This window comes from Lysinibacillus sp. S1, from assembly GCF_044986265.1.
GTDB lineage: Bacteria > Bacillota > Bacilli > Bacillales_A > Planococcaceae > Lysinibacillus > Lysinibacillus capsici.
Genome location: NZ_CP173154.1, coordinates 1628677 through 1686347, shown reverse-complemented (window position 1 = coordinate 1686347; position 57671 = coordinate 1628677). Strand labels below are relative to the sequence as shown.

Here is a 57671-nt window from a genome sequence, read left to right as displayed (position 1 = left end):
GGAGATATTGTTTGGCTAGATGATCGAACGCTCGTTGTGGGTAGAGGTTATCGAACAAACGATGAAGCCATTCGTCAGTTAAAGGAAATGACAGCCGATATGGTAGATGAATTTATAGTTGTACAACTACCACATGATCTTGGTGAAGCTGAATGTTTACATTTAATGTCTTTCATAAGTATGGTAGACCGAGATTTAGCTGTTGTGCATTCGCGTTTAATGCCAGTATTTTTCAGACAACTGHTAATTGAGCGTGGCATCCAGCTAGTAGAAGTACCTAMAGATGAATAHGATTCGTTAGGCTGTAATGTTTTAGCGCTTGCACCAAGGGTATGTGTGATTCCTCAAGGCAACAAAGAAACAAAGCAACAGCTACTTGATGCTGGAGCAACTGTGTACGAATATAAAGGCGATGAAATTACTGTTAAAGGAACAGGTGGGCCGACTTGCCTAACTTGCCCAGTAGTAAGAGGATAAAGGAGAARATGAATATGTTTAAAAATGTTATTGTTAAAAATCCAGGAAATAGTTTTGTAAACGGTTTAACAACTAGTGATTTAGGAAAGCCGATTTTAGAAAAATTATTTGAACAACATGAACATTATGTAKAGGCTTTADAAAAATGMGGWGDAGAAGTWACACAATTACCAGCAAATGAAGCATTTCCAGATTCAACATTTGTAGAGGATACAGCTGTWTTMWYGCMTGAATWTGTTATTATATCGAATCCTGGAGCAGCAGCTCGTAACCGCGAAATTGAAGAAATCGAACCAGCTGTAAAGCAATTCTATGAAAAAATTTACTATATTAAAGGTTCTGGAACACTTGATGGTGGAGATGTACTACAAGCAGAGAAAAAGTTTTACGTAGGGATCTCAGAGCGCACAAATGAAGAAGGCGCTCAGCAATTTAAAGAGATTGTTGAACTAGAAGGTTATGAAGCAACTATTATTCCATTAAAAGAATTCTTCCACTTAAAAACTGGAATTGCCTATGTTGGGGAGAATCGTATGGTGCTAGCTGGTGAATTTGTCGATCATCCTGCATTTGAATCTTACGAAAAAATCGTGATTCCTAAAGAGGATGAATATTCAGCTAACTGTATTCAAGTAAATGATTATATTATTATTCCAGCTGGCTATCCAGAAACAAATCGTAAATTACTGGACCTTGGCTATCAAACAATTGAACTTGATATGTCTGAATTTAGAAAACACGATGGTGGTTTAAGCTGTTTATCATTACGTTTTTAAGTAAATCTAACAATACCCAATCAATTTAAAAGAGAAAATTGATTGGGTACTTTCATTCTTAAAATATCTGAATATTTAATATTTTTACATTATATGGGAAGTATCTCTGTATACASWWYWRASGSSRYCRRCKWYMCWAYMWTCAATKAAAGCGTTCGATGAAAAGTCGTCACTTGTTAATGCTTTCACTTGGGGGTGTTATTGGAACAGGCTTATTTTTAAATGTAGGCTATACCATTAACCAGGCAGGACCCGGCGGTGCACTGATTGGTTACTTATTTGGTGGCTTAATTTTGTTTATGGTCATGAATTGTCTTGGGGAATTGGCTGTTTACATGCCTGTTACAGGTTCTTTCCAAACATATGCAACACGTTTCATTAGTCCTTCAGCCGGTTTTTCATTAGGTTGGATGTATTTTGTCGGATCTGCTGCCACAGCAGGCGTTGAATTTACGGCTGCAGGTATTTTAATGCAGCATTGGTTTCCAAGTGTACCAATTTGGATATGGTGTGCTGTGTTTATGGTTCTTTTATTTGTCTTAAATGCTTTAACAACGAAGGGCTTTGCTGAAGCAGAGTTCTGGTTTGCTAGTATAAAAGTTGTTGCAGTGATTGCATTTATCATTATTGGTGGAGCAGCAATCTTTGGTTTAATTCCATTAGCAGATCGTCCTACTCCACATCTCACAAATTTAGCACCTTCTGGTTTATTCCCAGCAGGTATTACGATTATTTTTGTCACAATGATGAATGTAATTTTTTCTTATCAGGGATCAGWGCTGGTGGGTATTGCAGYAGKGGAGACCGAGAACCCTGAAAAAAATATTCCTAGAGCGATTCGTACAATTCTATTTAGAATCATCGTTTTCTATATTGCTTCCRTTATTGTATKATVGGCAATATTCCCAGCATCAGAGCTTGGGCTTATGGAAAGTCCATTTGTCACGTTAATGAATTTAGCTGGTGTACCATATGCAGCTGGTATCATGAACTTTGTTATTTTGACAGCTATTTTATCAGTCGGTAATTCATGTTTATATGCATCAACACGTTTATTATTTTCCATGTCACAAGAGGGGATGGCGCCCAAGTTATTTGGTCGATTAACGAAAAATAAAGTACCTTTAAATGCGCTTGTTTTTACGATGGTATTCTCACTCTTATCTTTATTAACTAGTGTAATGGAAGCTGATGCTGTATTTGTATTACTAATGTCGGTAGCAGGTATATCTGTCACAATTTCATGGATGGGGATATGTGCTTCTCAGTTAATGTTCCGTTATCGCTATGTGAAGTCGGGAGGAAATGTGGCTGATCTAAAATTTAAAACACCACTATTCCCGTTGATTCCAGTATTTTGTATAATCTTTTGTGTTTTAATTTTAGTATTTTTAGCGTTTGATCCAACGCAAAGGATTGGTTTACTATACGGGATTGGCTTCTTTATTGCCTGTATGATTTTTTATCAATTGAAMTTAAAGAAAGCGGCGACTGCTGCTACAGATAGCAAAAGTGAAGAAACACTAGAAGTTCGTTAATCGTACCTCTAACGAATGGGAGTAAAAGGAGAAAAAATCATGAATACTTTTATGTGGGATACACCCGAAAAACTACGTGCCCTATTATGTGAACTTGTGAGCTGGGAAAGCCGAACATTAACGGAGGGTGAAAATAAATTTGCCTTTCGACGAANAGAAAAANWRNTNMMGCWYCCATATTTTGAAAAGCACCCAGACTTGATTGAATTACATGATGCAGGACTTGGCAGAAATGCAGTGACAGCCTTCTATAAGCATCCAACCGCAACTGAAACCGTTGTGTTAATCAGTCACTTCGATACCGTGCATACAGAAGAATATGGTGAACTAGAGCCGTTAGCCTTTTCTCCAGAAGAACTAACGAAAAAGCTAATGGAACCTAAATACCTAAAAGATTTACCAGAGGCAGCTCGCATTGATTTGGCGTCTGGGAATTATTTATTTGGACGCGGCACAATGGATATGAAAATGGGTCTTGCCTTACACATGCAGTTGMWCGAAAAGGCAMGCYTTRAGCWWTGNMSGATWAAKTKGATTTTAWMAACGGTKCCTGAKGAGGAAATCAACGCTGCTGGTATGAGAGCGGCTGTTGTGGAACTGGTGAGACTGCGGGAACAGCATGGCTTAACCTATAAATTATTTTTAAATAGTGAGCCATCGTTTTCACAAGGGCCTTCGGATACGAATGAATATATTTATTCAGGTACAATTGGTAAAATCATGCCTGCTGCTTTGTTCTACGGAAAAGAGACACATGTTGGTGAGCCATTAAAAGGGATGACGGCTCCCTTTATCGCTTCCTATATGACACAGCATATGGAGTGGAATCCCCTTTTCCGTGAAACAGATTTAGGCGAAAGCACACCACTACCCGTCTCTCTACAATTAAAAGATTTAAAAATGGAGTATTCTACACAAACACCATACCGTGCGGCGGCACTTTACAATGTCTTTTTGTTAAAACGTACAGCGGCTGAGGTGATGGCTATTTTTGAGGAAGTTGCGTTACAGGCAATGGCTGCTTGCAATGCGCACTATCAGGACATTTGTACACGCGAAAATGTTCAGGGTGTGGGCAAGGTAAAGGTCTTACGCTATGAGGCATTATTGGAGCATGCGATCCATAAGTTAGGAGCTGAGGAAGTACAAGCGATTAAGCACCAGGTTCAGCAGCATCCTGCATGGGATGATCGTGAAAAATCCATTCGTATTGTGGATCAGCTCATGATTCGCTGTCAGGAATTAGCACCTGCCACAGTTCTGTTATATGCACCACCTTACTATCCAGCCATTAATTCATCCAACCATCCATTAGTGAAACAGTCGATTGAATTAATGAAGCAAACAGCTCAAACATTTGATATTGAGGTGGAGCAGATCCACTACTTTAACGGAATTTGTGATTTAAGCTATGTCAATTATTCAGATGCATCCAATGAGTGGCTAGCATTTGAACGGAACACACCTGTATGGGGCGATACGTATCATATTCCATTCAAAGAGATGGCGGCATTACAAGGTCCTGTCTTAAATGTCGGTCCATTTGGTAAGGATGCCCATCAAAAAACAGAACGATTGCATGTGGATAGTGCGTTTAAAGAGATGCCTGTTATGATTGACACGCTTATTAAAAGTCTATTTTAGCCAAATAAATTTTTTTTTTCGATATTTAATTGAATACAATGTAAAMAGTTAAAGATGAAAAGGAACAAACAAGGAAGGTCGTCTGAAAGGTTCATATTGACTTGTATAGAGAGAGATCATGACGATACATATAGGACATTATAATTATTTGAAAGTGGGCATGAGGAGAGAGCATGATGGAAAATCAAGAAAAATTAGCTTTTTCTATTCGCGAAGAAATGGTTCAGTCGAATTTAAAAGGGATGAGAATAGTTGCTTGGACACTCATGTATGTATCAGTCATTATTTCGTTAATACATTATGGAGAGGTATTTTTTGTGAAGGCGGAAAGAGCCATGGTTCCCGTCTATATTGCCATTCATATCGCTATGTTTTATATAGATGTTGCAGTATTATTGTTTATCCGAGAAAAGCGAATTCATATTACTCCTGTTAATATACAGAAGTATGAACGGTTGGTTGTTGTTTATATTTACACAATAATGCTTTTGATTACTGCGATATCGGTATTGGATGTTTACTTTTTCCGTCATGCAGCACTCTATGAGGTTATTTTAATCATTATTTGTACAGTATTCGCGTTACCTTTACGAAAAATTGTCTGGATTATTTTGCTTTCTGCATCAGCCATTATTGTGAGTGCATATATGAGTGCTGGAATATCGAGTGAAAATATAAAAATTATATTACCCATGTCATTATTAATACCTATTGGTGTAATGATTCAATATCAGACCTATAAGGTTCGTAAACAAATCCATACCCAGCATATTTTATTGAATGAGGAAATGACTAAAACGAAGCGACTATCAGAATTGTTGGCTATTAAAAATAATGAATTAGCAGAGCAAGCATTAAAAGATTCTTTAACGAATCTACCTAATCGACGTGCATTTAACCAAAAATTGAATAAGATAGGACAGCAACTTTATCACACACAACCTTTAACAGTCATAATGATTGATATTGATTGCTTTAAAAAATTTAATGATTATTATGGTCATTTGCAGGGAGATGCAGCAATTGTCAAAGTCGCATCTCTATTGGAGGAAATTGCAGGGAAGTATAATGCATTTGTTGCCCGTTGGGGTGGCGAGGAGTTTGTTATGATAAGCCAGCATACTCATAAGGTTGCTGAACCTGTATGTGAAGAAATCTTAGAAGAAATTCGACAACTTAATATACCGCATTTACAATCTACTATTGCCCAACAAGTTACTGTTAGTATTGGAATGTGTCAAGCTAAAATCGCAAAATATGAGCATTTACAAACATGTTGTGAATTAGCTGACCAAGCGCTATATTTGGCAAAGCAAAACGGACGAAATAACTATTTCTGCAAAATGGCAATTTTTGATGAAGAAGCAAATGCGTCTATTTGAAGTCAGAAAACGTTGCTACAAAGCCCTTCAATACCCCCTTAGGTTGCTTAAATTATAACGAAAGTGTTACAATATAGTTTAGTCAAAAAGARMCAAGGGGGCATTTCTATGTCAATTGAATTAAACAATGAATTCGGCCAAATTGATATTTCAACAGATGTACTTGCACAAATTGCTGGTGGAGCTGCTGTAGAATGCTACGGTATTGTTGGCATGGCATCTAAACATCAAATTCGTGATGGTCTAACTGATATTTTACGTAAAGAAAACTTCGCAAAAGGTGTTGTAATTCGACAACAGGACGACGATTTACATATAGATATGTACATTATTGTTAGTTACGGGACAAAAATTTCGGAAGTGGCTTATCAAGTACAATCGAAAGTGAAATATACAGTAGATAAAACATTAGGTATGAGCGTAAAATCTGTCAGTATCTTTGTACAGGGCGTTCGTGTAGCGAATTAAGAGGAGGAACTAAATCGAATGCAGTCTTTAGACGGTATAAAGTTTGCTGAAATGGTACAAATGGGGGCGCATCACCTATACCAAAATGCAAATTATGTAGATTCATTAAATGTTTTCCCCGTTCCAGATGGTGATACAGGTACAAATATGAACTTATCGATGACATCTGGTGCAAAGGAAACTGTGAAAAAGGGGTATGGGCGGATTGGTAAAACAGCACAGGCATTATCAAAAGGCTTGTTAATGGGAGCGCGTGGGAATTCAGGCGTTATTCTATCTCAGTTATTCCGTGGTTTTGGGAAGTTTATTGAGAAGGAGTCAACAATTGATGCAAAGGGCTTTGCTGGAGCATTCCAAGCGGGTGTTGATACGGCATATAAAGCTGTTATGAAGCCAGTAGAAGGAACAATTTTAACGGTGGCACGTGAAGCTGCGAAAAAAGGTGTAGAAGTAGCAGAAACTGAAAACGATATCATTGCCGTAATGGAAGCTTTTACAGCAGAGGCAAAGGCATCGTTGGATCGTACACCTGACCTACTGCCTGTTTTAAAAGAAGTTGGTGTGGTAGATAGTGGTGGTCAAGGCTTACTATTTGTGTATGAAGGATTTTTAGCTTCCTTAAAGGGGGAGGCTCTTCCGGAGAAAAATGATGCGACGCTAGATGATTTAATCAATGCAGAACATCATAGAGCCCAAGATTTCATGAACACTGCTGATATTGAATTTGGTTACTGTACAGAAATAATGGTACGCTTAGAAGAAGGAAAAGAACCTTTTAATGAAGAACAATTCCGTAATGAATTAAACCCTTTAGGTGATTCTTTACTTGTTATTTCAGATGAGGAAATTGCGAAGGTTCATATCCATTCCGAGCAACCAGGTTCTGTTCTATCAATTGGCCAAAAATACGGTAGTCTTATAAAAATTAAAGTTGATAATATGCGTGAGCAGCATTCAGCAATCGTTGGCGAGGAACATAAAGCCCCTACGCCTGCTAAAAAAGTAGAAAAACATCCATATGCTATTGTAACGATTGCTATGGGTGAAGGTGTGGCAGAATTATTGCGCTCTATCGGTGCTTCCTATGTCATTGAAGGCGGTCAAACAATGAATCCTTCAACTGAAGATATCGTGAAGGCTGTACAAGAAATCGGTGCAGAGAAAGTATTAATCTTACCGAATAATAAAAATATAGTGATGGCAGCGGAGCAAGCGGTTGAACTATTAGAAATTGATGCAGCAGTAGTTCCTACGAAGACGATTCCTCAAGGAATGGCAGCGATTTTAGCGTTTAACCCAGAGGCAGCTGTTGATGTAAATAAAAAAACAATGTCAGAAGCATTTACAAATGTGAAGACAGGTCAAGTTACCTATGCAGTGCGTGATACATCTATTGATGGTGTTGAAATTCACAAAGATGATTTTATGGCATTGGCAGAAGGAAAAATTGTCCTTTCTACACCAGCACTAAAGGATGCAGCTGAAAAAGTAATTAAGGATTTAGTTAATGAAGATGCTGAGATTGTTACAGTCATTTATGGTGAAGATACAACTGAACAAGCTGCCTCTGAGTTGGTAGCTTTCATAGAAGAGAACTATCCGGATGTAGAAGTTGAATTATTTGATGGTAAACAAGGGTTATATCCATATATTATTTCAGTAGAATAATTACATGCTACTTTGCTATTCCGTAAAGAAAGCAGTGCACAAAACGTGTACTGCTTTTGTTTATGCTACAAAGAGAATGTTGGATTAAATTTATTAAAAACGTACTAAATATGAATCATTCAATGTACGTACCCACAGGATATAAAATTTGGAAATATTGGAATGTCGCCGCTTTCGTAGTTGTGTATATATGGTACGGACAATAAATAAGCATAAATATTTACTATAAATTATAGTAGTGGTAATTTTCTGAAAGTTGATAAATTAAATGCTTTACTTTTATAGTAACTATCAAGCATGATATAAATAAAMATAAATATTATTATACGGATAGAATAGAGGRGTGTTTGTATGAAGTTTACTTCAGTATTTGATATTATTGGACCAGTCATGATTGGGCCTTCCTCCTCTCATACGGCAGGAGCAGCTCGCATCGGGCGTGTTGCAAGGGATTTATTTGGTAGACAACCTAAATGGGCAAAAATTCATTTATATGGATCGTTTGCAGAAACGTATAGAGGGCATGGTACAGATGTTGCGATTGTAGGAGGCTTATTAAATTACGATACATTTGATGATCGTATTAAAACGGCATTTGAAGATGCCAAAAAAGCAGGATTAGAATACGAATTCATTCCTGANNNNGCTAATACCGAGCATCCAAATACGGCTCGACTTGTCATTGGAGACGATGAAGGGGAAATGTCAGTAGTCGGTATTTCWATTGGTGGCGGAAAAATTGAAGTCAGTGAAGTCAATGGCTTTAAGTTACGTTTAACTGGTGGTATGCCAGCTATTCTTGTTGTTCATGACGATCGTGCTGGCTGTATTGCCAATGTAGCCAATTGCTTGGCGATGCATGAAGTCAACATTGGGCATATGGAGGTATCACGTATCGAACGAGGTTTAACTGCTTTGATGGTGATTGAAGTTGATCAAAACATTGAGGATAAGGTGCTACAGCAAATATCTTTAATTCCATATATTACAAAGGTCTCAAAAATTAATAACTAAGGAGGTGTCCCGTGATGGACGTTTTATTTCATAATGTTCGTGAACTTGTTGAACGAGCAGAGAAAGAAGATAAATTAATATCAGAAATTATGATTGAACAAGAAATATTGATAACTGGTAGAACGCGTGAAGAAATCATCCAGCAAATGGATCGAAATTTAACAGTGATGGAAGAAGCAATTGAACGTGGATTACAAGGTGTGCAATCAGTAACAGGTTTAACTGGTGGGGATGCCGTATTACTTCAAAATTATATTGCACAAGGAAAGTCACTTTCAGGTGATTTATTATTAGATGCAGTAAGTAAAGCGGTTGCAACTAATGAAGTAAATGCTGCAATGGGAACAATCTGTGCAACACCAACAGCAGGTTCAGCAGGTGTAGTACCAGGAACACTGTTTGCAGTAAAAAACAAACTAAATCCAACTCGTGAGCAAATGATTCGTTATTTATTTACGTCAGGAGCATTTGGATTTGTGGTAGCCAATAACGCTTCCATTTCTGGGGCTGCTGGTGGTTGTCAGGCAGAGGTTGGTTCAGCTGCAGGTATGGCTGCCGCTGCTATTGTCGAAATGGCTGGAGGTACACCACAGCAATGTTCAGAAGCATTTGCCATTACATTAAAAAACATGCTAGGTCTTGTTTGTGATCCAGTGGCAGGCTTGGTTGAAGTGCCTTGTGTCAAACGTAATGCAATGGGTGCATCTAACTCCCTAGTAGCGGCGGATATGGCACTTGCTGGTGTAACAAGTCGTATTCCATGTGATGAAGTAATTGGTGCTATGTATCGCATTGGACAATCTATGAGTCCTAATCTTAAAGAGACGGCACGAGGCGGTCTAGCAGCAACACCAACAGGGAAGGCGATCAGTAAAGCCATCCTTGAAAATGGTGGCTTACAAAGCATTAAAGCACTTCAATAAAAATAAGAAACATGCTATCTAAATAGGTAGCATGTTTTTATGTTGGTTGATAACTTACTGGAAAGAAAAAACCTCTTACGTACATTGTCGATTTAAGTATAATTAAATTTTAATAAGGAAATATATTTATCTTAATTATATAGCAGGGACGTGAATAGAGATGGATTTGCGTAATTTGAAAACATTTCATGTTGTTTCAACTTACCTCAACTTTACAAAAGCGGCTGAAATTCTTAATTATAGCCAGCCTACAATTAGCCAACAGATTAAAGCGTTAGAGGAAGAGTTAGGGCATATCTTAATTAATCGAATGGGTAAGAAAATGTTTCTTTCTCAAGTAGGAAAAATAGTAAAGGAACATACAGATCAATTATTTGGGATTATTGAGGAAATGGAACAGGATTTGAAGAATTTCGAAAAGCCATTTGGTCATTTGACAATCGCTGCACCAGAGTTTTATTGCGGCTATTATTTATCACATATTATCGGTTCGTTTTTAAAACAGTACCCTCAGGTAAACCTAAAACTTCTTTGTGCCAATAGTAAAGAAACAGCCAAACTTGTGAGTTCAAACCAAGCAGATATAGGTTTTGTAGCTGGATCCCCTAGTTACGCTGGTGTAGAGGGGATTTTATTGGAGGAAGAGGATTTAGTATTGGTTGGAAATCCGCTTATTATAAAGGATCGCACTGTGCAGGAAATATTTGATGATTATCCCTTTATAACCTATGGAATGGATGACTGTATTGTCAGTTGCCTGCAAGAAATTAAGTGTAAGCCACAAACAATAGTGGAATTTGGAAGCGAGGAAGCAATTAAGAGAGCAGTAATGGAACAAGTGGGTCTAGCCTTGTTGAGTGATATTATTATTCAAAAAGAGGTAACAAAAGGGAGTCTTCAAGTTCTGTACCGATTCCCTAAAAAGTTACCTACTTATTTAATTTTTCCTCAAAATGCTAAAACATTTAGTAATGTAAGTACATTTATTGATTTAGTTAAAGACACATGGAAAACAATTTAATTGGTTTGTATATCGAAAAGAATGAAAAGAATGTTGCTGCCTGGTGAAATCGCAGGGATGTAACGTTCTTTTTATTTGTAATTTTTTTGATGTATCCCGATGAATTTATATGTAAATTTATCAATAGTAACTATTCAAAATAGTAATTTTTTATTTATTTTTTTATCAATTACAATGAATAAGACGGAAATTTCAAAAAAAGGGGATGGCTTTTTATGTTGGAGAGATATGTTACGTATTGATAGTGGACATAAAAATTTGTTTTTATTCAATGATTCAATTAAGGAGGATGGCGGATGAGTAAATTTATAGCTAATAAAGAAATAGAGCAACAAAAAGGAATTAATGTTTATGTGTTAATCTTTTGCCTTATTGTTATATCATCTATTTTAACGTATTTTATTCCAGCTGGTTCATTTCAACGGGAAGAAGTTAATGGACGTCAAGTGATTCAACCTGGGACATTTAGTTTTACAGATATGAACCCCATTGGATTTTTGGATATTTTTAGCAGTGTACATTCAGGCATGATGCAAGGAGCAAGTATTATTTTCTTCGTATTGATTGTAGGAGGTACCTTTGGAATACTATCAGCCACAGGGGCATTAGAATCCTTTATCGCCATGCTATCTGTAAAAATGGCAAAACGCGAAATGTTAATAATACCAGTATTAATGTTGTTTTTCGCCTGTGCTGGGTCATTAATGGGGATGTCTGATGAAACGATTGTATATGTAGGGATTCTTGCACCGCTTGCTGTTGCCCTAGGGTTTGATGCAATTACAGGTTTTGCAATTGTTATTCTTGGTGCATCTGTCGGATTTTCGGCAGCTGTTATGAATCCGTTTACAGTAGGAATAGCGCAAGAGATTGCGGGCTTGCCATTATTTTCAGGAATTGCTTTTCGAATTGTCATTTTTATTGTCTTATACACAGTAGCAACAATATATGTTTATCGCTATGCAAGAAAAGTGAAAAATAATCCTAAACTCGGCTTTTATGGAAATTTTCGCAATGATGAGGGTGATTTCGTACAGGGGAATTCGAAAATGGAAATAAGACATAAGCTTGTTATGGCTACATTTCTTTTGAATTTTATCGTATTGATGTACGGGGTTGTAAAACTAGGTTGGTACATTACTGAAATAGCTGGTTTATTTTTATTGTTTGGTATTTTAATGGGGCTTATTGGCAAATTATCACCTTCGCATATTGCTAATTCATTTATGAAGGGCGCAGGTGATTTAGTTGGTGGCGCTCTTATCATTGGGTTAGCTCAGTCTATTTTAGTGATTTTCAATAACTCAGGATTAATTGATACAATTCTCTTTTACACATCTGCATTGCTTGATTCAGTTCCACCTGCACTAAATGCTGTAGGGATGTTTATCTTCCAGTTATTTTTAAATTTTTTAGTACCATCAGGAAGTGGACAGGCTGCCTTAACGATGCCAATTATGGCACCTTTATCAGATATGATCGGTGTTACAAGACAAACAGCCGTACTTGCCTATCAATTTGGCGATGGTATGTCGAATATTATATTCCCAACAGTAGGTTTTTTAATGGCGGGATTATCAATTGCGGGTATTCCTTGGGGTAAATGGATAAAGTGGATTTTTCCGTTTATGCTTATTCAAGTAACAGTTGCGGTAATATCGCTCATTATTGCACAAGTCATACAATACGGACCTTTCTAAAGGAGTTTAACAATGGAAATAATGAATATAAAAAAATTAGCAGAAAAGGCAATAGAGGATCGCCGTCATCTGCACCAATACCCAGAGCTTTCTGGTGAAGAATACGAAACAAGTGAGTTTATTCGCAAAAGACTAGAGGAGTTAGATATAGAAATTCTAGATTATGAACCTCCAGGTGTAGTGGCGTTTATAAAAGGGACAAAGGGAACAAAAACTATTGCATTACGTGCCGATATAGATGCCTTACCTATAAAAGAAGAGGGAGACAAACCGTACATTTCAGACAGGCAAGGTGTTGCTCATATGTGTGGCCATGATGGTCATACAGCGATTTTATTAGCAGTTGCAACATGGATAAGCTTAAATAGAGAGAAAATCGAGCCGAATATCAAGCTTATATTTCAATCAGCAGAGGAAATCACGCCAAGTGGCGCTGATTTATTAATTCAAAAAGGTGTGTTGGAAGATATAGATGCTATTTTTGGCATTCACTTATGGCAAGGTTTAGAGAAAGGGAAGATAGGTTTAACACATGGACCGATGATGGCTTCTATTGATGATTTTGAAATTATAATTCAAGGGTATGGTGGTCATGGTTCGATGCCACATGAAACAATTGATCCTATTTATATAGCTAGCCATTTAATGCAAGCTTTTCAAAGTATCATAAGTAGAAATGTCAATCCTATCGATGCGGGTGTCATTACAGTTGGTAATATACAAGCGGGAACCACTTATAATATTATTCCTGATACGGCAAAATTAACTGGAACGATCAGAGCATTGACACCGAACACTGTAAAAATCATTAAAACGAAAATGGTAAGTTTAACAGAAGGGATTTGCCGAGCATTTGGAGCAGAAGGAAAAATCGATTTTATTTTAGGAACACCTCCGCTCGTCAATGATCCAACACAATCACGATTTATTGAATCGATTGTACGGGAACAATTCGGAGATACCGCATTTAAGGTAGTCGAACCAGTCATGGGTGGAGAAGATTTTTCTTATTATTTACAACATAAGCCTGGAGCATTTGTTTTTGTAGGTATGGGTGGTGAAAAAAGCCAATATCCACATCATCATCCACGATTTGATCTAGATGAAGATGTTTTCCCTGATGCGATTCAACTATTTATAAATATTATCTTGCAACATAAATAATCAGACTATTTATACGAAAAGGAGTTTTACATCGTGATAAAAAAGATTGAAGTGTTTGCAGCACGTTTACAATTAAAGGAACCCTTCGTTATTTCTTATGTTCATTTAGATGATATGCCAACTATTCTTACCAGAATCGAGACGGATGAGGGTGTAGTTGGCTGGGGCGAAGCTGTGCCTGATCAAAATGTGACGGGTGAAACTTGGGAGAGCACGTATCACGTTATTAAACATGAACTAGCGCCATTACTGATTGATGAAGATCCATTTGCAGTAGACCGTATCCATAAAAAGTTTAATGAAAAAATTGATGGAGTCCCTTCAGCAAAAGCCGCATTGGACATTGCACTCTACGATTTGATGGGGAAAATGACTGGTCAACCAGTTTATCAATTAATTGGTGGAAAAGCACATGAGGAATTACAGGTGCCAAGAGTGATTAGCATTAAGAGTCCTGAGGAAATGGCTAAAGATGCAAGTGAATTTGTAAAATCGGGTTTCCGTAATATTAAAATTAAGGTTGGTACAAATGCTGATTTAGATATTGCTCGTATTCGTGCTGTAAGAGAAGCAATAGGTGAGGAGGTGCAACTGCGAGTAGATGCCAATCAAGGTTGGAATAGAATGGAGACACTAAAAGTAATAAGAGAAACTACAGCTTGTCATGTAGACTGGTACGAGCAACCTGTAAAAGCACATGATTTAAGAGCGTTAAAAGAAATCAGAGCCCTTTCACCTTGTAGTATTATGGTAGACGAAGGTGTTCATAATATTTATGATTTAGTCGATGTCATAGAAATGCGTGCTGCCGATATGCTAAATATAAAATTAATGAAATCAGGTGGAATCTATCCAGCTTTAGCGCTTGCAAGTCTTGCGGAGGCTGCAGAGATGCCTTGCCAAGTTGGCTCTATGGTTGAATCAGCAATCGGAACAATGGCTGGGGCACACCTAGCCATCAGTAAGTCGATTATCCATACAAACGAGATGGTCGGACCATTAATGTTTGTAAAAGATGTGGCAAATGTTACATACTATAAAGACATCCTGCAGTTAAGTGATAAAGCTGGATTAGGAATAGAAGTTGATGAGCAATATGTGAAAGAAATTACATGTTTCTCCTGTGAAATTAAATAATCAAAAGTTTAACCCTATCAATCATTGGTAGGGTTTTTGCTTATGTGTAGGGTTAGGGAAATCATTTATGGTAATTTAGATAGAGAGAGAATAACACTACATAAACAATCAATGAATGGAGTTGTTGGATAAGATGACTGAATTATATGGACCCGTCAATGAATTAAAAGGCGTCGGGAAAGAAACAGCAGCCCATCTTGAATCACTAGGAATCAATACAATAGCTGATTTATTATGGACGTTCCCACATCGACATGAAGATTTTCGTTTAAAAGATTTAGCGCAAACACCACATAACGAACGGGTTACAGTTGAGTGTAAGGTGGAGCGGGAGCCTACGATTTTATTTTTAGGTCGTAATAAGTCAAGACTCCAAGTAACTGTTTTAGCAGGAAGACATTTAGTAAAAGTCGTATTTTTCAATCAGGGCTATTTAAAGCAAAAGCTTGTACCTGGTTCCATTATTACTGTGACTGGTAAATGGGATCGGGGTAGACAAGTAATCAATGGCACTTCAGTTACATTTGGTCCTAAAACAGATCAAGTTGACTTTGAGCCTGTCTATAGTCTGAAAGGCTTGATCCCCCAAAAAAGATTTCGAAAATATATGCGACAAGTGTTAGATGATTGTGGAGAAGTACTGCCAGAGACCATTCCATATTATTTACAAGAGTCGTATAAGCTTGTTTCAATAAGAGAGGGCTTGGAGGGTATTCATTTTCCACTGGATGCTGGGCATGCTAAACAAGCAAGGAGACGCTTTGCCTATGAGGAGCTATTAAACTTCCAATTGCGTATTCAAGCTTTWCGGAAAATAAGGAAGGATAGTGATCCAAGCCCTCTTGGTCTTTTTTGTGTGCATAAGTTACGAGATTTTATCGCTTCCTTACCCTATGAATTAACGAATGCTCAAAAACGCGTGGTGAATGAAATTTGTAAGGATTTGAAGGAGCCGCATCGAATGAATCGCTTGCTACAAGGGGATGTAGGTTCGGGTAAAACCGTTGTAGCAGCAATAGGGCTATATGCAGCCGTAACAGCAGGTTTTCAAGGAGCCTTAATGGCACCAACTGAAATATTAGCAGAACAGCACTTAGAGAATTTGAAAGAATGGTTCCAACCATTTGGTGTTCGTGTTGCACTCTTATCCGGGTCCACTAAAACAAAAGAGCGACGTGTGATATTAGCTGATTTGGCAAATGGAGATCTTGATATTGTTATTGGTACACATGCACTAATCCAGCCAGATGTTATTTTTCATAAACTTGGCTTTGTCATCACGGATGAACAGCACCGCTTTGGTGTGGAGCAACGACGTATTTTGCGTGATAAAGGGGAGAATCCCGATGTGCTTTTTATGACAGCTACCCCGATACCACGAACATTAGCTATTACTGCATTTGGGGAAATGGACGTATCGATGATTGATGAAATGCCAGCAGGGCGTAAGCAGATTGAAACGCATTGGATGAAGAAAGAACAATTCGGCTCCGTTTTATCTAAGCTAGAATTAGAGCTAGCGGCTGGAAGACAAGCCTATGCGATTTGTCCGCTTATCGAGGAATCCGATAAGCTTGATGTTCAGAATGCTGTGGAAATTTATGAGCAGCTAGCGACTTATTTTAAAGATCGTTATCATGTTGGTTTAATGCATGGGCGTTTATCAGCAGATGAAAAAGATGCGGTTATGCGTGCTTTTAGTGAAGGGACTATTCAAGTTTTAGTTTCTACAACCGTTGTAGAGGTAGGTGTAAATGTACCAAATGCTACCTTTATGCTTGTCTATGATGCTGAACGCTTTGGCCTAGCGCAGCTGCATCAGCTTCGAGGTCGTGTTGGTCGTGGTGAGCACCAATCATACTGTATTTTACTTGCAGATCCTAAGTCTGATGAGGGGAAAGAACGTATGCAATCGATGACAGAAACAAATGATGGTTTCCGTTTAGCTGAAAAAGATCTTGAATTAAGGGGACCAGGAGACTTTTTTGGTAGAAAGCAAAGTGGTTTACCTGATTTTAAAGTAGCTGATTTAGTACATGATTATCGTATATTGGAGACCGCTAGAAAAGATGCCTCAGAGATGCTTGAAACAAAAGAGTTTTGGCAGGATGACGACTATCAATACTTGCGTAAAATGCTAGAAGATACTGGTGTTTTACAAGGAGAGCGCTTCGATTAATCTGAGAAGCTTGTTAGCACAGAAAGAATGTAAGTACTTGATTTCAAAACAAGTCTTGCATTCTTTTTTTATACTCTATATACTGATATTAGTACCAAGTGCTAATAACAACTCAAAAGGTGGCGAATGAAGTTGAGACGAACGAAAAAAGAGCGACAGCGACTACTATCTGAAACGATAGCTGAAAATCCATTCGTCACAGATGAACAGCTAGCAACACAGTTTCAGGTAAGTGTCCAAACAATTCGTTTAGACCGTATGGAATTATCAATACCAGAATTACGCGAGCGAATTAAAGATGTTGCTTCAAAAAACTATGAAAATGAAGTAAAATCTCTCCCGATTGATGAGGTCATTGGGGAGATAGTAGATATTGAATTAGATCATCGAGCACTCTCGATTTTTGATGTACAAGAAGAACATGTTTTTCAGCGTAATGGCATCGCACGTGGGCATCATTTGTTTGCGCAAGCAAATTCATTAGCGGTTGCAGTAATTGATGACGAACTAGCATTAACCGTACATTCCAATATTACGTTTGTGAAACCTGTACDAGCTBGAAATCGWGTTRTWAYAAAAKCGRKTKKTATMGGACGAGATGGACAAACACATCGAACAAAAGTTGAGGTAACATCTACCGTTAATGGTGAAACCGTKTTTGKTGGTGAGTTTGATAWGTACCGCACGAAAGGTAAAGGTGAGTAACAATGAAAWTAGCGYTTGATGGAAWGKGWRGAGACAATGCACCAAAGTCAGTTGTTGAAGGTGCACTTTTAGCATTAGAGCAAATTCCAAACTTAGAAATTCAACTATATGGTCATCAAGATAAGCTGGAACCATTTTTAAAACAACATGATCGATTAAAGGTTATACATTGTGAGGAAGCAGTAGAAGGAACTGATGATCCTGCCCGTGCTGTTCGTAGAAAAAAGGATTCTTCCATGGCACGTATGATGGATGCAGTAGAGGAGGGTAAAGCAGATGCTTGCCTTTCTGCAGGGAACACAGGGGCCCTGATGGCGGGTGGCCTATTTAAAGTAGGTCGCATTGAGGGAATAGCTAGACCAGCATTAGCTACAACGCTACCAACATTAGACGGTAAAGGGTTTTTAATGCTTGATTTAGGGGCAAATGCAGATGCTCGCCCAGAGCATTTAGTGCAATATGCCATTATGGGTGATATTTATGCTAAAAAGGTTGGAGGTTTGCAAAAACCACGAATTGGCTTATTAAATATCGGTACCGAGGATAAAAAAGGGAATGAATTAACAAAAGCTGCCTTCGAATTATTGAAGGAAGCAGATTTGAATTTTATTGGAAATGTAGAAGCACGTGATTTACTTGAGGGAGTAGCTGATGTTGTTGTAACAGATGGCTTTACAGGAAATATGGTGTTGAAGTCTATTGAAGGGACAGCAGGTGCTTTATTTTCTATGTTAAAAGAGGCCTTTATGTCTTCAACGAAAACGAAAATTTCAGCAGCGCTCATGAAAAATAATTTACGTGACTTGAAAAATAAAATGGACTATACAGAGTATGGTGGCGCAGGATTGTTTGGCTTACAAGCACCTGTTATTAAGGCACATGGATCATCAAATGCGAAAGCGATTTTCAGTGCCATTCGACAAGCCAATACGATGGTGGAGCATACAGTTATTTCGACGATTACGGAGACAGTACGCCACATAGAAATTGATTAAGCAAAGGGGATTATTCAAATGACAAAAATAGCATTTATTTTTCCAGGACAGGGTTCACAAGTAGTTGGAATGGGTCAAGAGTTTGTTGAAAATGCTACAGAAAGTAAAGCATTTTATGATCGCGCAGATCAAGCTCTTCAATTTGAATTATCTAAATTAAKGTTAGAAGGTCCAGCAGAAGAGTKAACACTGACATATMACGCACAGCCAGCGCKACTTACTACTGGTGTAATGGTGGCTGAAAAGTTACGCGCAGCAGGTATTCAACCACACTACGCAGCGGGTCATTCACTTGGAGAATATGGTGCATTGGTGTTAGCAGGTGTTATGTCATTTGATGATGCTGTGTCAATCGTGCATAAACGAGGTCTTTATATGAATGAAGCTGTGCCAGCAGGTCAAGGCGCAATGGCAGCAATTTTAGGAATGGAACTAGAGGCATTGAACGAGGTAACAGAGCAGGTATCAGCATCAGGTGACTCTGTTCAGGTGGCTAATGTGAATTGTCCAGGACAAATTGTTATTTCGGGCACTAAAGAAGGTGTGGATAAAGCAAGTGTTGCTGCCAAAGAAGCTGGTGCAAAACGAGCAATACCTTTAGTTGTAAGTGGTCCCTTCCACTCTGATTTAATGCGTCCATCTTCAGAGAAACTGCAAGCAGCATTGGCAGAGATTTCTTTATCTGCACCTGAAATTCCTGTAATTGGCAATGTGATGGCGAAGGAATTAAAAGATGTAGCAGCAATACAACAAGAGCTAGTTGAACAGGTATACAGTGCTGTTCAATGGGAAGCTTCTATGCGTGAAATGCTTGCGCAAGGTGTTGACGTCTTTATCGAATGTGGACCTGGTAAAGTATTAAGCGGTCTCCTGAAAAAAATTGATCGCTCTGTTGCAACTTATTGTGTTTATGATGAAGCTTCGTTAGAAGCAGTTTTAGAAGCGTCGAAGGAGTGGTCAATTAATGCGTAAATTAGAAGGAAAAGTAGCTGTTGTAACAGGAGCTTCAAGAGGGATTGGACGTGCTATTGCTTTAAAGCTTGCAGAAGAAGGTGCTAAGGTTGTTGTGAACTATAGCGGCTCTCAGGCAAAAGCAGAAGAAGTAGTAGCGATGATTCAAGAAAACGGTGGCGAAGCAATTGCTGTACAAGCTAGCGTCTCTCAGACAGAAGAAGTGACAGCATTAATGGATGCTGCTGTGAAAACATACGGCTCCCTTGATATTTTAGTGAATAATGCTGGTATTACAAGAGATAACTTGATCATGCGTATGAAAGAAGACGAATGGGACGATGTATTAAATACGAACCTTAAAGGTGTTTTCCTTTGTACAAAAGCGGTCACACGTCAAATGATGAAGCAACGTGCAGGTCGCATTATTAACATTTCTTCCATCGTTGGTGTAGCGGGTAATGCTGGTCAAGCCAACTATGTTGCGGCTAAAGCAGGTGTTATTGGACTAACGAAAACGACGGCAAAGGAATTAGCTTCTCGTAATATTTTAGTTAATGCTATTGCACCAGGTTTTATCGAAACAGAAATGACAGAACAATTGCCAGAGGATATCAAACAAGGTATGCTAACACAGATTCCTCTTGCGAAACTTGGTCAGCCAGMGGATATCGCAAAAGCAGTAGCTTTCCTAGCATCGGAGGACGCAAATTATATGACTGGACAAACGCTTCATATTGATGGCGGTACGGTTATGTAATTTCAATTAGGCATATAAGCTGATTTTTTGTATAATCATTTGAGGGGAGGTGAATCATTTGTCTACAGTATTAGAACGCGTAACAAAAGTAATCGTGGACCGTTTAGGTGTGGAAGAAAGCGAAGTAACGCTTGAAGCTTCTTTCCGTGATGATTTAGGTGCTGACTCATTAGACGTAGTTGAGCTTGTAATGGAGCTTGAAGACGAATTCGATATGGAAATTTCTGATGAAGATGCTGAAAAAATCTCAACAGTAGGTACTGCAATCTCATACATCGAAAGTAAATTAAACTAATTTCGTTAAAACTTTATTTAGTGAAAATAGATCACCTCTAATGGTGTAATGGTCATCGTAATCATACAATGGTTTTATGGTAGCTTGAATAAAGTAGAAATTAYTTTTTCTGCATTCCTTGTTTGAAGGAGCAGATTCAATGAATGAAGATGTATTTAAAGGGGACGAAATGGATCGGTTTTCGATCTATTAACGTCCCTTTTTTATGTTAAAAATCTAATGACCAGTCAGCTTCAAAATTCTCTCTAATGGGAGATGCATGCTGTATTAAGAGGAATTTTCGGAAAAATTTCCAAAACATTGTGTTTAAGCCGAAATACTTTTGCATAAACGCCCTGAAAAAGGTACACTAAAACGGTAGAAACTATTAGGAAGGCAGATTTGTTCAATGGCTATGAAAAGAAAAGGAACTATGCAGAAATCTGGCGTACTTCCTGAAAAAGTACGCAACCAATTTGAGCTGTTACAGCATGAATTAAATATCACATTTATTAATAAAAATTTATTGTATCAAGCATTCACGCATTCATCTTATGTKAATGWGCATCGCCGTAAATTATTTACGGATAATGAGCGTCTTGAATTTTTAGGAGACGCAGTACTTGAACTGTCTGTTTCTAAATATCTTTTTGAGAAATACCCAAATATGAGCGAGGGTGAGTTAACAAAGCTAAGAGCTTCCATTGTATGTGAGCCATCACTAGTGATATTTGCTAACGAGCTAGGCTTTGGACGCTTTGTATTACTTGGAAAAGGTGAGGAATTAACAGGTGGTCGGGAACGTCCAGCGCTGCTTGCAGATGTCTTTGAATCATTTGTAGGTGCACTCTATTTAGATCAAGATTTACAAACGGTCGTGTCATTTTTAGAACGAATCGTGTTCCCAAAAGTAGAAGTCGGTGCTTTTTCGCATGTGATGGATTTTAAAAGTCAATTGCAAGAAATGGTACAGCAAACGAATAATGGACTTCTTCATTATGAGATTATCGATGAAAAAGGCCCAGCACATAATCGTACCTTTGTATCAAGCGTATTATTAAATGGACAAGAGCTTGGTATTGGTCGTGGAAAATCAAAAAAAGAAGCCGAGCAGCAAGCTGCACAATGTGCAATGCGGATGATGCGTGAAGAAGCTGCAAAAGAGGAGGCTTAATAGATGTTCCTAAAACGACTAGAAGTGATTGGCTTTAAATCTTTTGCGGAACGCATTGGAATTGATTTTGTACCTGGTGTTACAGCCGTTGTTGGACCAAATGGCAGTGGAAAAAGTAATGTCACAGATGCGATTCGTTGGGTACTTGGGGAGCAATCGGCAAAGTCGTTACGTGGAGCAAAGATGGAAGATGTTATTTTCGCTGGGAGTGACTCTCGTAAGCCACTCAACTTTGCAGAAGTAACACTTATTTTAGATAATACTGATGAGCAACTTGCTTTTTCTTATACAGAAGTCAGTGTAACAAGACGCGTATACCGTTCAGGTGATAGTGAATATTTATTAAATAATCAACAGTGTCGCCTGAAGGATATTACGGACTTGTTTATGGATTCAGGACTTGGGAAAGAGGCATTTTCAATTATCTCTCAAGGTCGTGTTGATGAAATTTTAAATAGTCGACCTGATGACCGTCGTTCTATTTTTGAAGAGGCAGCTGGCGTTTTAAAGTATAAAATAAGAAAGAAAAAAGCTGAGCATAAGCTTGTTGAGACAGATGAAAATTTGTATCGTGTATTAGACATTCTCCATGAATTAGACAACCGATTAGAGCCGCTTGAAATGCAGGCATCTAGTGCAAGAGATTATGTACAAATGTCTTCTGAGCTAAAGGATTTTGATATTGCAATTCTTGTGCATGATTTTAAAAATTGTGCACAATCTTTGCATGCGCTTAAAGAGGAATTTACGAAGCTTTCTGCAACAGAGCTAGAACAAGCTCAAAATATTTCAATGATTGATAAACAGACCGCCAATATACGTAAGCTATTAAAAGATCTAGATGATTATTTGGATGTTTCGCAGGCTGAGCTTGTCAATGCCACTATGGAGGTAGAGCGTTGGGATGGTCGTAAGGCATTAATGGCTGAAAAACGCCAAAATGCATCGAATCAACTATTACAACTGAATACAACATTACAAGAGGCTAAGGCGGAAGTAGAATTACTCCTGGTTCAAGAACAGGAGAAAAAAGAAGTGTTCTCCGAGAAGCAACAAGCCGTATCAGTATTAAAGCAGAGCATCAAGCAGTTAGAACAATCATTAAATCGGTCTGTGACAGAAATCGAGGAAGAAATAGAAGACTATAAAAATCGATATATTGATTCATTAAATGAAGAAGCAACAGTCAAGAATGAATTAAAAAATATCGATCAGCAATTAGCTCAACAAAAGGCAATGGCGGCAAAAATGTCTGATCAAACAGATGAAATTGGACAAGAGCTTATGCAAATCATTGCTGAAAAAGAAAAGCTAGTGGTTGAACATGCTTTGACAACCAATGATTTACAGAAACAATTAGAGCAATATGAAACCTTACAAATACAGTTGAAAAATGTCAATATTTCTTTTAGCGAAAAACAGGATATGTTGTACAAAGCGTATCAACACCAACAACAACTAAAGGCTAGAAAAGATACATTAGCTGAACTCGAAGCTGATTTTTCTGGGTTCTTCCAAGGTGTTAAAGAAGTCTTGCTTGCTCGAGATAAAGGTGATTTACAAGGTATTGAGGGTGCTGTAGCAGAGTTAATCCAAGTTGAAGGAAAGTATTCACAAGCGATTGAAACAGCTTTAGGCGCTGCCTCTCAACATATTGTCACAACCAATGAGCGCCATGCGCAACAGGCTATTCACTGGTTAAAACAAAAACGGGCTGGACGTGCTACTTTTTTACCGAAAACAGTCATGAAATCACGCAAAATTAATCTAGGAACTATTCAGCTAGCAACTGAACATCCTGCCTTTGTTAAAATGGCAGATGCACTCGTCACTTTTAATGAAGACAATCGAACAATTGTTGAAAATCTATTAGGGAATGTCATCGTGGCATCAAATTTAGAAGGCGCAAGTCAAATTGCCCGATTATGTGGTTTCCGATACCGAGTTGTCACACTTGAAGGAGATATTGTTAATGCAGGGGGTTCCTTAACAGGTGGTGCACTGAAACAGCAATCCTCACTCTTTACAAGAAAAGCAGAGTTAGATGATTTAATCATTAAGCTAGAATCGTTACAGGCTTCCATTTATAGTGCTGAACAGGCTGTTGCAGCCGAAAAAGAGAAGCTTGCAGTACTGCGAGATCAAGTAGAGCAATTAAAGCTTGAAGGAGAGCAATTACGAAAAGATGAGATGCAACAGTCAAGTCGTATTCGTGAGCTAGAAGTCGTAGAAAAAAGCTTATCGGCTAGAGTAACCTTTGCTTCAACTGAAACAAAAGATGTAAAAACACGTGAGGAAGCATTGTTAACACAAAAGCAAGCAGCAGAGGAGCGCTTAAATACCCTTGCTGTAGAGCTTGTCGAAATCAATGAAACTGTCGAACAATTAAGTAAGGTAAAGTTACAGGGGGAGACAGAGAAAGATGTCTTACGAGAACAGCTTGCCGAAAAACGTTCACAGCTAGCGGTTATGCAAGAACAAATGTCACAAGTTCAAATTACAACTGCTGAACTGGCACTACAATTAAACAAAGCACAACAAAAAGTTAAAAATATTTCTCAGGAAATAATGTGGCTTCAATCTGATGAATCGACAAATCATTTAAGTGATGAAGAGGTCGAGGAACAGGTTGTGACATGGAAAGCAAGAAGAGATGCCTTACAAGAGACTATTTCTGAAAAGAAAGAGCAGAAAATAGGACAACAACAAGAACTCTCTACATTAGAAGAACAACTCAAGGAACTACAGCGTATTCATAAAGGATACCTTGAAGCAATTCGTGCCAATGAGTTAAAACGTAATCGTGTAGAATTTGAAATGGATAATTTTATCGAACAACTCGAAGAAAATTATCAGTTAACATTCGAAGAGGCTGAGAAAGAAGCTCTGGCAATAGAAGATGAAGAGTTTGTGCGAAGACGTGTTAAATTGTTAAAAAGATCCATTGAAGAGCTAGGACCTGTTAATTTAAGTGCGATTGAGGAATATGATAGAGTACTAGAACGTCATACTTTCTTAACTGAACAACGAGAGGACTTGCTTGCTGCACAGGAAACATTACATGAAGCAATCAAAGAAATGGATGAAGAAATGACGTTGCGCTTTAGTGAAACGTTTTACGCTATTAGAGAGCAATTTAAACGTGTTTTCCGTGAATTGTTTGGCGGGGGGCAAGCTGATTTGGTTTTAATTGACCCTCAAAATTTATTGGAAACAGGTATTGAAATTGTGGCAMAGCCTCCAGGAAAAAAATTACAGAATTTAAGTTTGCTTTCTGGTGGTGAGCGTGCACTTACGGCCATTGCTTTACTATTCTCCATCTTAAATATTCGACCTGTACCATTTTGTATTCTGGATGAAGTAGAGGCGGCTTTAGATGAAGCGAATGTTGTGCGTTATAGCCAATATTTGAAAAAGTTTAGTCTCGACACACAATTCATTGTGATTACTCATCGTAAAGGAACAATGGAGGGAGCTGATGTCTTGTATGGTATAACAATGCAAGAATCAGGTGTGTCGAAACTTGTATCAGTAAAACTAGAAGATGAACCCGTACTTGCGGAGCAAAGGAGCGAACAAGCATGAGTTTTTTTAAACGTTTAAAAGATAAATTAATGGGTAATCCAGCAGAGGAAGAGAAGCTAGACGCAACCGACAACGAACAGGAATCTGACCATTCGGAGCCAGAGTTTAAAGAATCAAACGAACCTGCTGCCATTGAAACCGTTGATCTAAAAGTGTCTGAACAAGATGAAGAGTCACCAGAAATGGCGATTGTGAAAGAAGTCGACGTGGAAGCCGAGCCCTCACCTGAAATAGAAGAAGCACAGCTAGATGTTCAGGAGCTAGCAGTAGTAGAGGATGAACCACTGGAAGAGAAAAAGCCTTCTGCTTGGTCAATAACACAAAAATTCAAGGCTGGTCTTGAAAAAACACGTAATTCTTTTACATCAAAAGTGAATGACCTTGTTGCACGCTATCGTAAAGTGGATGAGGATTTCTTTGAAGAATTAGAGGACTTACTATTACAGGCTGATGTTGGATTTGAAACAGTCATGGAACTCATGGATAAACTGCGTTATGAAGTGCAACGTAAAAATATTAAAGATACAAATGGCATTCAAGCTGTGATTTCTGAGAAGCTTGTAGAAATTTACGAGCAAGGTGAAGAAGATTTAATTGAACTAACTATGCAGCCAGATGGTGAACTAACGGTTATTCTATTTGTTGGTGTAAATGGTGTTGGGAAAACAACAACGATAGGTAAGCTAGCACACCGTTTAAAGTCTCAAGGGAAAACTGTTGTATTAGCTGCGGGTGATACGTTCCGTGCAGGTGCTATTGATCAATTACAAGTATGGGGAGATCGTGTTGGTTGTGAGGTTATTAAACAATCAGAAGGCTCTGACCCAGCAGCAGTTATGTATGATGCGATTCGTGCAGCAAAAAACAGAAAAGCGGATGTGTTGATTTGTGATACAGCGGGACGCTTGCAGAACAAAGTGAACCTAATGAATGAGCTTGAAAAAGTTCATCGTGTTATTTCACGTGAAATTCCAAATGCTCCACATGAAGTATTATTAGCATTAGATGCAACAACTGGCCAAAATGCGCTTGTTCAAGCACAAACATTTAAAGAGGCAACGAATGTGACAGGGATTGTTTTAACAAAGTTAGACGGTACTGCTAAAGGGGGTATTGTTCTTGCTATTCGTAACAAGCTGCACATTCCTGTAAAATTTGTGGGTCTTGGTGAGAAAATGGATGATTTACAGCCATTTGATGCAGAACGATATGTCTATGGACTATTTGCTGATGGTTTGGATAAGGAACTACAAAATAATGATGAAAACAGCTAACAGTGGCTGAATAGTTTTATATTGAATGCCATATATCTCTTKTCTATTCAGAAAGCAGGATGCTTAGTTTGCTTCAGCTTTTGAACAAAATTGGATAAAGTGACACTGACACATAATAGATAAAAACGCTCGATTGTGTATAGGTGAATTGACTTGTTTAAAAGAGTAATACTAGCCAAAGGCAAAAAATGCCTGAAAGCTGTAATTTAGGCTTTTAGACAAGGAGATTACCTTGACACAGACGGGCGCTTTTCGTTATGATACAAATGACTAATAGCGGGAGGAGAAACATTCGATGCTACTTGAAAAAACAACACGCATGAACTTTCTCTTCGACTTTTATCAAGCATTATTAACAGATAAGCAAAGAAGTTATATGGAGCTATACTATTTGGATGATAACTCTCTAGGAGAAATCKCTGAATCGTATGGTGTTTCACGCCAAGCTGTTTACGATAATATTCGTCGAACTGAAGCGATGCTTGAGGAATATGAAGAAAAATTATGTTTACTTGAGWAATTTCAACAASGWACCCAAATGYWGKYACAGCWWAMMCAKKSGRWYWYAGAAAAAAGTATGAYAGCTGAAGAGCAGCTAGCACTTATTGAGCAGCTGAAAGAATGGGATTAGGAGGCGAAAGCAATGGCTTTTGAAGGATTAGCGGAACGACTCCAAGGAACGATCCAAAAGATTAAAGGCAAAGGAAAAGTGTCAGAGCAAGACGTTAAAGAAATGATGCGAGAAGTCCGATTTGCTTTAATCGAGGCGGATGTTAACTTAAAAGTAGTCAAAGAATTCGTGAAAAAGGTAAGTGAACGTGCTGTCGGTGTTGATGTTATGCAAAGTTTAACACCAGGTCAGCAAGTTATTAAAATTGTACAGGATGAACTAACAGAATTAATGGGGGGCGAACAAAGTCCYWTTAWKTTTAATACGAAGCCACCCACTGTCATTATGATGGTTGGTCTACAAGGTGCGGGTAAAACGACCACTACAGGTAAATTGGCAAATGTTCTACGAAAAAAATATAATCGTAAACCATTATTAGTTGCCGCTGACGTTTATCGTCCAGCAGCTGTCCAACAATTACAAACATTAGGAAAACAGTTATCACTACCTGTTTTTGCGCTAGGTACTGAGGTATCTCCTGTAGAAATTGCACGTCAGGCAATTGAATTGGCAAAGGAAGAGCATCATGATGTAGTGATTATTGATACAGCTGGTCGACTTCATATCGATGAAGACCTAATGCAAGAGTTAAAGGATATTCGTGCATTAAAAGAGCCAGATGAGGTTTTCCTAGTTGTTGATGCCATGACGGGTCAAGATGCAGTCAATGTAGCAGAAAGCTTTAATGAAGCAATCGGTATTACTGGGGTTGTTTTAACAAAACTTGACGGTGATACGCGTGGTGGTGCTGCATTATCTATCCGTTCTGTGACGCAAAAACCAATTAAATTTGTCGGGATGGGCGAAAAAATGGATGCGCTTGAACCATTCCATCCAGAGCGTATGGCGTCTCGTATATTAGGTATGGGCGATGTTCTGTCCCTTATCGAGAAAGCTCAGGCAAATGTAGATGAAGCCAAGGCAAAAGAATTAGAAGAAAAGTTTAAATCTCAAACATTTACTTTTGATGATTTTGTCGAGCAATTACAGCAAGTCAAGAAAATGGGCCCTCTTGATGAAATTTTAAAAATGCTACCAGGTGCTAACAAAATCAAAGGCTTAGATAATGTAAAAGTTGATGATAAGCAAATGGGGCGTGTAGAGGCCATTATTTACTCGATGACGCCTGCTGAAAAGACCAACCCAGAAATCATTAATGGTAGCCGTAAAAAGCGTATTGCGAAAGGCTCTGGGACATCTATTCAAGAGGTGAATCGTCTCATTAAACAATTCGATGAAATGAAAAAAATGATGAAACAAATGACTGGAATGGCAAGTGGTAAAGGGAAGAAAAAAATGAAATTACCAGGCTTTGATTCATTGTTTAAATAATAATTTTTAGGTGTTAAGAAAAAACACTTTACAAACAACCTAAACATTGATAATATACTATCTTGTGTGAAACTTATTCGGAGGTGCTATTAAAATGGCAGTTAAAATTCGCTTAAAACGTATGGGAGCTAAAAAATCTCCTTTCTATCGTATCGTAGTTGCAGACGCTCGTTCACCACGTGATGGTCGTCAAATCGAAACAGTTGGTACTTACAACCCACTAACTCAACCAGCTACTGTAAACATTGATGAAGAGAAAGCTCTTAAATGGTTAGCTGACGGTGCAAAACCATCAGATACAGTACGTAACCTGTTCTCAGAACAAGGTATCATGGAAAAATTCCATAACCAAAAATTCAGTAAATAATCGGGGGCGACGTCTTTGAAGCAGCTGATTGAAGCAATCGTTTTACCGTTAGTCGATTATCCAGAAGAAGTTCGTATTGAGACGGATGAAAATGCAAATCGAATTGTTTATAAACTTTTTGTTCATCCAGAGGATAGAGGGAAAGTCATAGGCAAGCAAGGGCGAGTAGCAAAAGCGATTCGTACAATTGTTTATTCAGCGGCAGGTAGTCACCATCAAAAGAAGACCTACGTCGATATATTGGATTAATAGAAAAGATTTTCACGCTCTTGCAACAAGTACTAGTGAGTCCTGATAGGTGTGTTTACATGTCGCTTAGGAGTTCAAAGTGGCCTTTTAGTATAAAGCGTAAAATCTGGACGAAAAAGGAGGGAGCTTGTAGGTTCCTYCCTTTTTTTATCTTTTTTTAACATCAGCATATCGCTATAACTTCTATTTAAGTGGAAATTAAAGCTTAAATAAGGAGTATAGATAAAGGATATTGCTTATATTATTGTTGACAAGACAAATGAGTCTTAGCTAAAACTACATTCTTCCAAAGCACATCTGCAAGAACGGAACCTTTTTTGGATGAGCCAGATGCATTGTGAAGATAAGCATTTTTTTTACGAGGTGAAATAGAATGGAATGGTTTAATGTAGGTCGAATTGTCAATACGCACGGTATTCGTGGTGAGGTACGTGTATTATCGACAACAGACTTTGAAGAAGAGCGTTTTGCAGTAGGAAATAAGCTTGCTGCCTTTAAAAAAGATGATAAGAAGCCAACCTGGGTAACGATTGACTCTATGCGTCGTCATAAAAACTTTATTTTATTAACTTTTGAAGGCATGAACAATATCAACTTGGTTGAGCCATTTAAAGAAGGCATGCTGAAAGTGACAAAAGATCAAATGACTGATGATCTTCTTGAAGAAAATGAGTTCTTTTTCCATGAAATAATAGGCTGCACAGTTATTTCTGAAGAGGGCGAGACAATCGGTATAGTAGCAGATATCCTGCAAACAGGGGCAAACGATGTATGGGTAGTGAAAGGGACTAAGAAAGAACACTATATCCCTTATATAGAAGATATCGTGAAAGATATTGATGTTAGGGACAAAAAAATAGTCATTCATGTTATGGAAGGCTTATTATGATGAATATTCATGTATTGAGCCTGTTTCCTGATATGTTTTCAGGTGTTTTTGGTGCATCTATTTTAAAGAAGGCACAAGAAAAGGGAGCTGTAAATTTAGAGGTAACGGATATTCGTACATTTTCAGGGAACAAGCATAATCAGGTTGACGACTATCCATATGGTGGTGGTGCAGGTATGGTATTAAAGCCTGAACCAATGTTTAGTGCAGTAGAGGCTATAACTGCAGGGAAACAGCCGCGTATCATATTAATGTGTCCTCAGGGCGAACGATTTACGCAGAAAAAAGCAGAGGAGCTAGCGCAGGAGACAGAGTTAGTGTTCTTATGTGGTCATTATGAAGGCTATGATGAGCGTATACGTCAGCATCTTGTGACAGACGAGATTTCCATTGGCGATTTTGTCTTAACAGGTGGAGAATTAGGCGCTATGACTGTTATTGATAGCGTAGTTAGATTGTTACCTGGTGTCTTAGGACAAGAGGATTCTCATATTCAGGATTCTTTTTCAACAGGTCTCCTTGAGCATCCACATTATACACGTCCTGCGGAGTTCCGTGGCATGAAGGTACCTGATGTTTTATTATCGGGGAATCATGCTAAAATTGAGCAATGGCGAGAGGAACAGTCGCTGAAAAGAACTTTTGAGCGCCGTCCTGACTTACTGGAGCAATACCCATTAACAGACAAGCAAAAATTGTATCTAGAAAAACTAAAAAACAATCGTCTAGATGCTTGATTGCCGAATCTATTTATGATAACATCTAATCTGTACTTCTATGTGGAGTACTGAATTACGGTGTTCCGCTGTGGCATAGATTGCGTGCAAGAGCATCTGTCTAAGGAGAGAAAACAATGTCAAACATTATTGCAGAAATTACAAAATCTCAGCTTCGCKSTKWTCTACCAACTTTCCGTCCWRGKRAWMCWGYTWRKRWACRSKTRAAAGTAGTAGAGGGTACKCGTGAACGTATCCAAATTTTCGAAGGYGTAGTAATTAAACGTCGTGGTGGCGGAATTAGCGAAACTTTCACAGTTCGTAAAATTTCTTACGGTGTAGGTGTTGAGCGTACATTCCCTGTACACACACCAAAAATCGCTAACTTAGAAGTTGTACGTCGTGGTAAAGTACGTCGTGCTAAACTTTACTACCTACGTAACCTACGTGGTAAAGCTGCTCGTATTAAAGAAATTCGATAATTATGACTTAAAAGTGAGGGGCTTGTGTTCAAGCCTCTTTTCTTTTTGCTTGTCATCTTTATTCACTATCATCTAAAMTGGTGTTAGACAAGGGGGCAATTCTCAATGGAAAAACAAGTGAAAGAAAAAAATGAATTATGGGAATGGACAAAAGCACTATTAATTGCATTTGCGATAGCTGCAGTTATTCGATATTTTTTATTTACACCCATTGCAGTTGATGGAGAGTCCATGATGCCAACCCTTGAAGATGGCGACCGAATGATTGTGAATAAAATTGGTTATAAAATAGGTGAGCCTAAACGTTTTGATATCGTTGTATTTCATGCACCCGAACAAAAAAATTACATAAAGCGTGTAATTGGATTGCCAGGAGATACATTAGAGTATAAGGATGATCAATTGTATATAAATGGTGAGCCAATTGAAGAACCCTATTTAGATGCCTATAAAGCGCAAATCACAGAGGGAACTTTAACAGAAGATTTCACCTTAAATGACATTGATGTTTCCTTGGATAGCAATACCATTCCTGAGGGGTATATCTTTGTTATGGGAGATAATCGTCGATATAGTAAAGACAGTCGACATATTGGTCTTGTTAACCAAAAAGAAATTATCGGTAATACCAGTCTGATTTTCTGGCCATTTAGTGATATAAAAATTGTAAAGTAATGTAAGAAAGGGAGAGCATAATCACTCCCTTTTTCTTTTAGTTTAGGAGGTATAGCTGTGACGATACAATGGTTTCCAGGGCATATGGCTAAAGCCCGACGTGAAGTAACTGAAAAATTAAAGCTTGTCGATATTATCTTTGAATTAATAGATGCACGTTTACCGCTATCCTCACGTAATCCGATGATTGACGAAGTCATTAACCAAAAACCTCGTCTTTTGATCTTAAATAAAGCGGATATGGCAGATGAACAAGAAACACGGAAATGGGTAGAGTATTTTGCAAAGCGTGGCCATAAAGCAGTAGCCATTAACTCACTTGAGGGCAAGGGCTTACAGCAAGTCACAAAAGCGGCACAAGATATTTTAAAAGAAAAATTTGATCGCATGAAAGCAAGAGGAATGAAGCCTAGAGCTATTCGTGCCATGATTGTGGGTATTCCAAACGTGGGAAAATCAACATTGATAAATCGATTAGCGAAAAAAAATATCGCTAAAACAGGCAATACACCAGGTGTGACAAAGGCACAGCAATGGATCAAAGTTGGTAAAGAGCTTGAACTATTGGATACACCAGGTATTTTATGGCCAAAGTTTGAGGATCAAGAAGTAGGCTTTAAATTAGCTTTAACCGGTGCTATTAAGGATACTATTACAAATATGGAAGACCTAGCTGTCTATGGATTACGCTTCTTATCTAATCATTATCCAAAGCGTATGGAAGAGCGTTACGGTCTTGAGTTTATCCATGAGGAGTTAGTGGATACTTTTGACCATATTGGTAAGCTGCGTCGTGTGTTTGGTCCTGGTGGAGAAATAGATTATGATCAAGTAGCTCAACTAATTGTTCGAGATATCCGTGGATTACAATTAGGTAAACTTACCTTTGATTTTGTGGATGAACAGTTAGAAAAGGAAACTGAACAATTATAAGTATTTAAAACTGTCACACGTTCTTTTGTGACAGTTTTTCTTTTAGGAATACATTTTTTAACCGATAATGACTATAGAGAGGAAAATAGTTTTCAAGTTAAAGAGACTACATAATAACTGAACATGATATAGTTTGAATGAATAGAAGCAAGAAGGAGTACACAATGAAAACGATTAAGGAAATTACAACTGCATTGAAAGCTGCTGAGGAATGGCAAGATTGGATGAAAGAAGTTGCAGCCGATGAAAGAGCAGGTGTACAAAAGGCATGGCTAACTTGGCAAAAGAGACAAGATAAAAAACATCAATTACTGCAAGAGCATCAAAAAAAAGTTACATTCGATTTAAGCTATGGGGGAACAGATACATTTATTGCGGGTGTAGATGAAGCAGGAAGAGGACCACTAGCAGGGCCAGTCGTAACGGCAGCAGTAATTTTACCAACAAATTGTGAGGCACTTGTTGGTCTGAATGACTCAAAGCAATTATCGAAGGATAAACGAAACGGCTTTGCTAAATTAGTTAAAGAGCATGCCATAAGCTATTTTATTCATTTTCAATCTGCCCAACAAATTGATGAACTGAATATATATGAGGCAACAAAACAATCTATGAAGGTAAGTGTTGAATCATTGTCAACGAAGCCGGATGTTGTTTTAGTAGATGCTATGACATTACCTATTACAATTCCTCAAGATTCGATTATAAAAGGAGATGCTAAGAGCTTAGCGATAGCAGCTGCATCCATTTTAGCTAAAACGGCACGGGATGAGTATATGGAGCAATTAGACGAGGAATTTCCAATGTATGGCTTTGCGCAACATGCAGGGTATGGGACTAAGCAACATTTAAAAGCGTTAGAAGAATTTGGACCGACTATGCACCATCGTAAATCATTTGAACCAATAAAATCTATGTTTTCATAAAGCTAAAAAACGGTAGACAATTACACGAAGGAGTAATTGATGAAAGGAGTATGTATATGACAGCCACATCATTTAATCCAATTCAGATGCAGCAAAATGCAATGACTTCGACAAATCAACCACTTGCTTTAAAACAAGGACAAGTATTTCATGGAACAATTAAGCAATTATATCCAGATCAAATGGCAGAAATACAAGTAGGTAATCAAAAATTTATAGCTAAATTAGAAGTGCCGTTAAAAGCTGGGGATGCCCATTTCTTTCAGGTAACAGGGACAAATCCACAAACGGAATTGAAAATAGTGACTGGACCGATGGCGCAGGCATCTACACCAAGTCAGCAAATTAATCAGTTATTAGAATCCATGAATTTGCCCAAATCTGCAGAGATGCAGCAATTATTAGGGCATTTTATGAAAGCGCAGCTACCCATTTCTAAAGAACAAATGCTGCAAGCTGAAATGTGGTTAAAGGCATTGCCAGAGGGTATATCAAAAGTAGATGCTCTACAAACCATTCAAAAAATGATAGAGCTTAAAATGCCTATGATGAACGATGTGTTTCAAGCATTGATGAGTGGTCAAAAGACATCTGGTATGACCGCTATCATGGATAACTTTGCTCAGCTTTTAGCGAAGGATACAACCCTATCTGAGTCATTGAGGCAAAATTTAATGCAACAAGTACAAGCGATTGCCAAGCCCTTTGAAGTAGAAACAGGTAGTGCAGTGCTTGCAAGGCTTTTACAAAGTTTAACGAATAGTTCTGCGACAATGAATGAAAAAATGCAAGCTTTATCAATGCTAAAAGAGTCGGGGATTCTCCCCCAGCAGGCTACATTGCAAAACTGGTCAAAAATGAATGAAGCAAAAGCCTTTCAGCCAATACAGCAAGCTGGTCAAGTTATTCAAACCATTCTTGCTACAAAGCCAGAAAATGCTAGACAACTGGTGGAACAGCTTAAATCATGGACCGAAAGTCAAAATTTATTAACGAATGAGCAAAAACAGCAAATCAATCAGCTGGTGGATCGTTTCAATCAGCTACCAGTATCAAAACAAACGCTAGATGTTTTTGCTAAACAAATGCAGGATCAGTTATTAAAAGCTTTTACTCAAAATACAGCTGATCGTTTATTTACACAGGATGCCCACACACTTTCGATGAAAGATCATTTGTTATCCTTATTTAAACAAGAGGCCAATTCTCCTTCACAGAATGAGGCACTCATGCGCAATCTGGTGAAAAATAGTATTGATTCTTCGCAACCATTTATACAGCAAGTTGTGACACAAGCAGAAGCACTAGTACAAAATTCAATGGATAGTAAAGCGATGGAACATGCACTTAAAACGGTGTTGAAAAATTTAGGAATTAGCTACGAGGCTACACTCGGAAGCAAGTCGGCTGATTTACACATGATTGCGCATCAGCTAAAGCCACAGCTTCATACATTATTGCAGGAAACTAATATACCACCTCAAATGAAGGAAGCGGCAGAGATGCTTATGACGCGTATGAATGGAATGCAGCTATCTTCAGGAGAAAATGGTCATCAACATCAGCTCATCATGCAAGTTCCACTTGAATTTTTTGGCAAGAAGATGGATGCAACCTTACAATGGAATGGTCGCATGAAAGATAATGGCAAAATTGATGCTAACTATGCACGCGTATTATTTTATTTACAAATGGCATCTATGCAAGAAACAGTGATTGATATGCAGGTTCAAAATAGAGTTGTCACAGTAACGGTCTTTAATGAAAATTCGGAAATTCAATCACTTGCTGAGCCGTTAAAGGCTGCTTTAAAAATTGGCCTGGCTGAAAAAAATTATCAACTTTCAGGTGTGTTTATTAAACAATTTGACAAAGGGCAAACGGAAAAAGTAGATCCTGTAGTAGAACAGCGAGAGGAGCAGAGTGGGGTGGATATCCGCGTATGAGCGAAGAAAAACTTACTCGAAAAGAGGCAATTGCGCTTACGTATAAGCTTGGTCAATTTGATAGTCCCACTGTTGTAGCAAAGGGAAAAGGGAAAATTGCCGAGAACATTTTGGCAAGAGCAAATGAGCATAATGTGCCGATTTATGAGGATCCTAACCTTGTGCAGTTACTTGGTCAATTAGATKTAAATGAGTCTATTCCTGAAGAATTATAKCAGGCAGTAGCAGAAGTTTTCGCATTTATTTATCGTTTGGATCAGCAACATGCGCAAAAATATAGAAAAAATGAATTATTCTGATTATTTTTACAAGCTGTTTTAGTACACAAAATAGAAAAAAGCGTCATAATAAGAGAGAAAATTCGAACTAAAGACAAAGTGTAGACTTTATCAGAATCTTTCGTTAGAATAGTCTATGTTAGTAAAACAATTCTATGCAAATGTGTGATGGGAGGATGTATTATGAATATCCATGAATATCAAGGGAAAGAGATTCTGAGAAAATATGGTGTAGCTGTACCAAACGGAAAAGTTGCTTTTTCCCCTGATGAAGCAGTAAAAGTAGCGAAGGAACTTGGCTCAAACGTAACAGTAGTCAAGGCGCAAATCCATGCAGGTGGACGCGGTAAAGCAGGCGGTGTCAAAATCGCTAAAAACCTTGACGAGGTGCGCACATACGCAAAAGAGTTATTAGGAAAAATTTTAGTGACTCATCAAACAGGTCCAGAAGGAAAAGAAGTAAAACGTTTGTATATTGAAGAGGGTTCTGATATCCAAAAAGAATACTATTTAAGTCTAGTATTAGACCGTGCCACATCTCGTGTAACAGTGATGGGATCTGAAGAAGGCGGTATGGATATTGAAGAAGTAGCAGAAACAAATCCGGAAAAAATCTTCAAAGAAGTTGTAGATCCTGTAGTTGGATTAACAAGCTTCCAAGCACGTCGTATGGCGTTCAATATGAATATTCCAGCAAACCTTGTAGGGAAAGCTGTTAAATTAATGTTAGGCTTATATCAAGCATTTATCGACAAAGATGCATCAATTGTAGAAATTAATCCACTTGTTGTAACTGGGCAAGGCGAAGTAGTAGCATTAGATGCTAAATTCAATTTTGATGCCAATGCATTATATCGACATAAGGATATTGTCGAATTACGCGATTTTGACGAAGAAGATGCAAAAGAAATCGAAGCTTCAAAATATGACCTAAGCTATATTTCATTAGATGGAAATATTGGCTGTATGGTTAACGGTGCTGGTCTTGCAATGGCAACGATGGATACAATTAGTTATTACGGCGGAAGCCCTGCTAACTTCCTAGATGTAGGGGGCGGTGCAACAGCTGAAAAAGTAACAGAGGCTTTCAAAATTATCCTTTCTGATCCAAACGTAAAAGGCATTTTCGTAAACATCTTTGGTGGAATTATGAAGTGTAACATTATTGCTGAGGGTGTTGTAACGGCTGCTAAAGAGATTGGTTTAGCTGTGCCATTAGTTGTACGCTTAGAAGGTACAAATGTTGAACTTGGAAAAGAAATTTTAAATGCATCTGGTTTAAACATCGTTGCAGCGGATTCAATGGCTGACGGTGCACAAAAAATTGTGGGACTAGTAGGCTAAGGAAGGCAGGGAGAACAATGGCTGTATTTATTAACAAAGATACGAAGGTAATTGTACAAGGGATTACGGGCGAAACAGCTCTTTTCCATACGAAGCAAATGCTTGAGTATGGTACTAAAATCGTAGCAGGTGTAACACCAGGTAAAGGTGGACTTGAAATCGAGGGAGTTCCTGTTTTCAATACAGTAGCAGAAGCTGTAGCTGCAACAGGTGCTACAACTTCAGTTATCTATGTACCTGCACCATTTGCGGCAGATGCAATTTTAGAAGCTGTTGATGCTGAATTAGAATTAACAATCTGTATCACAGAGCATATTCCTGTCCTTGATATGGTTAAGGTTAAACGTTATATGGAAGGCAAAAACACTCGCCTAGTAGGTCCAAACTGTCCAGGTGTTATTACAGCTGATGAATGTAAAATTGGTATCATGCCTGGTTATATTCATACAAAAGGCCATGTAGGAGTTGTTTCTCGTTCTGGTACATTAACATATGAAGCAGTACACCAATTAACACAAGCTGGAATTGGTCAAACAACTGCAGTAGGTATTGGTGGAGACCCTGTCAACGGTACAAACTTCATTGATGTACTTGAAGCCTTTAATAATGATCCAGAAACATACGCAGTTGTTATGATTGGTGAAATCGGTGGTACAGCTGAGGAAGAAGCAGCGGCATGGATTAAGGCAAATATGACAAAACCTGTTGTAGGCTTTATTGGTGGACAAACTGCACCTCCTGGCAAACGTATGGGTCACGCTGGTGCTATCATTTCTGGTGGTAAAGGAACAGCAGCTGAGAAAATTAAAGCAATGAACGAAGCTGGTATTGAAGTTGCAGAAACACCTTCTGTAATTGGTGAAACATTGATTAAAGTAATTAAAGAAAAAGGGCTATACGAAAAGTGTAAAACCCATTAAAATGGAAGATGTAGCCATTACGGCTACATCTTTTTCATTATTTATACACTGTTTATCATACTTCATTCAACAATTACCTACTTACTTATGAAGAAATGAACAATTTTGTGGCAGATGTTATAAATAATAATGCAATGTTGTGTTGAAAATTATCATGCGGTCATTTAATTTCKTCTATTATAAAAGGAGGTTTATTGAATGATTCTCGCAGTAGATACGCAGAGATTACTAGCCTTACATTATGTGTACCCATTACCACTACAGAAACTTCAGCAATTGTTGTCCCCTSTGAATATTTTAAGCTCTTTTGAAGACATTCATTATGACGACCTCGCAAAAGTTTTACAAATATCGGCACAAAAAGCACATCAACTTTCTCAGCGCTTTCGACAAATTATGACAACACCACTTGAAGAGGCCTATGCACGGGCTAATATATTCCCCATCCCATTTTATCATCCCTATTTCCCGGCGCAATTATTTGAAATATCAAGTCCACCTACTGTATTGTATGTGAAAGGTCAATATTCCCTGTTAACAAACAAAAAACAGATAGCTATTATAGGCTCTAGGAAGGCGACAGCGTATTCAAAAAGAGCGATAGACTTAATTGTCCCGCCGCTTATTCAACGTGATTATACGGTTGTTAGTGGGCTTGCAAGAGGTGCAGATACAATGGCACATAGGGCGACTATCGATATGGGCGGTCATACAATAGCTGTGCTTGGACATGGTTTTAATTATCTCTATCCATCAGAAAACCGCATTCTTGCTACGCAAATGGCAGAGCACCAGTTATTAATGACAGAATATCCTCCTTATATGAAGCCTGAAAAATGGCATTTCCCAATGCGTAACCGAATCATTAGTGGTTTATCTCAAGCATTAGTTGTGACAGAAGCGGCATTAAAAAGTGGCACGCTTATTACAACAGAGCTTGCATTAGAGCAAGGAAAAGATGTGTTTGTGGTGCCAGGACCTATAGACGCAACGCAATCAAAAGGGACAAATCAATTGCTTTTTGAAGGAGCAATTCCCATAGTGAATGGTCATCAAATCATTGAAACATTAGACCTCTTTTCTAACAAAAATTGAAAAAAAGTTGCATTATCTTAAAATCTGTTATACATTTTGCAACAGGTAACTTAAAAAATTAGTAATAGACCTCGCTAAGGGGGAGACATAGATGGCGGATTATTTAGTGATTGTAGAATCACCAGCAAAAGCAAAAACAATTGAACGGTATTTAGGAAAGAAATATAAAGTGAAAGCGTCGGTTGGACACGTACGGGATCTTCCACGTAGTCAGATGGGCGTTAGCGCGGAAAATAATTTCGAGCCTAAATATATTACGATACGTGGTAAAGGACCTGTGTTACAGGAATTAAAGTCTGCTGCTAAAAAAGTAAAGAAAGTTTATCTAGCGGCCGATCCAGACCGCGAGGGAGAAGCAATTGCTTGGCACCTTGCGACTGCATTAAATATTGATATTCACTCAGATTGTCGTGTTGTATTTAATGAAATTACTAAAGATGCAATTATAGAGTCTTTTAAAAACCCACGTCCAATTAACATGGATTTAGTAGATGCGCAGCAAACAAGACGTATATTGGATCGACTTGTTGGCTATAACATTAGCCCAATTCTATGGAAAAAGGTAAAAAAAGGTTTATCAGCGGGTCGGGTACAATCTGTAGCACTACGCATGATCATTGATCGTGAAAATGAAATTAAAAACTTCCAACCTGAAGAATATTGGACAATTGAAGGAACGTTTGAAAAGGGAAAAAAATCATTTGATGCCCTTTACTATGGAAATGGTAAAGACAAAATAAAATTAACAAATGAAGCACAAGTAAAGGCAATCTTAAAAGATGTTAAAGGAACAAACTTTGATGTTGTCAATGTAACGAAAAAGGAACGTAAGCGTAATGCTGCACCAGCCTTTACAACATCATCTTTACAGCAAGAAGCTGCACGAAAATTAAATTTCCGTGCTAAGAAGACCATGATGCTAGCTCAGCAATTATACGAAGGTATAGATATTGGAAAAAAAGAGGGGACAGTCGGGTTAATTACTTATATGCGTACCGATTCCACACGTATTTCTGATACGGCAAAAGCAGAAGCGGTTACGTACATTGAGGATAAATATGGAAAAGAATACATTGCAACAGAAATAAAACAAACAAAGAAAGCTTCAAATGCACAGGATGCGCACGAAGCAATACGTCCAACAAGTACAATGCGGACACCAGATGAATTAAAGGCGGTACTTAGCCGTGATCAGTTACGCTTATATCGCTTAATTTGGGAGCGCTTTATTGCGAGTCAAATGGCACCGGCAGTACTTGATACTGTAGCTGTAGATCTTCAAAATGGTGATGTTTTATTCCGTGCAAATGGCTCACAAGTTAAATTCGCAGGCTTTATGAAACTATATATTGAAGGTACTGATGATCAAACTGAAGAGACGACAAAACTTTTACCTGAGATGGAAATTGGTGATCAAGTAAAATCGCTTGAAATCGAGCCTAAACAACATTTTACACAGCCACCACCACGTTATTCTGAGGCGCGACTTGTTAAAACAATGGAAGAACTAGGAATTGGGCGCCCGTCCACATATGCACCGACCCTCGATACAATTCAGCGCCGTGGCTATGTTGTATTAGATGCTAAACGCTTTATGCCAACAGAGCTAGGAGAGATCGTACACCAACTCGTACTAGAATTTTTCCCAGATATCATAAACATCGAATTCACAGCACAAATGGAACAAGATTTAGATGATATTGAAGAAGGCAATCGACAATGGAAAAAAGTTGTGGAGGAATTTTACAAAGACTTTGAAGTCCATGTAAAACATGCGGATGAAGCTATGGAAAAGGTTGTCATTAAAGATGAGCCTGCAGGAGAAGACTGTGAGCTTTGTGGATCTCCAATGGTCTTTAAGCTTGGACGATATGGCAAATTTATGGCTTGTTCTAATTTCCCGGATTGTAGAAATACAAAAGCGATTATGAAGCCTATTGGTGTGAAATGTCCTTCCTGTGAAACGGGCGAAATTGTGGAGCGAAAAAGTAAAACAAAGCGTCTATTCTATGGTTGCAATCAGTATCCTGAATGTGAATTTGTCTCATGGGACAAGCCGATTAATAGACCATGTCCAAAATGTAGTGCATTATTAGTAGAGAAAAAGATAAAAAAAGGTGTGCAAATTCAATGTACGAAGTGTGACTATGAAGAAGCACCAACTCAATGATAGGAAGATGGTAAGAAACATGACTGAACAAGTAGTAAATGTAATTGGAGCAGGGCTGGCAGGTAGTGAGGCAGCTTGGCAAATTGCTAAGCGGGGTATAAAAGTTAAACTTTATGAAATGCGTCCAGTAAAGCAGACACCAGCGCACCATACTGATAAATTTGCTGAGCTTGTTTGTTCTAACTCATTGCGGGCAAACGGGTTAACAAATGCTGTAGGCGTTATAAAAGAAGAAATGCGTATGTTAGATTCTGTTATCTTAAAGGCAGCAGACCAATGTTCAGTACCTGCTGGAGGTGCCTTAGCAGTAGATCGTCACGAATTTGCAGGGTATGTAACTGAAACTGTGAAAAACCATCCACTAGTGGAGGTTATTCATGAAGAAGTCACAGAAATTCCAGAAGGTATTACAGTTATTGCAACAGGACCATTAACTTCAAAAGCTTTAGCTGAAAAAATTCAAGGTTTAACGGGTTTAGATTATTTATACTTTTACGATGCAGCAGCACCTATTATCGAAAAAGATAGTATTGATATGAATAAAGTTTATTTAAAATCTCGTTATGATAAAGGGGAAGCGGCTTATTTAAACTGTCCTATGACAAAGGAAGAATTCGATCGTTTCCGCCAAGCATTAATCGAAGCTGAAGTTGTACCATTGAAGGAATTTGAAAAAGAAATTTACTTTGAAGGTTGTATGCCAATTGAAGTCATGGCAGCTCGTGGAGAGAAAACTATGTTATTTGGTCCGATGAAGCCAGTAGGTCTTGAGGATCCAAAAACAGGAAAACGTCCATATGCAGTTGTTCAACTTCGTCAAGACGATGCAGCAGGCACGCTTTACAACATTGTAGGCTTCCAAACGCATTTAAAATGGGGGCCACAAAAGGAAGTGCTACAGCTCATTCCTGGGTTAGAGAATGTAGAAATTGTTCGCTATGGCGTCATGCACAGAAACACCTTCATTAATTCACCGAAAGTTTTAGAAAAAACATATCAACTTCGTGAGCAAAAGAATATTTTCTTTGCAGGTCAGATGACTGGTGTAGAAGGCTATGTTGAATCAGCAGGTAGTGGATTAATTGCAGGAATAAATGCAGCTCGTTTAGCATTAGGACAAGAACCAATTATTTTCCCATTCGAAACGGCATTAGGAAGCATGGCGCGTTATATAACAGAAGCACAGTCGAAAAACTTCCAGCCTATGAATGTAAACTTCGGCATCTTCCCTGACTTACCACCTGGGCGTCGTTCTAAGCCAGAGCGTGCGGAAATGCATGCAACACGCGCAATAAGCACAATTCGAAATTTTGTGAATTCACAAACAATTTAATTGCCAAAAGCCTCTAAAAGTTGTTATACTCTTAGAGGCTTTTTCTTTTTGTAGACAAAATGCTTAATTAGACGTATTTTATTATTTTGTATGGAGTTTTTCTCAAAATATAACTATTTACACTTGCTATATTATGAAGATAGGTTTAGTGTCAATATGTATGTTTATTAATGATCAGGAAAACGATACAAACTTGTAAGAGATGACAAAGGATTGTATATCCGTTATATTACAAGTGTCAGTCATTTAAGAAAATTATTAATAAATTATTGGTGGTGAATCTTTCTGTGTTAGTTTCGTCCCAAGATGCACTCGAACAGTTCATGCTTTACATCCAAGTTGAAAAGAACTTCTCTGTTCATACAGTGCGAGAATATGAATCAGACCTGCTAGATTTTTTAACCTTTTTACAAACGGAGGGAATCGATGATTTAGCAAGTGTTGAATATATACATGCACGTCTTTATGTAACAAAGTTGTACGATGAGAAAAGGGCAAGGGCTTCTATTTCAAGGAAAATTTCCTCAATACGCTCCTTTTTTCGCTTTCTAAATAGACAGTACGGATTAGATGACGGAGCCTTTCGTTCGCTTTATCATCCAAAAAAAGAATCACGTTTACCTAATTTTTTCTACGAAGAGGAATTGAAACAGTTATTTGATGCGAATACTGGTGATGATTTGAAATCATTAAGAAATATAGCTATATTAGAGCTGTTATATGCAACAGGTATTCGTGTGAGTGAACTGACTTCAATTCAAGTAGAGGATGTAGATTTTCATTATTCGATTATACGAGTAATGGGAAAAGGTCGAAAAGAACGAATCATTCCATTTGGTCAATTTGCGAGTTTAGCAATGCAGGACTACATAGAGCAAGCTCGTCCACGATTGATGAAAAAAACGAATCATCTGCAGTTGTTTGTCAATATGCGTGGTGGGGAACTTACTCCTAGAGGGGTACGTCATATTTTAAACGAAATGATTGATAAGGCCTCACTCCATACGAAAATTTACCCACACATGCTTCGCCATACTTTTGCTACTCATTTATTGAATAATGGCGCAGATTTACGGACGGTGCAGGAGTTATTAGGTCACTCACATTTATCTTCTACACAAGTTTACACACATGTAACAAAAGAGCATCTTCGTCAAACATATATGAATGCTCATCCAAGGGCATAATAGAGCTAAGGAGGAAGGCAGATGGGACAAATTCATGCAACAACGATATTTGCGGTTCATCATAACGGAGGCTGTGCTATGGCTGGTGATGGTCAAGTAACATTGGGAAATGCAGTTGTGATGAAGGGTACAGCAAGGAAGGTCAGACGTCTGTTTAATGGGCAGGTCCTCGCTGGTTTTGCAGGTTCAGTTGCTGATGCCTTTACACTTTTTGAAATGTTTGAAGGCAAATTAAATGAGTATAACGGTAATTTGCAACGGGCAGCCGTTGAGGTAGCGAAGCAATGGCGTGGTGATAAAATGCTGCGCCAGCTAGAAGCAATGCTACTAGTAATGGATAAAACGACTTTATTACTCGTTTCGGGTACAGGAGAAGTGATTGAACCTGATGATGGCATTTTGGCCATTGGCTCTGGAGGCAATTATGCATTGTCTGCAGGTAGAGCATTAAAAAAATATGCAGGTGAAACAATGACTGCTCGTGAAATAGCTGAAGCGGCATTAGAAACAGCTGCTGAAATCTGTGTATTTACAAATCATAATATTATCGTGGAGGCGCTGAACTAATGACACAAAAAAATTTAACGCCAAGACAAATTACTGAGCATTTAGATCGTTACATTGTTGGGCAGAATGAAGCTAAGCGAGCAGTAGCAATTGCGTTACGAAACCGCTATCGTCGTTCGTTGTTAAATGAAGATATGAAGGCTGAAGTTATTCCAAAAAATATTTTGATGATTGGGCCAACTGGTGTCGGCAAAACAGAAATAGCCAGAAGGATTGCAAAGCTTACCAATGCACCTTTTGTAAAAGTTGAAGCGACAAAGTTTACCGAAGTAGGCTATGTGGGTAGAGATGTTGAATCAATGGTCCGTGACTTGGTAGAAGCTTCTCACCGTCTAGTTAAAGAAGAAATGATGGAGTCTGTCAAGGAACAAGCAGAAGAATTAGCAAATGAAGCAATCGTGAAACTTTTGGTGCCTTCTTTACGTAAAAAACAGGCGATGCAAAATCCGTTTGAAATGCTATTTGGTGGGAAAGAACAACCAACAAATGATGATTCATCAGCAGATGATGGAGAAGTTCGCTCGAAGCGTGCTCAAATTGCCATTGATTTACGCAATGGTAAGTTAGAAAATGAGTGGGTTACTGTAGAGGTAACAGAACAAAATCCATCCATTTTTGATGCGTTACAAGGAACTGGGATGGATATGTCTGCGAATGGTGGTATGCAGGATATGCTCTCTAGTTTAATGCCTAAAAAACAGAAAAAACGCCGTGTGCAAGTAAAAGACGCGCGTCGTATTTTAACAATAGAAGAAGCAAATAAGCTGATAGATGCTGATGAAGTAGCACAGGAAGCCATTAATAGAGCTGAGCAAACGGGTATCATTTTTATTGACGAAATCGATAAAATTGCTAGTAAAGAAGGAAATACTTCGGCGAATGTCTCCCGTGAAGGAGTTCAACGTGACATTTTACCAATTGTAGAAGGTTCTACGGTTACAACAAAGTATGGTGCAGTGAAAACGGATTATATGCTGTTTGTTGCTGCTGGGGCATTTCATATGTCAAAACCATCAGACCTAATTCCCGAGTTACAAGGCCGTTTCCCAATTCGAGTAGAGCTAGAAAAATTAACAAAACAGGATTTTGTTCGTATTTTACAAGAACCAGATCAATCATTAATTTTGCAATATAAAGCACTTTTAGAGACAGAAGGCGTAGAAATTCATTTCACGACAGATGCTATTGAACGAATTGCTGAGATAGCAACTGAAGTGAATCAGGAAACAGACAATATCGGAGCTCGTCGTTTACACACGATATTAGAACGTTTACTGGAAGAACTATCGTTTGAGGCATCTGAAATTGCGCCTGCCAGTATCCCAATCAATGCGGCGTATGTGGATCAAAAACTTGCGGGAATAGTAAAAAACAAAGATTTGTCACAGTTTATACTGTAAGATAAAGCTGATTAGTATCATTCAATAATAAAAACCTTTAGAATATTTAGTAAATACTCTTCGGATTATTTATAGGAGGAACATATAATGAATTTATTAGAAAAAACACGTAAAATTAACTCGATGCTTCAAGCTTCTGCTGGTAAGCCAGTAAACTTTAAGGAAATGGCCGATACATTAGGCGATATTATCGATAGTAATGTCTATATTTTAAGTCGTAAAGGTAAATTATTAGGTATTTCAATTCACCAACAAATTGAAAATGAACGTATGAAAAAAATGTTCGAAGAGAGACAGTTCCCAGAAGAATATACACATAGCTTATTTACGATCTCTGAAACATCATCAAATTTAGATATTAATAATGAACATACTGCTTTCCCGGTAGAAAATAAAGATTTATTCCAAAATGCTTTAACAACAATTGTACCAATCGTTGGTGGTGGTGAGCGTTTAGGAACATTAATCCTTGCTCGTTTATCTTCACAATTTGAAGATGATGATCTAATTTTAGCTGAGTATGGTGCAACAGTGGTTGGTATGGAAATTTTACGTGAAAAGTCGGAAGAAATTGAAGAAGAAGCTCGTAGCAAAGCTGTCGTGCAAATGGCTATTAATTCACTTTCGTACAGTGAGTTAGAGGCAATTGAACACATTTTCGAAGAACTTGATGGTAATGAAGGCTTACTAGTTGCTTCTAAAATTGCTGATCGAGTGGGTATTACACGCTCGGTGATCGTAAATGCATTACGTAAACTTGAATCAGCAGGTGTCATTGAATCTCGTTCTTTAGGTATGAAAGGTACTTATATTAAAGTACTAAACGATAAATTCTTAAATGCTTTAGCAGAAATTAAAATGAAATAAATACTTCTTTTAATAAGCTAATGAAAGCGTCTATGGTAAACATAGACGCTCAGACTGTAGACAAACTCAATGAATTTTGAGTTTGCCTACAGTCTTTTTTCTTTTACAATAAAATAAAGTAAAGCCGTTGATTTCCACTACGGGCGGACGCTTTCCGCGGGCGGGGTCGAGCTGCTTCCCTCGCTTCGCTCAGTCCAGGATCTCGACTTTCCCGCTTTTCCCGCAGGAGTCGCCACCCTTCGTTCCAATCAACTTCTACATAAATAATTCCTTATTCATCTATTGATAAAAAGTACACTTTCGAGGTGATCAACCATGATGACGAAAAATCAAATCAATGAACGTGAACAATTAGAAATGCTAACGATTGATCAATTAGTTCCCCAAGATCATTTAGTACGAAAACTAGAGGCGGCTATTGATTTTTCATTTATCTATCCTTTAGTAGAAAACCTCTACTCTGCCAAAGGACGCCCTAGTATTGATCCTGTTGTTCTCTTTAAAATGACGTTTATTCAGTACGTTTTTGGTATACGGTCCATGCGTCAAACCATCAAAGAAATTGAAACGAATATGGCGTATCGTTGGTTTTTAGGATTTGGCTTCCAGACAGAAGTCCCGCATTTCTCTACCTTCGGTAAAAATTATGTCCGTCGCTTTCAAGACACTGATATATTTGAGCAGATATTCTATCGTATATTAAAAGAGATTATGCATCAAGGACTCCTCCATGCAGACCATTTATTTATCGATTCTACGCATGTGAAAGCGAGTGCGAATAAACGAAAGTATGATAAAAAAGTTGTGCGAAAAGAAACACGGGCTTATGAAGAGAAACTTCAATTAGAGTTAAATATTGATCGTGAGGAACACGGAAAAAAGCCCTTTTCCCCGGAGAAATTTGAAAAAGAAGAATGGAAAGAAATAAAGGAAAGCACGACAGATCCTGAAAGTGGATATTACGTGAAGGATGAACGTACGAAACAGTTTGCGTATTCTTTTCATGCAGCGACAGATGAAAAGGGCTTTGTCTTAGGTGCCATTGTGACTCCGGGAAATGTGCACGATAGCCATGTATTGCAGCCACTTGTTGAAAGAGTCATTCAAAACGTTCAAAAACCAATCGCTGTTGCGGCAGATGCAGCCTATAAAACACCAGCGATTACGAACTTTTTATTAGAGAATCAAATGTTGCCTGTTCTTCCGTATACACGACCTAAAACAAAAGATGGATTCTTCCGAAAGCATGAGTATATATATGACGAGCATTATAATTGTTATCTTTGCCCACAAGGGCAGATATTGAAGTATGCAACTACGACGAAAGAAGGATATCGGCAATATAAATCGAATCCTTTGATTTGTGCGAAGTGTCCAAGCCTTTCCCAATGTACAGAAAGTAAGCATCATCAAAAACTCATTCAACGCCATATCTGGGAGTCGTATGTGGAGGAAGCTGAACATTTACGCCATTCCTATGACATCAAACAAATTTATGCAAAGCGCAAAGAAACGATTGAGCGTGTCTTTGCCGATGCAAAAGAAAAGCATGGTATGCGATGGACAACCTTAAGAGGTCTGAAAAAATTGTCCATGCAGGCGATGCTTACTTTTGCTGCCATGAATTTAAAGAAACTGGCTACTTGGACGTGGCAGGCAGCTTAAGAAGGTATCTATGCTCGAAGAGTATGTTGAATTTGGTAGTATATTACCAAATGTTAAAGATAAAATAGGAAGAAAAATGACAAAAGCCCATCGAAAGTGAACTTCTCGATGGGCTTTTGTCTACAGTCTGAGCGTCTATGGTAAACATAGACGCTTTTTATGTTGTTGAAAAAGATAATATTGAAAAAGACCTTTTAGAAAGGTGAGGGGTGCTTTAGGTTTCGTCATCGTCCAATCAAGAGGAGCGTACAATGAATCCGTTAGTCGAACATGAGGAAAAGTGACTTTTAAGACTAGTGATTGTAATTTTTGCTTTTAATGTAGAACGGTGGAGTAGAAGGCTAATTGATTCCCCTGTGAGAAAGGGGAGACCTTAAACAGAGCGGTAGTTTTGTACTTTAAACTGAGTGAGAGAGAAGTATAGTGGCAAGCAGGTAGTGTGGAATGAAAGCCGTTTTCATCTTTCATAAAATGTATTGTTTTTCAAAACAATGATGGTGTCTATGGTAAATATAGACGCTTTTTTGTGTATTTTCGAAATTTTAGGGCATTTGTTTTTTAGAGAATTAATATAAAAACATGGATTTCGTTGCTTTTATCCTAAAAATGTTCGATAATTTGTCACTACAATTAGCATATAAAAAATGCTGATATGTTACTTTTGAATAATGGTGAATAAACTTATAGTCACTGTATAAAAAATACTCCCATAGTGATTAAACTAGTAAAAAGGGACCTTTATTTAAAAGGATTAAAAAAGGCGATAAACCTCATAAAAAGGCATTTTTCACAATAAAATCGTAAACACTGTCGAAATGGTGTAAAATAACTAGATGATTATTAATCTTTACTGAAGCCTAGAGACGCAAAGGATGGGGAAGTTTTGTCATGGTTGAGAGGGAGAAAAAATAGGGCGTATAGACTATTAAAAAGTGACAAAAGACAATAGACACTAGGTATCATCTTAATTACAATTGTATTATTGGATAAATTAACAAGTACATAGATTTTAAATAAAATGAGGTGAACAGTTTTGAATTTATTTGGAGGAACTATTAGTAGCCTGGAAAATGGACTTTCCTATGCCACTTTAAATCATAAAACAATCGCAAATAATATCGCGAATGTCGATACACCTAATTATAAGGCGAAAAATGTTAGTTTTAAGGATATGTTGGAAGAGCAGAAGAGCATAGCTATTTCTGCATACCGCACTGATAATAGACATTATGATTTCACGTTTCGACAATCTACACCAGGTGTCAATATTGTTGAGAACTTGCGATATAGAAACAATGGCAATGCTGTAGATATGGATGCTGAGCAAGCGAAATTAGCAGAGAATCAAATTTATTATAATGCTCTAATCGATCGTGTTAATGGGAAATTAAACACATTGAATACTGTTATTAAAGGAGGTAAGTAATAGATGTCTATTTTTCATGGGATGAATACCACTGCCTCCGCATTAACAGCGCAGCGTTTACGTATGGACGTTATTTCTTCTAATATGGCTAACATGGATACAACTCGCGCTCGTCAAGTGAATGGGGAATGGGAACCATATCGACGTAAGTCCGTGACGCTGTCAGCTCAAGAAGGACAATTTTCTAATTTTTTGAATATAGCACTAGGTAAAAATGCAAAAAGTGGTGTTGGTAATGGTGTGAAAATTACTCGAATCTCAGAAGATCAAGAAACACCTTTCAAACTTGTATATGACCCAACTCATCCAGATGCGAATGCAGATGGTTATGTAAACATGCCTAACGTCGATCCATTAAAAGAAATGGTTGATTTAATGTCGGCTACTCGTTCTTATGAGGCGAATATAACTGTATTTAATGCGAATAAATCCATGCTTACAAAGGCTTTAGAGATTGGTAAATAAATTTAAGTAGAAAGGAAGATACATACATGGCCATTTCGTCCATTTCGCTAATGACACCTACTCAGGTTGTAAATAACACGAATAAACTGAATGCTACACCTTATGAAGCGCAACAAAGCTTCGCGAACTCGTTAAAAGAAGCAATTGCAAAAGTAAATGATCAACAAATAACTTCTGATAAATTTACTCAGAAGCTAATTAAAGGTGAAGATGTGGAGTTGCATGAAGTGATGATTGCTTCGCAAAAGGCAAGCATTACCCTAAACGCAACAATTGAAGTTCGCAATAAGGTGATTGAAGCTTACCAAGAAATAATGCGCATGAGTGTTTAATTTTATTGTAAAGATAAGAAACCTCTTTTCAATATAAATTAACAACCACAAATCAGAGTGGCTCATTATGTTCGCAAATTATTGATGGCTAGGTTATTCACTATAACCGGAGGATTCATAATGAATGAACGATTGACAAAAATAAAAAACGACACCAGTCAATTTTGGACAAGTCGAAGTAAAAAGCAAAAAATAGTTATGATTGGCTCCGTGGTAGTTGTAATCGCACTAGCAGCAATTGTGACATTTTTTGCTTCCAAAACTACATATGTTCCACTTTATAAAGATTTATCAACACGGGAAATTGGACAGGTAAAGGAAGCGCTAGATTCCCAAGGTGTGACCTATCAAATTGCTCCAGGTGGAACATCTATTTTAGTGCCAGAAGAGCAAGTTGACTCCTTATTAGTGCAATTAGCTTCAGAGGGATATCCACAAACAGGATCAATCGATTACTCATTTGCTAATAGTTCAGGATTTGGTATGACTGATAATGAATTTAACCTATTAAAAAAAGCAGCTACTGAAACTGAAATTGCTAAACTTTTCAAAAATCTGGAAGGTGTAAAAGATGCAAAAGTGATGATTACTGTTCCTGAGGAAGGTGTATTCGTAACGGATGTTCAAGGAGAGGCAACAGCATCTATCGTTTTAAATACTGATCCTGGCTATAAATTTACGGAACAGCAAATAACTACAATGTACAATTTAGTGTCAAAAAGTATTCCGAATTTAAAAACTGAAAATATCGTGATCTCTAACCAATTTTCAGAGTACTTTGATCTGAATGCAGCAACAGCTGATGGTACTTCCACAACAACAGCTGAAGGCCAATTACAAATGAAGAAATTGGTAGAACGAGATCTACAACGTCAAGTACAAAATATGCTTGGAACGTTGATGGGACAAGATAAAGTAATGGTTTCTGTCACAACGGATATTGATTTCAAGAAAGAAAATCGAGAAGAAAATCTTGTGACACCTGTTGATGAAGAAAATATGGAAGGTATTGCCATAAGTGCTCAGCGAATTACAGAGCAATATTCTGGTACAGGAGCAGCTGCCGCTGCTGGAACACCTGAAGCTGAAACAACTACTGATAACTTCACAACTTATAATGAAGGTACAGCAGGAAATGGTGATTACGAACGTACGGAAGAAACGATTAATAATGATGTGAACCGTATACGTAAGGATATTCAAGAAGCTCCTTATAAAATTCAGGATATTGGGATACAAGTAATTGTTGAACCACCGACAGCAACTGACGCAGCGTCATTACCAGACGGTGTTCGAGAAGATATTGAGAAAATTTTAAGTACAATTGTACGTACAACAATTTCCAAAGACGTAGCAGCAGAACTTACTCAAGAGCAGATCGATGAAAAAGTGGCGGTATCTGTACAACCATTATACGGTAAGGCAACAGAGGTAGCTGATGAAAAACCAATCATTCCATGGTGGGTTTGGGTTATCGGAGGTATTTTGTTAGCTGTTATCTTATTACTAGCATTCTTCATTATCCGTTCACGTAAACGTGCGAAGGAAGAGGAAGAGTTAAGTATCCTAGAAGAACAAGAAGAATTAATGGTTGAAGATATTAATGAAGAAATTGAAACGGAAGCTACAATGCGTCGTAAGCAGCTAGAAAAAATGGCCAAAGAAAAGCCAGACGATTTTGCAAAGTTACTGCGTAGTTGGATTGCTGAAGACTAACTAGGAGGTTCGGCTGTGTCCAAGAAAGATAAAGAATTAACCGGAAAACAAAAGGCCGCTCTCTTGTTAATTTCATTAGGGCCTGAAGTTTCAGCTTCTGTCTATAAGCACTTAACAGAGGAAGAAATTGAACGTTTAACATTAGAAATTTCAAGTGTTAAAAAAGTAGAATCAAATGTAAAAGAAGAGATTATTGAAGAATTTCACAATATTGCACTCGCGCAGGACTATATCACACAAGGTGGTATTGGCTATGCAAAAACAGTATTAGAAAAAGCACTTGGCGTAGAACAAGCACAAACAATCATTAATCGACTAACATCTTCATTACAAGTACGCCCGTTTGATTTTGCTAGAAGAGCTGATCCAGCGCAAATTTTTAACTTTATCCAAAATGAACATCCTCAAACAATTGCCCTAATCCTCTCTTATTTAGAGGCAGGGCAAGCGGGGGTTATTTTATCTTCTTTACCACAGGAAGTACAAGCTGACATTGCTAAACGTATAGCGGTCATGGAATCGACTTCACCAGAAGTGATTAGCGAAATTGAATCTGTGTTAGAACGTAAATTATCATCAACCGTTACGCAGGATTATACAGAAACTGGTGGTATTGATGCAGTTGTTGAAGTTTTAAATGGAGTAGATCGACAAACAGAAAAAACAATACTCGATGCACTGGAAATACAAGACCCAGAACTTGCAGAGGAAATCAAAAAACGTATGTTTGTGTTCGAGGATATTGTTACACTCGACAATCGTTCCATTCAGCGTGTTATTCGTGATTGTGAAAACGAAGACTTACTGCTTTCAATGAAGGTATCAAGTGAAGAGGTAAAAGATATTATATTCCGCAATATGTCACAACGTATGGCTGAAACATTTAAAGAAGAAATGGAAATTATGGGACCTGTACGTTTACGTGACGTAGAGGAGGCACAATCTCGAATTGTTGCTGTTATTCGTCGTCTAGAGGATGCTGGAGAGATTATTATTGCTCGTGGTGGAGGAGATGACGTCATTGTCTAGAATCATCCGTTCTATTTACACTAAGTCTGATAGCGATAATGTCAAAGAAATACAAATCCGTGATATGTTTGAAGCGATGGAAGAATACCAAGAAGAAGGACCTCCTCAGCATCAATTAACGTTGGATGAAGTCGTGGCAGAGCGAGATCGTTTACTTACTGAAGCTAGAACTGCTTTGCAAGCTGAACGAGAGATGTTTGAACAGGAAAAGCATAGGCACTTTCAAGAAATTGAACATTTAAAGCTAAATTGGGAGGAAGAGAGACCCAATCGTGTTCAAGAAGCTTATGATGAGGGATTTGGACAAGGCTATGAAGATGGTATGAATAAGGCCACTGAAGCAATGGCTCAGTCACTTCAAACAGCGAACGAAATAATGATGTTAGCGAAAGAAAATGCTCAAAAATATATTGAAGATCAAGAAGCGGTAATTTTAGAGTTAGGTTTAACTGCTGCAGAAAGAATTATTGGTACTTCGTTAGAACAGGATAACGAACTATTTGTATCGATTGTGCGTAGAGGGCTAAAAGAAGCAAGAGAAATGAAGGAAATTAAAATTTATGTTTCGCCAGCTTATTATGCTTTAATTACGACCAACCGAGATGAATTAGCAGAAATGTTCCCAATAGACGTACCATTAATGATTTTTGTTAATGAAGATTTGGATAATGAGACAGATTGCTATATTGAAACAAATCATGGAAGAATTATGGTTAGCATCGATGAGCAATTAAATGCTCTCAGATTAAAGTTACATGAAATATTAGAGAGTAAGGAATGATCTTGATGAAAGCGGCTCAATTAATTGAACAAATTCCGCATATCCCAACTTTTAAAAAGTTCGGTAGGGTTACTAGAGTTGTTGGCTTAATGATTGAGTCGCAAGGTCCAGATAGTTCTATAGGTGATGTCTGTAAAATTCATGTGGAAACTGTAAATCATGGTCACCAGATTATTTTAGCAGAGGTCGTTGGTTTTAAAGATGAAATAGTCGTCTTGATGCCTTTTACCTCCTTACGTGAAATATCTATTGGCTGCCTTGTTGAAGGAACGGGAGCTCCACTGGAAGTAAAAGTGGGTCCTGAGTTAATCGGCAAAGTATTGGATTCTATGGGGAATCCAATTGATGGCACTCTATTACCTAAAGGTCTCATGACAGTCCCTACAGAACAAGATCCACCAAACCCACTAACTCGTCCACCAATTAATGAAAGGCTTGAAGTGGGAGTCAAGGCTATTGACGGTATGCTAACAGTTGGAAATGGACAACGTGTTGGTATTTTCGCTGGTTCTGGGGTAGGTAAAAGTACTTTACTTGGTATGATCGCAAGAAATACACAAGCAGATTTGAATGTTATTGCGCTAATAGGTGAGCGTGGTCGTGAGGTTCGGGAATTCATCGAACGTGATTTGGGTGCTGAGGGCTTAAGTCGATCGATTGTTGTTGCAGCCACATCTGATCAACCAGCATTAATGCGGATTAAAGGGGCATTTACAGCTACAGCAATCGCCGAATATTTTAGAAATCGAGGCTTAAATGTCATGCTGATGATGGATTCCGTGACACGTGTGGCTATGGCACAACGTGAAATTGGACTTGCCACAGGAGAACCACCAGCACAAAAAGGTTATACGCCTTCTGTTTTTGCGATATTGCCTAAATTACTAGAACGTACAGGCACCAATGAAAAGGGTTCTATAACAGCATTCTATACTGTTTTAGTAGATGGTGACGATATGAATGAACCAATTGCGGATACTGTGCGAGGGATATTAGATGGTCATATTGTATTGGATCGAAATCTTGCCAACAAGGGGCAATATCCAGCCATAAACGTCTTGAAAAGTGTGAGTCGTTTGATGAATCATGTTGCAGAGCCAACTCATAAGAAAGCTGCTGAACGATTAAGAGAACTCTATTATACTTACGACAAATCAGAGGATTTGATCAATATTGGTGCTTATAAAAGAGGAACCTCTAAAGAAATTGATGAAGCAATTCATTATGAACCGCTCATTACTGCTTATCTTAAACAGGGTTACTTAGATAAAGTGACACTAGAAGAAAGTGTCAATGAGTTAATAACATTATCGAACGGTGGTGCGAAATAGATGGTCAGTTATGTGTATCGTTTTGAAAAAGTGTTAACTATTCGCGAACAAGAAAAAAACGAAACCGAAATGGCTTATAAGGAATCTGTCCGTTCTTTTGAAGAAATAGCAACAAAATTATATGACTTGCTAAAAAAGAAAGAAGATTTAATTGCATTTCAGCAGGAGCGTTTAATGGTTGGTTCATCCATAGATGAAATTCATCATTATAGTCGTTTCATTGATAGTCTCGAAAAAACAATTGCAGATGTACAACAGAAAGTGATACAAGCTCGTGCAAAGATGAATTGGCACGAAGAAAAACTATTAGAAAAAAACTTGGAAGTACGTAAATTTGAAAAAATGAGAGAAAAGGATTTTAAGCATTTCCAACAAGAGCAAGATCGTATAGAAAGCCTTTTTTTAGATGAAATTTCATTACAAACGTATAACAAGAAAGAAATCAGGTGATTTCATGGCAAAGAAAGACAATCGATTAGCAACAGAGTTAGTAGAAGAGCAACCAAAGAAAAAATCTGGGGGCTTTCTTAAGTTTTTTACTTGGATTGTACTGCCGATTATGTTTGTAGTAGCGGTTTTGCTTGTTGTGGCAACATTAATGAATACAAATGTCTTTGATTTAGGAAAAAAGGCAATTGGTAGTTTACCTTTTATTCCCTCAGAAGAGCAACAAGCAAAGGATGCTGTCGTTAATAACGACTCTAAAATAGTGAGTTTACAGGCAGAGGTACAAGAAAAAGAAGCAGAGATTACCCAGCTTCAAAAAAAATTAGATTCAACAATAACTGAAAAAGAGAAGCTGCTGACAGAAAAGGAACAGCTTCAATTTGAAATTGAAAAACTAAATCGTGAACAAGATGATGTGAAGCGTGACTTTAACGATATTTTATCAACATTTGATAAGATGTCGCCGAAAGCTGCGGCACCTGTGTTAATCAATATGAGTGATACAGAAGCACTGCGGATTTTAACGAATTTAAAGCCAGATAAATTAGCAGCTATTTTAGAAAAAATGGATGCAAAAGATGCAGCAAAATATACGGAGCTTATGGCTAAACAGTAGGATAATTGAAAGGAGGTGAAAAATAGTGGATGTAGCAATGATGCAAATGATTAATAAAACAGTACCTACTAAAACTGCAGCAACAAAATCAACAACAGTTGGAAACGCTGAAGGAAAAATAGGCAGCACACCGAATAAAGAAAATTTATCAAATTTTGGTTCTGTTTTTGGGCAAGTATTAACTTCTTCAACTCAAACAACCCAGTCATCACAGACGACTTCAACAAATGAACTCGGGGATTTACAAGCGTTATTAAATGCTGAATCAATGGAGGAAGTACTAGATTTACTGGGGATTTCTCACGATGATGGTTTATTATTGCTTCAATTTGGAGAAGACGGTAAGGCAGTGGCACTGGATGAAATGCTTCATTTAGAAAATATATTAAATGCATTAGGGATTGATGAAGAGCAGCTTCAAAAAATCGTCCAACAGCTACTAGGAGAAGAAAAGGAAGCAAGGGATGTTTGGGAGCTCTTAACTTTAGTAGATGCCCAAGCGCCGGTACTACAGGCGAATATAAGCACTGCTTTACAAGGCGAAGGTCAAGTGACACCAAAAGAGGCATCACAACTTCTTCAAGTGTTGAAATTAGCGCAATTGGTAGGACAAAAGACAGACTTAACAGCACCTCAAGAAGACCTGTTAACAACGGTGAGAAGCCTATTAACGACTTTACAAACGCAGGTAGAAACTTTGCAGGTAAC

Annotated in this window: 51 protein-coding genes and 3 pseudogenes (2 of these 54 only partly in view); all 54 read left to right on the top strand. The window is 38.0% G+C overall.

What is annotated here, in order from left to right:
- Positions 1-477, top strand: the 3' portion of a protein-coding gene (locus ACHZEU_RS08770; RefSeq protein WP_404804363.1) for a dimethylarginine dimethylaminohydrolase family protein. It extends 396 nt beyond the left edge of the window; 477 of the gene's 873 nt are visible here — the last part of the coding sequence; its start codon lies beyond the left edge, outside the window; its stop codon occupies positions 475-477.
- A 14-nt stretch (positions 478-491) separates the two neighbouring features.
- Positions 492-1253, top strand: coding sequence for a dimethylarginine dimethylaminohydrolase family protein (locus ACHZEU_RS08765; protein WP_404804362.1), 762 nt, complete (start codon positions 492-494; stop codon positions 1251-1253).
- A 158-nt stretch (positions 1254-1411) separates the two neighbouring features.
- Positions 1412-2791: an amino acid permease gene (locus tag ACHZEU_RS08760; RefSeq protein WP_404804361.1), complete on the top strand. Its 1380-nt coding sequence runs from the start codon at positions 1412-1414 to the stop codon at positions 2789-2791.
- 39 nt (positions 2792-2830) lie between these two features.
- Positions 2831-4435: pseudogene (locus ACHZEU_RS08755) on the top strand (amino acid degradation protein).
- Positions 4436-4611: 176 nt separating this feature from the next.
- Positions 4612-5817, top strand: a complete 1206-nt coding sequence (locus ACHZEU_RS08750) for a diguanylate cyclase domain-containing protein (protein ID WP_319840000.1) — start codon at positions 4612-4614, stop codon at positions 5815-5817.
- A gap of 108 nt (positions 5818-5925) precedes the next feature.
- Positions 5926-6285 (top strand): Asp23/Gls24 family envelope stress response protein, encoded by a 360-nt coding sequence (locus ACHZEU_RS08745; protein ID WP_404804360.1) that lies wholly within the window; start codon positions 5926-5928, stop codon positions 6283-6285.
- 18 nt (positions 6286-6303) lie between these two features.
- On the top strand, positions 6304-7953 hold the full coding sequence (locus ACHZEU_RS08740; protein WP_404804359.1) for a DAK2 domain-containing protein: 1650 nt from the start codon (positions 6304-6306) through the stop codon (positions 7951-7953).
- A 351-nt stretch (positions 7954-8304) separates the two neighbouring features.
- On the top strand, positions 8305-8967 hold the full coding sequence (gene sdaAB, locus ACHZEU_RS08735; protein WP_404804358.1) for an L-serine ammonia-lyase, iron-sulfur-dependent subunit beta: 663 nt from the start codon (positions 8305-8307) through the stop codon (positions 8965-8967).
- Positions 8968-8981: 14 nt separating this feature from the next.
- Positions 8982-9890, top strand: coding sequence for an L-serine ammonia-lyase, iron-sulfur-dependent, subunit alpha (gene sdaAA / locus ACHZEU_RS08730; RefSeq protein WP_004269428.1), 909 nt, complete (start codon positions 8982-8984; stop codon positions 9888-9890).
- Between the two features lie 175 nt (positions 9891-10065).
- Positions 10066-10911: a LysR family transcriptional regulator gene (locus ACHZEU_RS08725; RefSeq protein ID WP_254660046.1), complete on the top strand. Its 846-nt coding sequence runs from the start codon at positions 10066-10068 to the stop codon at positions 10909-10911.
- Positions 10912-11207: 296 nt separating this feature from the next.
- Positions 11208-12611, top strand: a complete 1404-nt coding sequence (locus ACHZEU_RS08720; protein ID WP_066037824.1) for a YfcC family protein — start codon at positions 11208-11210, stop codon at positions 12609-12611.
- Positions 12612-12623: 12 nt separating this feature from the next.
- Complete coding sequence (locus ACHZEU_RS08715) at positions 12624-13775, top strand: M20 family metallopeptidase (RefSeq protein WP_054550501.1); 1152 nt, start codon at positions 12624-12626, stop codon at positions 13773-13775.
- A 33-nt stretch (positions 13776-13808) separates the two neighbouring features.
- Positions 13809-14912, top strand: coding sequence for a mandelate racemase/muconate lactonizing enzyme family protein (locus ACHZEU_RS08710; protein ID WP_083225383.1), 1104 nt, complete (start codon positions 13809-13811; stop codon positions 14910-14912).
- A 133-nt stretch (positions 14913-15045) separates the two neighbouring features.
- A complete protein-coding gene (gene recG / locus ACHZEU_RS08705) occupies positions 15046-17091 on the top strand; it encodes an ATP-dependent DNA helicase RecG (RefSeq protein WP_404804589.1) in 2046 nt (681 codons plus the stop codon).
- Between the two features lie 132 nt (positions 17092-17223).
- Positions 17224-17796, top strand: coding sequence for a transcription factor FapR (gene fapR, locus ACHZEU_RS08700; RefSeq protein WP_404804357.1), 573 nt, complete (start codon positions 17224-17226; stop codon positions 17794-17796).
- 2 nt (positions 17797-17798) lie between these two features.
- On the top strand, positions 17799-18791 hold the full coding sequence (plsX, locus tag ACHZEU_RS08695) for a phosphate acyltransferase PlsX (RefSeq protein WP_404804356.1): 993 nt from the start codon (positions 17799-17801) through the stop codon (positions 18789-18791).
- 18 nt (positions 18792-18809) lie between these two features.
- Positions 18810-19763, top strand: coding sequence for an ACP S-malonyltransferase (fabD, locus tag ACHZEU_RS08690; RefSeq protein WP_404804355.1), 954 nt, complete (start codon positions 18810-18812; stop codon positions 19761-19763).
- Positions 19756-20502, top strand: coding sequence for a 3-oxoacyl-[acyl-carrier-protein] reductase (gene fabG, locus ACHZEU_RS08685; RefSeq protein WP_404804354.1), 747 nt, complete (start codon positions 19756-19758; stop codon positions 20500-20502). Before fabD ends, fabG begins: the two co-directional genes overlap by 8 nt.
- A 58-nt stretch (positions 20503-20560) precedes the next feature.
- Entirely contained in the window at positions 20561-20797 is a 237-nt protein-coding gene (gene acpP, locus ACHZEU_RS08680) for an acyl carrier protein (RefSeq protein WP_009371143.1), read from the top strand.
- Between the two features lie 388 nt (positions 20798-21185).
- Complete coding sequence (gene rnc / locus ACHZEU_RS08675) at positions 21186-21950, top strand: ribonuclease III (RefSeq protein WP_404804353.1); 765 nt, start codon at positions 21186-21188, stop codon at positions 21948-21950.
- A gap of 3 nt (positions 21951-21953) precedes the next feature.
- The gene (gene smc / locus ACHZEU_RS08670) at positions 21954-25535 is read left to right on the top strand and encodes a chromosome segregation protein SMC (protein ID WP_404804352.1); all 3582 of its coding nucleotides are present in this window, start codon (positions 21954-21956) and stop codon (positions 25533-25535) included.
- Positions 25532-26809, top strand: a complete 1278-nt coding sequence (ftsY, locus tag ACHZEU_RS08665; RefSeq protein ID WP_048391646.1) for a signal recognition particle-docking protein FtsY — start codon at positions 25532-25534, stop codon at positions 26807-26809. The genes smc and ftsY overlap by 4 nt, the downstream gene beginning before the upstream one ends.
- Before the next feature lie 295 nt (positions 26810-27104).
- Positions 27105-27440, top strand: a pseudogene (locus tag ACHZEU_RS08660) (putative DNA-binding protein).
- 12 nt (positions 27441-27452) lie between these two features.
- Positions 27453-28811, top strand: coding sequence for a signal recognition particle protein (gene ffh / locus ACHZEU_RS08655; protein ID WP_404804351.1), 1359 nt, complete (start codon positions 27453-27455; stop codon positions 28809-28811).
- A gap of 94 nt (positions 28812-28905) precedes the next feature.
- Entirely contained in the window at positions 28906-29178 is a 273-nt protein-coding gene (gene rpsP / locus ACHZEU_RS08650; protein ID WP_004269411.1) for a 30S ribosomal protein S16, read from the top strand.
- Positions 29179-29193: 15 nt separating this feature from the next.
- Entirely contained in the window at positions 29194-29427 is a 234-nt protein-coding gene (locus ACHZEU_RS08645) for a KH domain-containing protein (RefSeq protein WP_004269410.1), read from the top strand.
- 373 nt (positions 29428-29800) lie between these two features.
- Positions 29801-30316 carry a ribosome maturation factor RimM gene (rimM, locus tag ACHZEU_RS08640; RefSeq protein WP_054550508.1) on the top strand — a complete coding sequence of 172 codons (516 nt, stop codon included), beginning with the start codon at positions 29801-29803 and terminating at the stop codon, positions 30314-30316.
- A complete protein-coding gene (gene trmD, locus ACHZEU_RS08635; protein WP_066037837.1) occupies positions 30316-31053 on the top strand; it encodes a tRNA (guanosine(37)-N1)-methyltransferase TrmD in 738 nt (245 codons plus the stop codon). The genes rimM and trmD overlap by 1 nt, the downstream gene beginning before the upstream one ends.
- Positions 31054-31169: 116 nt before the next feature.
- Positions 31170-31514, top strand: a pseudogene (rplS, locus tag ACHZEU_RS08630) (50S ribosomal protein L19).
- Positions 31515-31619: 105 nt separating this feature from the next.
- Positions 31620-32189, top strand: a complete 570-nt coding sequence (gene lepB, locus ACHZEU_RS08625; RefSeq protein ID WP_048391637.1) for a signal peptidase I — start codon at positions 31620-31622, stop codon at positions 32187-32189.
- Positions 32190-32246: 57 nt separating this feature from the next.
- Entirely contained in the window at positions 32247-33122 is an 876-nt protein-coding gene (ylqF, locus tag ACHZEU_RS08620) for a ribosome biogenesis GTPase YlqF (RefSeq protein ID WP_048391635.1), read from the top strand.
- Between the two features lie 164 nt (positions 33123-33286).
- Positions 33287-34048: a ribonuclease HII gene (locus tag ACHZEU_RS08615; protein ID WP_279494176.1), complete on the top strand. Its 762-nt coding sequence runs from the start codon at positions 33287-33289 to the stop codon at positions 34046-34048.
- 56 nt (positions 34049-34104) lie between these two features.
- The gene (locus tag ACHZEU_RS08610) at positions 34105-35994 is read left to right on the top strand and encodes a hypothetical protein (protein WP_404804350.1); all 1890 of its coding nucleotides are present in this window, start codon (positions 34105-34107) and stop codon (positions 35992-35994) included.
- A complete protein-coding gene (locus ACHZEU_RS08605) occupies positions 35991-36293 on the top strand; it encodes an EscU/YscU/HrcU family type III secretion system export apparatus switch protein (protein WP_404804349.1) in 303 nt (100 codons plus the stop codon). The genes ACHZEU_RS08610 and ACHZEU_RS08605 overlap by 4 nt, the downstream gene beginning before the upstream one ends.
- Before the next feature lie 162 nt (positions 36294-36455).
- Positions 36456-37616, top strand: coding sequence for an ADP-forming succinate--CoA ligase subunit beta (gene sucC, locus ACHZEU_RS08600; protein WP_036080495.1), 1161 nt, complete (start codon positions 36456-36458; stop codon positions 37614-37616).
- Positions 37617-37633: 17 nt separating this feature from the next.
- A complete protein-coding gene (sucD, locus tag ACHZEU_RS08595) occupies positions 37634-38536 on the top strand; it encodes a succinate--CoA ligase subunit alpha (protein ID WP_004229280.1) in 903 nt (300 codons plus the stop codon).
- Positions 38537-38734: 198 nt separating this feature from the next.
- Positions 38735-39631: a DNA-processing protein DprA gene (dprA, locus tag ACHZEU_RS08590; protein WP_404804348.1), complete on the top strand. Its 897-nt coding sequence runs from the start codon at positions 38735-38737 to the stop codon at positions 39629-39631.
- A gap of 91 nt (positions 39632-39722) precedes the next feature.
- Positions 39723-41801 carry a type I DNA topoisomerase gene (topA, locus tag ACHZEU_RS08585; protein WP_279494181.1) on the top strand — a complete coding sequence of 693 codons (2079 nt, stop codon included), beginning with the start codon at positions 39723-39725 and terminating at the stop codon, positions 41799-41801.
- 19 nt (positions 41802-41820) lie between these two features.
- Positions 41821-43134 (top strand): FADH(2)-oxidizing methylenetetrahydrofolate--tRNA-(uracil(54)-C(5))-methyltransferase TrmFO, encoded by a 1314-nt coding sequence (gene trmFO / locus ACHZEU_RS08580; protein ID WP_016994086.1) that lies wholly within the window; start codon positions 41821-41823, stop codon positions 43132-43134.
- A 287-nt stretch (positions 43135-43421) separates the two neighbouring features.
- The gene (gene xerC / locus ACHZEU_RS08575) at positions 43422-44321 is read left to right on the top strand and encodes a tyrosine recombinase XerC (RefSeq protein WP_004229272.1); all 900 of its coding nucleotides are present in this window, start codon (positions 43422-43424) and stop codon (positions 44319-44321) included.
- Between the two features lie 21 nt (positions 44322-44342).
- Complete coding sequence (gene hslV, locus ACHZEU_RS08570; RefSeq protein WP_004229270.1) at positions 44343-44888, top strand: ATP-dependent protease subunit HslV; 546 nt, start codon at positions 44343-44345, stop codon at positions 44886-44888.
- Positions 44888-46288 carry an ATP-dependent protease ATPase subunit HslU gene (hslU, locus tag ACHZEU_RS08565; protein WP_279494185.1) on the top strand — a complete coding sequence of 467 codons (1401 nt, stop codon included), beginning with the start codon at positions 44888-44890 and terminating at the stop codon, positions 46286-46288. Before hslV ends, hslU begins: the two co-directional genes overlap by 1 nt.
- Before the next feature lie 87 nt (positions 46289-46375).
- Positions 46376-47155 (top strand): GTP-sensing pleiotropic transcriptional regulator CodY, encoded by a 780-nt coding sequence (gene codY / locus ACHZEU_RS08560; RefSeq protein WP_004229266.1) that lies wholly within the window; start codon positions 46376-46378, stop codon positions 47153-47155.
- A gap of 315 nt (positions 47156-47470) precedes the next feature.
- Positions 47471-48820: an IS1182 family transposase gene (locus ACHZEU_RS08555; RefSeq protein WP_279494186.1), complete on the top strand. Its 1350-nt coding sequence runs from the start codon at positions 47471-47473 to the stop codon at positions 48818-48820.
- 1033 nt (positions 48821-49853) lie between these two features.
- On the top strand, positions 49854-50246 hold the full coding sequence (gene flgB / locus ACHZEU_RS08550) for a flagellar basal body rod protein FlgB (protein ID WP_048391621.1): 393 nt from the start codon (positions 49854-49856) through the stop codon (positions 50244-50246).
- 3 nt (positions 50247-50249) lie between these two features.
- Positions 50250-50711, top strand: a complete 462-nt coding sequence (gene flgC / locus ACHZEU_RS08545) for a flagellar basal body rod protein FlgC (protein WP_054550512.1) — start codon at positions 50250-50252, stop codon at positions 50709-50711.
- A gap of 26 nt (positions 50712-50737) precedes the next feature.
- A complete protein-coding gene (gene fliE, locus ACHZEU_RS08540) occupies positions 50738-51043 on the top strand; it encodes a flagellar hook-basal body complex protein FliE (RefSeq protein WP_004269303.1) in 306 nt (101 codons plus the stop codon).
- Positions 51044-51163: 120 nt separating this feature from the next.
- Positions 51164-52759, top strand: coding sequence for a flagellar basal-body MS-ring/collar protein FliF (gene fliF, locus ACHZEU_RS08535; protein WP_279494188.1), 1596 nt, complete (start codon positions 51164-51166; stop codon positions 52757-52759).
- Positions 52760-52774: 15 nt separating this feature from the next.
- Positions 52775-53788, top strand: a complete 1014-nt coding sequence (gene fliG, locus ACHZEU_RS08530; RefSeq protein WP_008180783.1) for a flagellar motor switch protein FliG — start codon at positions 52775-52777, stop codon at positions 53786-53788.
- Positions 53781-54569, top strand: coding sequence for a flagellar assembly protein FliH (fliH, locus tag ACHZEU_RS08525; RefSeq protein ID WP_066037815.1), 789 nt, complete (start codon positions 53781-53783; stop codon positions 54567-54569). Before fliG ends, fliH begins: the two co-directional genes overlap by 8 nt.
- 5 nt (positions 54570-54574) lie before the next feature.
- Entirely contained in the window at positions 54575-55900 is a 1326-nt protein-coding gene (fliI, locus tag ACHZEU_RS08520) for a flagellar protein export ATPase FliI (protein WP_066037836.1), read from the top strand.
- Positions 55901-56350 (top strand): flagellar export protein FliJ, encoded by a 450-nt coding sequence (gene fliJ, locus ACHZEU_RS08515; protein WP_048391613.1) that lies wholly within the window; start codon positions 55901-55903, stop codon positions 56348-56350.
- Between the two features lie 4 nt (positions 56351-56354).
- Positions 56355-56963 carry a MotE family protein gene (locus ACHZEU_RS08510; RefSeq protein WP_009371153.1) on the top strand — a complete coding sequence of 203 codons (609 nt, stop codon included), beginning with the start codon at positions 56355-56357 and terminating at the stop codon, positions 56961-56963.
- Positions 56964-56988: 25 nt separating this feature from the next.
- Positions 56989-57671, top strand: partial view of a flagellar hook-length control protein FliK gene (locus tag ACHZEU_RS08505; RefSeq protein WP_279494192.1) — the 5' portion only. 589 nt of this gene lie beyond the right edge of the window; 683 of the gene's 1272 nt are visible here — the first part of the coding sequence; the start codon lies at positions 56989-56991; its stop codon lies off the right edge, out of view.

Coding starts and splice junctions, on each gene's coding strand:
- sdaAA (WP_004269428.1), top strand. CDS start 8,982: ATGGACGTTTTATTTCATAATGTTCGTGAACTTGTTGAACGAGCAGAG.
- fliF (WP_279494188.1), top strand. CDS start 51,164: ATGAATGAACGATTGACAAAAATAAAAAACGACACCAGTCAATTTTGG.
- fliE (WP_004269303.1), top strand. CDS start 50,738: ATGGCCATTTCGTCCATTTCGCTAATGACACCTACTCAGGTTGTAAAT.
- ACHZEU_RS08745 (WP_404804360.1), top strand. CDS start 5,926: ATGTCAATTGAATTAAACAATGAATTCGGCCAAATTGATATTTCAACA.
- ACHZEU_RS08610 (WP_404804350.1), top strand. CDS start 34,105: ATGACAGCCACATCATTTAATCCAATTCAGATGCAGCAAAATGCAATG.
- ACHZEU_RS08740 (WP_404804359.1), top strand. CDS start 6,304: ATGCAGTCTTTAGACGGTATAAAGTTTGCTGAAATGGTACAAATGGGG.
- ACHZEU_RS08615 (WP_279494176.1), top strand. CDS start 33,287: ATGAAAACGATTAAGGAAATTACAACTGCATTGAAAGCTGCTGAGGAA.
- ACHZEU_RS08715 (WP_054550501.1), top strand. CDS start 12,624: ATGGAAATAATGAATATAAAAAAATTAGCAGAAAAGGCAATAGAGGAT.
- codY (WP_004229266.1), top strand. CDS start 46,376: ATGAATTTATTAGAAAAAACACGTAAAATTAACTCGATGCTTCAAGCT.
- trmFO (WP_016994086.1), top strand. CDS start 41,821: ATGACTGAACAAGTAGTAAATGTAATTGGAGCAGGGCTGGCAGGTAGT.
- ftsY (WP_048391646.1), top strand. CDS start 25,532: ATGAGTTTTTTTAAACGTTTAAAAGATAAATTAATGGGTAATCCAGCA.
- ACHZEU_RS08510 (WP_009371153.1), top strand. CDS start 56,355: ATGGCAAAGAAAGACAATCGATTAGCAACAGAGTTAGTAGAAGAGCAA.
- sucC (WP_036080495.1), top strand. CDS start 36,456: ATGAATATCCATGAATATCAAGGGAAAGAGATTCTGAGAAAATATGGT.
- trmD (WP_066037837.1), top strand. CDS start 30,316: ATGAATATTCATGTATTGAGCCTGTTTCCTGATATGTTTTCAGGTGTT.
- flgC (WP_054550512.1), top strand. CDS start 50,250: ATGTCTATTTTTCATGGGATGAATACCACTGCCTCCGCATTAACAGCG.
- hslU (WP_279494185.1), top strand. CDS start 44,888: ATGACACAAAAAAATTTAACGCCAAGACAAATTACTGAGCATTTAGAT.
- ACHZEU_RS08750 (WP_319840000.1), top strand. CDS start 4,612: ATGGAAAATCAAGAAAAATTAGCTTTTTCTATTCGCGAAGAAATGGTT.
- fliI (WP_066037836.1), top strand. CDS start 54,575: ATGAAAGCGGCTCAATTAATTGAACAAATTCCGCATATCCCAACTTTT.
- fliJ (WP_048391613.1), top strand. CDS start 55,901: ATGGTCAGTTATGTGTATCGTTTTGAAAAAGTGTTAACTATTCGCGAA.
- rpsP (WP_004269411.1), top strand. CDS start 28,906: ATGGCAGTTAAAATTCGCTTAAAACGTATGGGAGCTAAAAAATCTCCT.
- rimM (WP_054550508.1), top strand. CDS start 29,801: ATGGAATGGTTTAATGTAGGTCGAATTGTCAATACGCACGGTATTCGT.
- hslV (WP_004229270.1), top strand. CDS start 44,343: ATGGGACAAATTCATGCAACAACGATATTTGCGGTTCATCATAACGGA.
- ACHZEU_RS08555 (WP_279494186.1), top strand. CDS start 47,471: ATGATGACGAAAAATCAAATCAATGAACGTGAACAATTAGAAATGCTA.
- sucD (WP_004229280.1), top strand. CDS start 37,634: ATGGCTGTATTTATTAACAAAGATACGAAGGTAATTGTACAAGGGATT.
- ACHZEU_RS08720 (WP_066037824.1), top strand. CDS start 11,208: ATGAGTAAATTTATAGCTAATAAAGAAATAGAGCAACAAAAAGGAATT.
- topA (WP_279494181.1), top strand. CDS start 39,723: ATGGCGGATTATTTAGTGATTGTAGAATCACCAGCAAAAGCAAAAACA.
- lepB (WP_048391637.1), top strand. CDS start 31,620: ATGGAAAAACAAGTGAAAGAAAAAAATGAATTATGGGAATGGACAAAA.